This window comes from Vibrio sp. YT-15 (genome assembly GCF_033337445.1).
Taxonomy (GTDB): Bacteria; Pseudomonadota; Gammaproteobacteria; order Enterobacterales; family Vibrionaceae; genus Vibrio; species Vibrio alginolyticus.
Map to the genome: position 1 here is coordinate 312093 of NZ_JAWOQR010000005.1, position 57671 is coordinate 369763.

Here is a 57671-nt window from a genome sequence, read left to right on the forward strand (position 1 = left end):
GCGTCCTGGAGGATTCGAACCTCCGACCGCCTGGTTCGTAGCCAGGTACTCTATCCAGCTGAGCTAAGGACGCGCAGATCTTCTTGCTAAGAAGTTGTGAAGTAAATCACATTCATTTCTTACGAAACAAAAAAAAGGCCATCGGGCCAGTCAATGAATGGCGGTGAAGGAGGGATTCGAACCCTCGATACGGGATAAACCGTATACTCCCTTAGCAGGGGAGCGCCTTCAGCCTCTCGGCCACCTCACCGTTTTCATTGTTATATCTCAAAAGAGATATGGCGCGTCCTGGAGGATTCGAACCTCCGACCGCCTGGTTCGTAGCCAGGTACTCTATCCAGCTGAGCTAAGGACGCACTTTTTGTTGATAAATCAACGTTGCAAGAATGGCGGTGAAGGAGGGATTCGAACCCTCGATACGGGATAAACCGTATACTCCCTTAGCAGGGGAGCGCCTTCAGCCTCTCGGCCACCTCACCGTCTTGCGGAGGCACATATTACGTTTTACCGAAAATATGTCAAACACTTTCTTTGAAAAAATCTACGAAACTGGCTTAACCGTTGCTGATTTAATCAAAGTGACTATTAAACGAACTTTATCACTCTATTATGATGAAAAAAAGAGAGTCTTCTCTGAAAAAAAGACATTTATTTTCAAATAACTTTCTGAAGTTCGAATCAACATTATTGATGAATTCACAGCCATACTCAACACAATAGTTTCTGCAAATTTTCAAAAACAGTAAAAACTAAAAAGGCCAACCCTTCGGTTAGCCTTTTTCATTCAAACTAAGCTCTGTAAACAGGAGCGACTTAGTAGTTACCTGAAGCAACGTTGCCATTGCCTTTTTCAGCTTGAATGCGCATGTAGATTTCTTCACGGTGAACTGAAACCTCTTTCGGAGCGTTAACGCCGATACGCACTTGGTTACCTTTAACACCTAGTACAGTTACAGTCACTTCATCACCAATCATCAGTGTTTCGCCTACGCGGCGAGTCAAAATTAGCATTCTTTGCTCCTTGAGTAATCTCTAAATTTTCTTGCTACAAAGCTATTATCCAACAAAAGTTATATTTTCGTAAACTACCTTGTTAGCGAAAATCAGCCTAAAAAGGCATGTTTTTGTTGAATGTTTAATGCTTCACTAGACGTAATGTAAGCATCATGCAGAATGTTTGCTGCTGTATCCACACATTCGGGTGCTAAAACTAGCATCATAGTGAGTGCATTCGTTGCGCTGAAATTGATCTCAATATCTCGCTTTGCCAACAAATCGCATGCGTGCTCTACCATTCCATTGGCCTCAAGCCCCACTGCGGTCAACAGGCTTACCACTTCACTATTACGGATTTTGTCGCTGAACACCAGATCGAACTTGGCACATGCATCTTGTTTTATCATGATACCTGCCCGTTCTGTTTCCTCGATCACATTCCAAATGTCGATACCCAACATCTGACATTGTTTTGTAGCACTAGATAAATGTTCTTTATCGACTTCGATTATGGCAAGGTCACGTTGAATGGCTATACCAGAGACGGCTTGATTGCCTAACTCCCCCTTTACCAGACTGCCTTCATTAACATCAAATGTCGAAAGCACGCGCAGTGGCACATTATTCTTCCATGCAAATTGCACTGAAGGTAAATGTAATACTTTCGCGCCTCGGCTTGCCATCGCTTCCATGGAAGGAAAATCGATAACCGCCAATTTTCGCGCGTTTTTCACTACACGTGGGTCACAAGTATAAATACCATCAACGTCGGTAAAGATTTGACACTCATCAGCGCGCAATGCGCCTGCCAGTGCCACAGCGCTCGTATCTGAGCCACCTCGACCTAATGTGGTGATATCCCCGTTCTCATTCACACCTTGAAAGCCTGCAACAATCACGATTTGGTCTTGCTCAAGCAATCCCAGAATTGTCTTAGTATCAATGTGTTTAATCGTTGCGTCATTGTGTTGATTATCCGTCACAATATTCGCCTGTGCTCCGGTAAGCGAGCGTGCAGCATGACCCAATTTATTGAGTGTCATTGCTAACAGTGCCATTGACACTTGCTCACCAGCAGAGAGCAAAACATCAAGTTCTCGAGCTGTAGGCACGCTATCTATCTGTTTAGCGAGGTCCATCAGTCTGTTTGTTTCGCCTGACATTGCAGACACGACAACAACAACTTGATTGCCATCATTTTTCGCCTTAATGATGTGTTCAGCAACTTGGTGGATTCTTTCAATTGAACCCACGGAGGTTCCGCCAAACTTTTGCACGATAAGGGGCTTTTTCACCAGTCTTCACCTTCCCAAGACCGAAGTCTCTTTAGAACTGCTTACATCGTCAGTATTTCCTTTTAGAAAAATTATATAAGCAGTAGTTACAACAAAAACCAAATAGCCTAAATGACTCGGTTAACTTTTGGTCAATTAAACCACTTGGCTGCTAAAAAAAATTACGCTCAATCAAAGAAACTTGATTGAGCGTAATTTTAGTAGTTAAAAGCTTATAAGCGCTCTTCTAACCAAGGCTGAACTGTTTTAATTGCCTCTGGTAGTGCGGCTACATCAGTACCACCAGCTTGAGCCATGTCAGGACGACCACCGCCCTTACCACCGACTTGCTCAGCAATCATCTTAACTAGATCACCAGCTTTTACTTTACCAGTTAGATCTTTAGTCACACCAGCAATCAGGCCAACCTTGTCACCTGTTACGTTGGCAAGCAGTACGACACCAGACCCCATTTGGTTCTTGATGTCATCAACCATAGTACGTAGGTTCTTGCTGTCAGCACCTTCAAGAGCTGCGACTAGAACTTTTGTACCATTGACTTCAACCGCTTTGCCCATGATGTTAGCGCTTTCTGCTGCCGCCATCTTATCTTTTAGCTTCTGCACTTCTTTCTCTAGCGCTTTTGCTTTCTGCGCAGATTCTGACAGTTTCTCTTCGTACTTCGCGTTTTGAGCTTCAATCGCGTCTAATGCAGCCTCGCCTGTTACCGCCTCAATACGTCGAATACCTGCAGCAATGCCGCTTTCTGAAGTGATTTTGAATAGGCCAATATCACCTGTGCTTGATGCGTGAATACCACCGCAAAGCTCTGTCGAGAAGTCACCCATAGACAGTACGCGTACTTCGTCATCGTACTTCTCACCAAACAGTGCCATTGCGCCTTTCTTCTTAGCAGACTCAATGTCCATCACGTTGGTTTCAATCGTGTGGTTGCGACGAATTTGCGCGTTAACTAGACGCTCAACTTTTTTCAGTTCTGCTGCAGTTACGGCTTCTAGGTGTGAGAAGTCGAAACGTAGGTTGTCTGCCTTCACCAATGAGCCTTTCTGCGTTACGTGCTCACCTAAAACTTGGCGTAGTGCTGCGTGTAGCAAGTGCGTTGCTGAGTGGTTTAGAGAGATAGCTGCGCGACGCTCTGCGTCAACGATAGTTGCTACTTCATCACCTTTCGCTAGAACGCCTTCTGCCATTACACCGTGGTGCGCGATTGCGTTACCTAGTTTTTGAGTGTCCTCAACGCGGAATACACCAGACTCAGTACGGATTTCACCAGCGTCACCACACTGACCGCCTGACTCTGCGTAGAATGGTGTTTCACCAAGTACGATGATTGCTTTGTCGCCCGCAGATAGCGAATCTACTTCGTTGCCTTCAACGAACATCGCTGCTACAGAACTAGAGCCTTTAGTACCTGTGTAACCACAGAATTCTGTTTGCGTATCAACTTTGATTGCTGCGTTATAGTCAGTACCGAAGTTACCCGCTTCACGCGCACGTTGACGCTGCTCTTCCATCGCTTTCTCGAAACCTTCTTCGTCGATTGCGAACTCACGCTCACGTGCTACGTCGTTAGTTAAGTCAGCTGGGAAGCCGTAAGTATCGTAAAGTTTAAATACGGTTTCGCCGTCTAGTACTTTACCGTCTAGGTTATCTAGTGCTTCGTTTAGAATCGCCATACCGCGCTCAAGTGTACGACCAAAGTTTTCTTCTTCGATACGCAGTACTTTTTCAACCACAGCTTGTTGACGCTTCAGCTCTTCACCAGCCGTACCCATGATGTCAGCTAGAACGCCAACCAACTTGTGGAAGAATGCACCTTGTGCGCCCAGCTTGTTACCGTGACGAACTGCACGACGGATGATACGGCGTAATACGTAACCTCGACCTTCGTTTGAAGGCATAACGCCATCCACGATCAGGAATGAACATGAACGGATGTGGTCAGCGATAACGCGTAGTGATTGGTTTGATAGGTCTTCGTAACCGATCACTTCTGCTGCTGCTTTGATAAGAGCTTGGAATACATCGATTTCGTAGTTTGAGTGAACGCCCTGCATGATTGCAGAGATACGCTCGATACCCATACCAGTATCTACCGATGGTTTTGGTAGCGGTTCCATAGTCCCGTCTGCGTGACGGTTGAACTGCATGAATACGTTGTTCCAGATCTCGATGAAACGGTCACCATCTTCTTCAGGCGTGCCAGGACGGCCACCCCAGATGTGCTCACCGTGATCGTAGAAGATTTCAGTACATGGACCACAAGGGCCAGTGTCGCCCATTTGCCAGAAGTTATCAGACTCGTACGGCTTGCCGCCTTCTTTATCACCAATGCGAACAATACGATCAGCGGGTACGCCAACTTTCTTGTTCCAGATGTCAAACGCTTCGTCATCGGTTTCGTAAACAGTTACCAATAAACGATCCGCTGGCAGTTTAAGAACTTCGGTTAGGAATTCCCAAGCAAAGGAGATCGCATCTTCTTTGAAGTAATCGCCAAAGCTGAAGTTGCCTAACATTTCAAAGAATGTGTGGTGACGAGCAGTAAAGCCAACATTTTCTAGGTCGTTATGTTTACCACCAGCACGTACGCAACGCTGAGCCGTAGTCGCTCGAGTGTAGGCTCGTTTTTCTAAGCCTAAGAAACAATCTTTAAATTGGTTCATACCTGCGTTTGTGAACAGCAGGGTTGGGTCGTTATGTGGAACTAACGATGAACTTTCTACGATTTGGTGTCCTTTGCTCTCAAAGAACTTGAGGAACGCGTTACGAACCTCATCAGTGCTCATGTACATGCAGCTCTTCCTGAAAATAGTCGAGTTAGAATTTTGCCGTATTGTAGATCATGCAAACAGCTGAGACTAGTTTTCTTGAGGAAAAGAGGGAGTAGGAGAAAAAATTTGAAGCAAAACAAAAATCAGTGCGGACGACTGACCGTTAATCTTCGTCCTCAAAGTTCAGCGCGTAGCTGATTTGGTCAAAACTGTAGCCACGATATTGCAGAAATCGCACCTGTTTAGCGTACTCTTTCTGGTCTTTGGCTTTAATACCTTTGAATTTCTTTTCTGCCGCCTGTTTAGCCAGTTCAAACCAATCTTGCGGCTCTTCAGCCATAGCTTGCTCAATCACCGATTCCGCAACACGCTTCTGGTTTAACTCTTGACGAATTCGACGCTCTCCATGTCCTTTGTATACATGCTGTCTAATTTGACTCTTCGCGTAACGTAAATCATCTAGATAATTATGGTCTAGGCAAAAATTAATTGCGATGTCGATGTCTGATTCTTCATAGCCCTTCATCGATAATTTTTGGTAAAGCTCATACTGACCATGATCGCGACGGCTAAGCAATTGGATAGCTGCCTCTTTGCTCGATAATGTTGGCGCCTGGCGTTTTTGGTACATGATGATCCTAAAAGTATTTTTGCTGTACAGGCTCTCAATGGCCTTTGTGATAATTCGATTTTTGATTTCAATAGATACAACAAAGCCCCGCATTGCAGGGCTTTGTCATTTATTAATCTATGAGAGATTAAAACTCTTCAGCTTGCTCTGGCGCTTCACCAGCTTCAGGCGCTTCCGCAAGTGCTGGCGCTAGCAACATTTCACGCAGTTTTGTATCGATAGTTTTAGCCACTTCAGGGTGCTCACGCAGGTAGTTACACGCATTCGCTTTACCTTGACCAATCTTATCGCCATTGTAGCTATACCAAGCACCGGCTTTTTCAACTAACTTGTGCTTCACACCTAGATCGACAAGTTCACCTTCGCGGTTAAAGCCTTGGCCGTACATGATTTGTGTGTTTGCTTCTTTAAATGGTGCTGCAATCTTATTCTTAACAACTTTGATGCGCGTTTCGTTACCTACGACTTCGTCACCTTCTTTGATTGCGCCAGTACGACGGATATCTAGACGAACAGAAGCGTAGAACTTAAGTGCGTTACCACCTGTTGTTGTTTCTGGGTTACCAAACATCACACCAATCTTCATACGGATTTGGTTGATGAAGATACACATACAGTTAGACTGCTTTAGGTTACCCGTTAGCTTACGCATTGCTTGAGAAAGCATACGTGCTTGCAGACCCATGTGGCTATCGCCCATTTCGCCTTCGATTTCTGCTTTCGGTGTTAGTGCTGCGACAGAGTCGACAACCATAACATCGATAGCACCAGAACGTGCAAGTGCGTCACAGATCTCTAGCGCTTGCTCACCTGTGTCTGGCTGAGAAACTAGCAATGCATCGATATCAACGCCAAGTTTCTTCGCGTATACAGGATCTAGAGCGTGCTCTGCATCGATAAACGCACACGTTTTGCCTTCACGTTGTGCAGCAGCAATAAGCTCAAGGGTTAGCGTTGTTTTACCTGAAGATTCTGGACCGTAGATTTCTACGATACGACCCATTGGTAGACCACCAGCACCCAAAGCGATATCAAGAGAAAGAGAACCCGTTGAGATGGTTTCTACGTCCATTGCGCGGTTATCACCAAGGCGCATGATAGAGCCTTTACCGAATTGCTTTTCAATTTGACCTAGCGCAGCGGCGAGCGCTTTCTGTTTGTTCTCGTCCATTACTTTCTCCGATTTATTCATCTTCTTTGGGCGACGAATAGTAATTCATTTTTCTTAAGCAGAAGAACTGCTCAGCAATGAAAGTTATTATACTGTTGATTCATACAGTGTCCATACCTGTATGAAAAAAATTTGGCTGACCTAAAGTCATGATTTGCTCTAGCCCTTATCAATGCTGGGCTAAAACAATTTAAGAAATTCTAGAGTAGATGTTGATACAATTGAGTCAGCGCATGCTCGACCGCTTTTTTGCGAACTTCTGCACGGTCACCAGTAAAATGCATGGTTTCGACTTGCTGCCAACTTTGGTTATCAGCAAAAGCAAAGCAGACCATGCCGACTGGTTTCTCTTCACTGCCACCACCCGGCCCTGCAATACCACTGATGGACACACCGATGGTCGCATCGGAGTTTTTAATTGCACCCTGTACCATTTCAATCACAACTGGCTCACTCACTGCACCATGCGCTTCTAACGTTGAAGCTTGCACACCAAGCATCTCCATTTTCGCTTCATTACTGTAGGTGACAAACGCACGGTCAAGCCACGCTGAACTACCAGCAATGTCAGTAATGGCGGTTGCAACACCACCACCTGTGCATGATTCTGCGGTCGTTAAAAGATGCCCGTGTTTAGCCAATAATGCGCCTAAATCGGCACTCAATTTTGTTGTTTTTTCCATAGCCAAAATGCCCTTTGTCTCTTTTTACTTGATAGGGATTCACGTATCCTAAGCCGCTACGGAAATAAACAAAAGAACTTACCTGTGAAAGCTGAACAAAAACACACTCCGATGATGCAGCAATACCTCAAGCTAAAAGCTGAGAACCCAGAGATTTTGCTGTTCTACCGCATGGGCGATTTCTACGAACTCTTTTACGATGATGCCAAGCGAGCTTCTCAGCTTCTTGATATTTCATTGACCAAACGTGGTGCGTCTGCAGGTGAACCTATCCCAATGGCGGGTGTGCCATTTCACGCCGTAGAGGGCTACCTGGCAAAACTTGTTCAGCTTGGTGAGTCTGTGGCGATCTGTGAACAGATTGGCGATCCGGCCACCAGCAAGGGCCCAGTAGAACGTAAAGTTGTGCGTATCGTGACACCAGGTACAGTGACGGATGAGGCGCTGCTTTCTGAGCGTGTCGATAACTTAATCGCAGCAATTTACCATCACAACGGTAAGTTCGGTTATGCGACGCTGGATGTCACCTCTGGTCGCTTCCAACTGACAGAACCAGAAACTGAAGAAGCGATGACAGCCGAGCTTCAACGCACTGCACCACGTGAGCTACTGTTCCCAGAAGATTTTGAACCTGTACATTTAATGGCGAGCCGCAATGGTAACCGTCGTCGCCCAGTCTGGGAGTTTGAGCTTGATACGGCTAAGCAACAACTCAATCAACAATTTGGCACAAAAGATCTGGTTGGTTTTGGTGTAGAACATGCGTCCTTAGGGCTGTGTGCTGCTGGTTGTTTGATCCAGTACGTAAAAGATACTCAACGTACGGCTTTACCTCATATTCGCTCTTTAACGTTTGATCATCAGGATCAATCCGTCATCCTTGATGCTGCTACCCGACGTAATCTGGAAATTACTCAAAATCTAGCAGGCGGAACCGATAACACGCTCGCTGCAGTACTCGACCATTGTGCAACTCCGATGGGCAGCCGAATGCTGAAGCGTTGGTTGCATCAGCCTATGCGTTGCATTGAAACGTTAAACAATCGCCTTGATGCGATTGGTGAGATTAAAGAACAAGCTCTGTTTGCCGATCTTCAACCAACGTTAAAGCAAATTGGTGATATTGAACGTATCTTAGCGCGCCTTGCATTACGCTCTGCTCGCCCTCGCGATATGGCTAGACTTCGCAATGCCATGCAACAGCTACCAGAGCTAGAATCTGTCACCGCTTCTTTGACCCATCCGTACCTAACGAAATTGGCGAAGTATGCAGCTCCGATTGACGAAGTATGTGACCTGTTAGAACGCGCGATTAAAGAAAATCCGCCGGTTGTTATTCGTGATGGTGGCGTCATCGCTGAAGGCTACAATGCGGAGCTCGATGAATGGCGAAAATTGGCAGACGGTGCAACAGAATATCTTGAGCAGCTTGAGCGAGATGAGCGTGAACGACACGGTATCGATACGCTTAAAGTAGGCTATAACAACGTTCATGGCTTCTTTATCCAAGTGAGCCGTGGCCAGAGCCATTTGGTTCCACCGCATTATGTACGTCGCCAAACACTCAAAAACGCTGAACGCTACATCATCCCAGAGCTTAAGGAACACGAAGACAAAGTACTTAACTCGAAGTCTAAAGCGTTAGCACTTGAGAAACAGTTGTGGGAAGAACTGTTTGATCTATTGATGCCAAACCTTGAGAAGCTGCAAAACCTAGCTTCTGCTCTGTCTCAGCTAGATGTATTACAAAACCTAGCAGAGCGTGCAGATTCGTTAGATTACTGCCGCCCAACGCTTGTGAAAGACGCAGGAATTCACATTCAAGCTGGCCGTCATCCAGTCGTAGAACAAGTAACAACAGAGCCGTTCATCGCGAACCCAATTGAGCTTAACCCAGCCCGTAAGATGTTGATCATCACCGGTCCAAACATGGGTGGTAAATCAACCTACATGCGTCAAACTGCGCTGATTGCATTGATGGCACATATCGGCTCTTATGTACCGGCAGAATCCGCACAGATTGGTTCTTTAGATCGTATATTTACTCGTATTGGTGCATCAGATGATCTTGCATCTGGCCGCTCGACCTTCATGGTAGAAATGACCGAAACAGCCAATATTCTTCACAACGCAACTAAGAACAGTTTGGTGCTAATGGATGAAATCGGACGCGGTACTAGTACTTACGACGGTCTGTCTTTAGCTTGGGCAAGTGCGGAATGGCTCGCAACACAAATTGGTGCGATGACCCTATTTGCAACTCACTACTTCGAATTAACAGAGTTACCGAACCAACTGCCAAACTTAGCGAACGTTCACTTGGATGCCGTAGAGCATGGAGACAGCATTGCCTTTATGCACGCTGTTCAAGAAGGTGCGGCAAGTAAGTCTTACGGTCTGGCTGTTGCGGGCTTAGCAGGCGTACCAAAAACGGTCATCAAAAATGCGCGTAACAAGCTATCTCAGCTAGAGCAACTGGGGCAAAACAGTGACACACCACGTCCAAGTGCAGTAGATGTGGCTAACCAGTTGAGCCTGATTCCAGAGCCTAGCGAGGTCGAACAAGCTCTGTCAGGTATTGACCCTGACGACTTAACGCCACGCCAAGCTCTTGAAGAGCTGTATCGCTTGAAGAAGATGCTGTAAACAGACTCACACCGACGAGCCAAAAAGAAAAAAGGCTATGGGGAACCATAGCCTTTTGTGTATCTAGTGAAATACGGATTATTTAATCGTCTTCTACGTTAAACAAGTTTTCCATATTCAAACCTTGTTTGATTAGGACTTCACGAAGACGACGTAAACCTTCCACTTGTATTTGACGTACTCGCTCACGTGTCAGACCAATCTCTCGACCAACTTCTTCCAGCGTCGAAGGCTCGTAGCCTAGTAGGCCGAAGCGACGTGCAAGCACTTCTTTCTGTTTCGGATTCAACTCTTCTAACCAATGAATCAACGATGATTTGATGTCGTCATCTTGAGTCGAAACTTCTGGATCAGAGTTGTTTGCATCAGGAATAATATCCAGCAGCGCTTTCTCACCGTCACCACCGATTGGCGTGTCGACAGAGCTAATACGCTCATTAAGGCGTAACATTTTGCTTACGTCTTCGACTGGAATATCTAATTGAGCAGCAATTTCTTCTGCGGTCGGTTCGTGATCGAGCTTTTGAGAAAGTTCACGCGCAGTACGCAGATAAATGTTCAGCTCTTTCACTACGTGGATAGGTAGACGGATCGTGCGAGTTTGGTTCATCAACGCTCGCTCTATCGTTTGTCGGATCCACCATGTTGCGTAAGTAGAGAAACGGAAACCACGTTCTGGGTCGAATTTTTCGACCGCTCGGATCAAGCCGAGGTTACCTTCTTCAATCAGATCGAGTAGTGCTAGACCACGGTTACTGTATCGACGAGAAATCTTAACAACCAAACGTAGGTTACTTTCGATCATACGTTTGCGTGCCGCTTCGTCGCCACGTAGGGCGCGTCTTGCGTAAAGCACTTCTTCTTCGGCAGTAAGTAAAGGTGAGAAGCCAATTTCGCCCAAATACAACTGAGTTGCATCTAAGCTTTTACTGCTCGCGTCAAATTCTTCACGCGCAGTCGCTTTGCTTTCTGTGGATGATGATCTTTCGAGTTCGTTATCAATGGTCTTCACTGACGCATTGTCAAATGCAAACTCTTCAACTTTGGTTACTGTGTTGCTGATACTCATAACGCCTCCCCCTGGCGAGTTAGCAAGACATGACAACTCAATATGTCGCTAAATGATGTCGCAAGTTGTTTTTCAAAGTTTTAAGGCAAATAGCGTTTTGGATTCACTGATTTACCTTGATAGCGAATTTCAAAGTGTAGTTTGACCGACTTTGCACCTGAACTACCCATGGTGGCGATTTTTTGTCCGCTTTTTACGCTTTGTCCTTCTGTGACCAGCAGTTTGTCATTATGTGCGTATGCGCTTAAATAATTGTCGTTATGCTTTACTATAATTAAGTTGCCATAACCTCGTAGCGCATTGCCTGAATAAACGACTGTGCCGGCTGCGGTTGAAACGATAGGTTGACCACGCTGTCCTGCGATGTCGATACCTTTATTTCCCTGTTCTCCCGCCGAAAAGTTCTTGATTACTCTCCCTTTTGTTGGCCACAACCACTTTGAGACTTTATCACTCTTTGCTGTGGTAGTTGGCGCTTTTTGCTTCACTTTTTGGTTATCTTTTGAACCAACATACTCCTTTGTTTTCGATTGTTCAACCTTCTTTGGAGGCTGTTTTTGTACGACTTTAGGCTTAGTCTCTGTAGGTTTTTGACTAGAGTTTTTACTCGAAGGTTTAGGTTTAGAGGCTGTTGATGTTTTCGTCACTGGAGCTGGGGGTGTCGTAACAACAGGAGCCACAACGGGTTCAACTTTTTGACCATATTTAGGGGCGACATATTTCGGAGCCCAAAGTTTTAGCCTCTGTCCTGGGTAGATAGTGTAAGGCTGAGTTAACTCATTGTAACGAACAAGATCATTTACATCTTTATCTGTGACATAAGCTATGAAGTAAAGTGTATCGCCTTTTTTTACCTCATAATAACTCCCTCTGTAACTCCCTCTTTCAAGGCTTGAATAGTCTTTTTTTAGGCTAGAGACAGGTGCAGGGGAATGCGCTGCACAACCAACTAGTCCTGCAGCAAACACAAAGCTAATACCAATATGACGTAGTAACTTATTCACCTATCCCTAACCCTTAAGCTAAATCACCCGCAACCAGAGGTACGAACCGAACCATTTCTACAACGGTAGAGAGATATTCGTCTCCCTTACGCTCTATTTTTAATAACTGTTGTTCCGTATCTCCAACAGGAATGACCATTTTGCCGCCATCTCTTAATTGTGAGAGAAGAGCTTGGGGAATCACTTCAGCGGCAGCGGTAACAATGATAGCATCGAAAGGACCTCTCGCTTCCCAGCCCTGCCACCCATCAGCATGCTTAGTTGAAACATTGTAAATATCCAATTGCTTCAGGCGACGCTTTGCTTCCCATTGCAACGATTTAATTCGCTCAACGGAGTATACATGATCAACAATTTGCGCCAGTACCGCAGTTTGATAACCCGATCCCGTTCCGATTTCCAGAACACGACTCGCCGGTTCTAGCTCAAGCAACTCGGTCATACGAGCAACGATATAAGGCTGAGAAATAGTTTGTCCCTGACCAATTGGTAACGCATTGTTATCATAGGCTTGGTGCATCATCGCTTGAGAAACAAAGCTTTCTCGTGGCAAGCGTTGGATAGCATCCAGAACTCTTTGGTCTTTGATGCCACTGGAGATAAGAAACGCTATCAACCTGTCAGCATGTGGGTTACTCATTACTTCTCTTCCTTTAACCAACTATCCATAGCACGCAGCGACTCGTGAGCGGTGAGATCAACTTGCAGAGGCGTCATTGAAACTCGGCCATGCTCAATTGCATAAAAGTCCGTGCCCTCTCCTGCATCTTGCTCCTTTCCTGGTGGCCCTAACCAATAAATGTCATGACCTCTCGGATCTTTCTGCTTGATCATATTCTCTGCGTGATGACGTGCACCTAAACGCGTAACTTCAATTTCACCTAAATTCTCTGATGGTAAGTCAGGCACGTTTACGTTCAGTAGACGATTCGTTGGAATCGGCGACGCTAAATGCTGTTGTACAATTTGACGTGCAATTTTAGCGGCGGATTCGAAATGTCGCTTACCCACTAGTGAAAAAGCCACCGACTGAACGCCAAGGAAATGACCTTCCATGGCGGCTGCTACTGTTCCAGAATAAAGAACATCATCACCCAAATTAGCACCATGGTTGATTCCTGACAGAACAAGATCAGGCAAATCATCTTTCATTAGCTCATTCAGCGCGAAATGCACACAATCCGTGGGCGTGCCTTGCACTGAGTAGATATTTGGGGCAATTTCAGTCACGCGTAATGGTTGTTCTAATGTGAGTGAATTCGAAGCACCTGAACGATTTCGATCAGGTGCGGCAATGGTCACTTCAGCGATATCTCTCAACTCATCAGCGAGGGCATGAATCCCTTGAGCATGAACACCATCATCATTGCTGATTAAGACTCTTAAGGGCTTCGGGTTTCGTGAATCCTGTTCCATTAGTATTCTCTTTCTACTTCAACCTCATTAACTAACTCACGAACAATAGAGGTCGCAAAAGATCCTGCATCCAGTGAGAAAGTCAGCGTAATGTTGTTACCTTCAACCGTCCAAGCTAAATCTTTTGGCTTTAGCGCAATATCGCGACGGTCGTGGCGCATGCGATTACCACGAATCAGCGCCATGAGGTCAGGCTCTTCGTCTAAAAACGGTTGCTCTAATGCCAGAGCCTCAGTTTGAGTAGGCAGTGCATTATCGCCAGCAAGCGCAGCGGTAATTGCCGCTTCACCTTGCGCAAATTGCACTTGCAGAGCAGCAATGTTGTTTGCATCAATCAACTGAGTGCCAGAATTCGTCTGCGCAATGTCACCATCAATGAACTTATCAAACACACCATTCTCTAGACGAGCTGAAACGATACGGTTGAAAATCCACGAACGAGCCGCTGATAAATACATACTGCGCTTGTTTTGATTGCGGGTACGAACGTTTTCGCGCCCCCATCGACGTGCTTCTTCAAGGTTGTTGCCATCGTTACCAAAACGCTGACTACCAAAGTAGTTTGGCACGCCAACTTGTTTCACTTTTTCAAGACGTTGCTCTACATCCGCTATATCTGTCACTTCAGACAAAGTAACCACGAACTCGTTCCCTACTAGGTCACCAGGACGCAGTTTTTTATTGTGACGATCTGTTGCAAGGATTTCGATACTTGGGTATTGAGCCAAAAACGCTGAAAAATCTGGCGTTTCACCTTTCGGTAAATGGACACTTAACCACTGTTCCGTCACCGCATGACGGTCTTTAAGACCCGCCCAGCTAACGTCTTTCGACTTAACACCACAGGCTTTCGCTAACTCGTTAGCAACGAAGCTGGTGTTCTCGCCCGTTTTACGGATACGAACCATTAGGTGCTCGCCTTCGCCCGTAAAGGCAAAACCTAAATCTTCGCGAACCTGAAAATGCTCTGGCTGCGCTTTAATTTTTGCCGATGCAACTGGCTTACCCGTTAGGTAAGCCAATGAAGATAAAATGTCTGACATGATGTGTTTCCGCTGATATCACAGCTTAGGGGAGCAAATTGCTAGTTATTGCTTAAACAGAAGTACAACGGCTTCCGTTGCAATGCCTTCTTTGCGTCCAGTAAAACCGAGACGTTCTGTCGTCGTCGCTTTTACGTTAATGTTACTAATGTCGGTTTCTAGGTCTTCGGCTATCGCCGCACACATTGCGTCAATGTGTGGTGCCATTTTAGGCGCTTGTGCCATGATGGTTACATCAGCATTGCCAAGACGGTAGCCTTGCTCTTTAACTCGACGGTAAACGTCTTTCAGTAATTCACGACTGTTTGAGCCTTTCCATTTATCATCCGTATCTGGGAAATGACGACCAATATCGCCGGCAGCAATCGCGCCCAGCAGAGCATCCGTTAACGCATGCAACGCTACATCGCCATCTGAGTGAGCAATCAAACCTTGTTCGTAAGGAATCGCTACACCACCGATAATTACCGGACCTTCACCGCCGAATTTATGTACGTCGAAACCATGACCAATTCGAATCATTTTCTATCCTTTCTTATTCGCCGCGCTCACGGCTTAGATAAAACTCGGCTAACGCAAGATCTTCTGGCTGAGTGATTTTTATATTGTTCGCATTCCCTTGAACTAAGGCTGGCTTCTCGCCTAGCCATTCCAAAGCCGAGGCTTCATCGGTAATGGTTACACCCTGTTCTAATGCGTCAGCCAGTGCTTGAGTAAGCTGCTGAGTTTTAAACATTTGTGGAGTCAGTGCATGCCACAATGCTTCTCTATCTACCGTATGATCGATATCTTGTACTGCGTTTGCTCGCTTCATTGTATCTCTCACAGGAGATGCGAGAATGCCACCCGTTGAGTGAGCGCAGCAAACATCAATCAAACGGTCAATGTCGGATGTTAATACACATGGCCTTGCAGCGTCGTGAACTAATACCCACTCGCTTTCCAGATGCTCATTGACATAGTTTAGCCCTGATAACACAGAGTCTGCTCTTTCTTTACCACCAGCTACACGAATCACATCTGGGTGCTTAGCAATGGACAATTCTGGGTAATATGGGTCGCCGTCAGTAATGGCAACGACAACCTTAGAAATATTTGGGTGAGAAAGCAGTTTCTCTACGGTATGTTCCAGTACCGCTTTACCTTCGATCAATAAATATTGCTTAGGGCGATCTGCCTTCATTCTGCTCCCTACACCAGCAGCAGGCACAATTGCGATATGCGATGAGTTCATATCCAACATTTTAATGGTTTTCCTCACCTATAATGCGGTAAAAAGTCTCGCCATCTTTAACTAAACCGAGCTCATGACGCGCACGTTCTTCAATCGCATCAAGACCTTGCCTTAAGTCATCAATCTCAGCGAACATTTCATTGTTGCGAGCTTGTAGCTTGCTGTTCACTTGTTGCTGAACTTCAATTTCATCTTTTACTGTGTAGTAGTCAGACACTCCGTTTTTACCAAACCATAGAGTGTATTGAAGCAAGCCAAACAGTAACGTAAGGGCTATAACAAAGATTCGCATATCGCTGCTAACATTCTGTACCGGAAGGAATTAGATAAGGTGACATATATAGCATAAATGCGAGGTTGCCTCTAGGGGAGAAAGGGAGACTCACACGCTCCTTACAAGAAATAAGCAGCAAAATGAAACAAGCTCATGGGAAGCGAACCTTACCCATGACCAAAGTAAGACCCCAAAATACAAATCTATAAATACAAAAAAACGCCATAGCGAGGGTTTCAAAAAGCTATTTAGCGAAACTTTACTCAATAAGAATTAAGCTTGGCCTTTAACTTCTTTAAGACCGCTTACTTGAAACATGGAGGAGTGCGCTCACTTAGCGCTTCCGTTATATAAAAAAACACCCCGCCAAGGCAGGGTGTTTTAAAAGCTTTAAGTTAAGCTGCTAATTCAGTGAAGAATTAAGCTTGACCTTTTACTTCTTTAAGACCGTTGAAAGGAGCGCGCTCACCTAGAGCTTCCTCGATACGGATTAGCTGGTTGTACTTAGCAACACGGTCAGAACGGCTCATAGAACCAGTTTTGATTTGACCTGCAGCTGTACCTACCGCTAGGTCAGCGATAGTTGCATCTTCAGTTTCGCCAGAACGGTGAGAGATTACTGCTGTGTAACCTGCGTCTTTAGCCATCTTGATTGCAGCTAGAGTCTCAGTTAGAGAACCGATTTGGTTGAACTTGATAAGAATAGAGTTAGCTACGCCTTTCTCGATACCTTCAGCAAGGATCTTAGTGTTAGTAACGAATAGATCGTCACCTACTAGTTGAAGCTTGTCACCTAGTAGTTCAGTTTGGTGCTTAAAGCCATCCCAGTCAGACTCGTCTAGACCGTCTTCGATAGAAACGATTGGGAATTGGTTAGCTAGCTCAGCTAGGTAGTGGTTGAACTCTTCAGAAGTGAAAGTTTTACCTTCGCCTTTCATGTTGTAGATGCCAGCTTCTTTGTCGAAGAACTCAGATGCAGCACAGTCCATAGCTAGAGTTACGTCTTTACCTAGTTCGTAACCAGCAGCTGCAACAGCTTCTGCGATAACTTCTAGAGCTTCAGCGTTAGATTTAAGGTTAGGAGCGAAACCACCTTCATCACCAACTGCAGTGCTGTAGCCTTTAGACTTAAGAACTTTAGCTAGGTTGTGGAATACTTCTGCACCGATACGTAGACCTTCTTTAAGAGTCTTAGCGCCAACTGGTTGGATCATGAACTCTTGGATGTCAACGTTGTTGTCTGCGTGCTCACCACCGTTGATGATGTTCATCATTGGTAGAGGCATAGAGAACTGACCTGCAGTGCCGTTTAGCTCAGCGATGTGCTCGTATAGAGGCATGCCTTTCGCAGCAGCAGCAGCTTTAGCGTTTGCTAGAGAAACAGCTAGGATAGCGTTAGCACCGAATTTAGATTTGTTTTCAGTGCCGTCTAGTTCGATCATTACTGCGTCGATTGCAGCTTGGTCTTTAGCGTCTTTGCCAACTAGAGCTTCAGCGATTGGGCCGTTTACAGCTTCAACTGCTTTAAGAACACCTTTACCTAGGAAACGTGCTTTGTCACCGTCACGTAGCTCAAGAGCTTCGCGAGAACCAGTAGATGCGCCAGATGGAGCTGCCGCCATACCTACGAAACCGCCTTCTAGGTGTACTTCAGCTTCTACAGTTGGGTTACCACGTGAGTCGATGATTTCACGACCTAGAACTTTAACGATCTTAGACATTAATGTTTCCTCTCGTTTCAAATATAAATGTCAATCTTAAAGGGCAGCAGCACAACCTTCGCCGCCGCCCGTATCCTTTTACTTCTCGAATTCGCCGCGTGCGTTTTGGCCCGCAGCCTTAACAAAACCTGCAAACAATGGATGTCCATCGCGAGGAGTCGAGGTGAATTCTGGGTGGAACTGAGCCGCTACAAACCATGGGTGAGCTGGGTTCTCAATCATTTCCACTAACTTCTTGTCCGCAGATAGACCTGATACTTTTAGGCCTGCTTTTTCGATTTGCGGACGAAGCACGTTATTCACTTCGTAACGGTGACGGTGACGTTCATGGATCGTCGCGCTACCGTACAGTTCACGAGCTTTAGTCCCTTTCTCTAGGTGACACAGCTGTGAACCAAGACGCATCGTACCGCCTAGGTCAGACTTTTCAGTACGCTCTTCTACGCTACCTGATTCGTCTACCCACTCTGTGATCAAACCTACCACAGGGTACTTAGTCTCTTTGTTAAATTCTGTTGAATGTGCACCTTCCATACCCGCAACGTTACGCGCGTATTCGATTAGTGCAACTTGCATACCCAAACAAATACCTAGGTAAGGCACGTTATTTTCACGTGCATATTGAGCCGCACGGATCTTGCCTTCAATACCACGATCGCCGAAGCCACCTGGTACTAGGATTGCGTCCAAACCTTCTAGAAGTTCAACGCCTTTTGTTTCGATATCTTGTGAGTCTACATACTTAATTGTGACGCTTAGGCGGTTTTTCAAGCCAGCGTGTTTAAGCGCTTCGTTCACAGATTTGTATGCATCTGGTAATTCAATGTATTTACCAACCATACCGATGGTTACTTCACCAGTAGGATTTGCTTCTTCGTAGATAACCTGTTCCCATTCAGAAAGGTCTGCTTCCGGAGCAGTAATACCAAAGCGAGCACACACAAGGTCATCTAGCCCTTGAGATTTAATCAACTGAGGGATCTTGTAGATAGAGTCTACATCCTTCATTGAAATTACTGCTTTTTCTGGAACATTACAGAACAGTGCGATTTTTTTACGCTCATTCGCAGGAATAACGCGATCGCTACGGCAAACTAGGATATCTGGCTGAATACCGATAGATAGAAGTTCTTTTACAGAGTGTTGCGTCGGCTTAGTTTTCACTTCGCCCGCTGCCGCTAGGTAAGGAACAAGTGTTAGGTGCATGAACATTGCGCGCTCACGGCCTAGCTCAACAGCTAGCTGACGAATCGCTTCCATAAATGGTAGTGATTCGATATCACCAACAGTACCGCCAACTTCAACGATAGCCACATCATGGCCTTCAGAACCTGCAATAACGCGATCTTTGATTGCGTTAGTGATATGAGGGATAACTTGAATAGTTGCGCCTAGGTAGTCACCACGACGTTCTTTACGAAGTACGTCGGCATAAACACGACCTGCAGTGAAGTTGTTACGCTTGGTCATCTTGGTACGGATGAAACGCTCGTAGTGACCAAGGTCAAGGTCAGTCTCTGCGCCATCTTCTGTAACGAACACTTCACCGTGCTGAGTAGGGCTCATTGTGCCCGGGTCAACGTTGATGTAAGGGTCAAGCTTCATCATAGTCACTTTAAGACCACGAGCTTCTAGAATAGCCGCAAGAGATGCTGCTGCAATACCTTTACCTAGAGAGGATACAACCCCGCCAGTAACAAAAATGTAATTTGTCGTCATGTTTAACCTGAAATTGGTTGAATGAGGGAAATGGAGTGCTTCTGGACGGGAGATAAATATACCAGAAGCTCCTTACCGCCACAACGTGAAATCTATCACACCGTAATTTTTTATTTTTTGCTTCAAATCAAAGTGAGCAAAGACAAACCAAAGTCCGTTTTCGTGTAACCAAACAAGCTGACCTTATATTATGTATTCTGCCAGTTTACCTCTGCCTCGATTCTTCTTGTTTTACTTCATCCCAAAAATGGTCAAGTTCTGATAAAGAACAATCTGTAAGTACTTTGCCTGACTGCTGGACCTTGCCTTCAACTTGTTTAAAACGTCGCGCAAACTTTACGTTTGCTTTTCCTAGCGCGACTTCTGGGTTTTTATCAAGGTGGCGAGCCAAATTGACAGTCGCAAATAGCAAATCACCGAGCTCCAACTCAACTTTCTCTTCATCGGGCTGAACTTGCAGTGCCTCTTCCATGACTTCGTCAATTTCTTCTCGTACTTTATCGACAACCGGGCCAAGTGAATCCCAATCAAACCCAAATTTTGCACATTTTTTCTGAATTTTTGTAGCACGAGAAAGTGCCGGTAAAGAGTTTGGTATTGAGTCTAGGATACTTTCTTCCGCTTTGCCTACTAGGGCTTTTTCTTTTGCTTTTTCCGCTTCCCAGTTCGCGTTAATTTCCTCGTCAGATTCAAACTCAACATCTGAAAAAACATGCGGGTGGCGACGAGTCAGTTTTTCGTTCACGGTTTCGACGACATCCGAAAAGTCAAACAGCTCTTGCTCTTTCGCTAGCTGACTGTAAAAAATCACCTGAAACAACAAATCCCCTAGCTCTTCTTTTAGATTGGGCCAATCTCGATTTTGAATCGCGTCCACCACTTCGTAGGTTTCTTCTATAGTATGCGGAACGATGGTGTCAAAGGTTTGTTTTAAGTCCCAAGGGCAACCGTTTTCTGGGTCACGCAGCTTCGCCATGATTTGTTCTAACTGTTCAATTGGATGACTCATTTTTTGTTCCTTTAAACCTTTCTATTAAAGAAAAAGGTGAGCAGCCAAAACCACTCACCTTCTACATTATATTTTCTCAGCAGCTTTCACTAAGTAATTGTTACTTTGACAAGGCAACAAGTTTTCGCGACTCCTGAGCATAGCCTACTATGTGATGCCCCTGAGCCGGCACGTCGGAATAAGTGCAGCTAACGCAGATAAAAAGCCAAATATGACGCAAGCGTAACTCTGTAAATAGTTGAAGTTGTAGCTAGGCGACAAACAAACGAGACTCCATCACATGGTTCACCATGTGATGAGCCTGGGCCGGCACTCCGGAGTGCGTGCAGTCAACAACGCTACAACGATAACTATGACGAGAGTTTTAGCCGAGGCGTTTCACCGTCATGACATCCTTGATCTGTTCCACACGCTTCGAAACCCGCGAAAGCACCTCAATATTGGTGACTTCTAGGTCAAAGTCCATGATGGCAAGTTGACGTCTGTAGTCGACTCGGTTCTTCATACTGGTCACTTTGATCTTTTCGTTGGCGAACAGTGTCGTAATGTCTTTGAGTAGACCGCCTCGCTCCATCGCTTCAACACGCACGGTGAGGATGTATGACCCCACAAAGCCGCTGCCCCAGACTGTATCGATGATGCGCTCTGGCGCATGATGGCGCAGTTCTTCTAGCTGTTCACAGTCACTACGGTGTACTGAAATCCCACGACCTTGCGTTATGTAACCAGAGATATCGTCACCTGGAATTGGCTGACAGCAACGTGCTAGATGTGTCATTAGGTTATCGACGCCTTCTACTACAACTGCGTCTTTTTTCGGTCGGCTTTGCGCGGGTGATTTATGCTCAGCTTCTTGCAGTTTTTCCAGTGCTTGCTGGTCTTCTTCCTCTGCCGTTGGCTTGTTAACTAACGCGTTGATATGGTTAATGATTTGGTTGATGCGCAAATCACCGCTACCTACCCCAACATACAATTCATCTGGTGTTTTGACGTTAAACCGCTTGAGGGCGTAATGCTCTGCATCTTTTAACGTTGCGCCAATTTTGGCTAACTCATGCTCAAGGATTTCACGACCTGCTTCGAGGTTCTTCTCACGGCTTTGTTTTCGGAACCAGGCGTTAATTTTGGCACGCGCACGACCAGAATGAACGAAGCCTAATGATGGGTTTAACCAGTCACGTGATGGGTTAGGTTCTTTCTGAGTGATAATCTCGACTTGGTCACCCATATGTAATTTATGCGTGAACGGCACAATACGACCTCCGACTTTGGCACCGATACAACGGTGTCCCACTTCAGAGTGAATGTGATAGGCAAAATCTAGCGGCGTTGCCCCCATTGGCAAATCGACAACATCACCACGTGGTGTAAAGGCATAAACACGGTCATCAAAGACTTGGCTACGCAGTTCATCGAGCATTTCGCCAGAGTCAGACATTTCTTCTTGCCAATCCAGTAGCTTACGCAGCCACGTGATCTTCTCATCATAACCGCTTCGGCTGCTTGCCCCTTCTTTATATTTCCAGTGCGCTGCAACACCCAGTTCCGACTCTTCATGCATTTGCTTGGTACGAATCTGGATCTCGATGGTTTTGCCTTCTGGCCCTAGAATTACTGTATGGATCGATTGATAACCGTTTGGTTTAGGGTTAGCAACGTAGTCATCAAACTCGCTCGGTAGATGCTTGTATTTGGTGTGAACTACGCCTAAAGCCGCGTAACAATCTTGCAGTTTGTCTGCGATGATACGCACTGCTCGCACATCAAACAGCTCATCAAAGGCCAAACTCTTTTTCTGCATTTTTCGCCAAATGCTGTAGATGTGCTTAGGTCGACCACTCACTTCGGCATTGATGCCCGACACTTCCATTTCGTGCGTGAGGTCTTCAACAAAGTCTTTGATGTATTGTTCACGAACGATGCGTCGCTCAGAAAGCTGTTTGGCAATTTGTTTGTAAGTTTCCGGTTGTTGGTAGCGGAAAGCGTAATCTTCAATTTCCCATTTCAGCTGACCGATGCCTAATCGGTTTGCTAGCGGCGCATAGATGTTGGCACACTCTTTTGCCGCCGCACGTCGAACTTCATCTGGCGCTTTTTTAACTTCAATAAGATTACAAATTCGTTCCGCGAGCTTGATAACTACGCAGCGGAAGTCATCCACCATGGCAAGCAGCATGCGGCGTACGTTATCTACCTGAGATGACGCTGCACTGCCTTCCATGTTGACGTTGAGTTGGCCAATAGCCGCCATTTCTTCAACGCCGTCGATTAATTTTATGATTTCTTTGCTGTATTTCTCTTCCAGAATTTCTCTGTTAAAAGCACCACTTGAAACCAAAGGAAACAGTTGAGCAGCCACTAAAGTGGCTTGATCCATAGACAAGGTGATCAAAATTTCGATCATTTCTCGTCCACGCCACAACAACAGCTCCGCTTGCTCGTTATCAGCTAATACCGTCTGGCAATCTCGATATACTTCGATTAAGCGTGAGGCTGTGTTTTTCTCTTGTCCTAGGCTAGCCACCCAGTTTTCGAGTTCAAACTGTTCATCTTGGTTTAAATGCGCGCTTCTTACCGCAACCATCTCATCATCCTAATTATTATATTCGTGTGGTTTGACTAACACCGTCCAGGTTAGTTCTTTTTACCGCGCGTACACGCTGGCTTTATGACCACCCACCACAAATAAGGGGTCAAAGTCCTAAAGTTAGGACTTTTCAAACAATGCCATCGATTCTAGATGACTGGTATGAGGGAACATATCCAGCATACCTAATTTAGTTAATTTATAGCCTTGCTCTATCAAGCTTTGACTATCCCTAGCAAGGGTAGCAGGATTACAAGAAACATAAACTACACGCTGTGCGCCAAGCTCAGAAACTTGATCGATGATCCCACTCGCTCCCGCGCGTGCCGGGTCTAATAATACTTTATCAAACCGCTCTGCGGCCCAGGCTTGGCCTTCAAAATCTTGCTCAAGGTTAGCGTGATAAAATTGCGCGTTATTGATTTGGTTCAAAGATGCATTGTTTGTGGCTTTTTCTACCATCTCTGCAACACCCTCTACTCCAACCACGTGCTTAGCTAATTTCGCAACTGGTAAACTAAAGTTGCCTAAACCACAGAACAAATCTAACACTCGGTCACTCTTTTGTGGGTCTAACCACTCAACCGCTTGCTTGACCATTTGTTGGTTTACACCTTGGTTTACTTGAATAAAGTTATTTGGTGCAAAAGGGATTTTCACTCCAACTTCTTGATAAAAAGGCATATCGCCTTCGATAAGGTCTAATTGTTCTGTCGATGGCATTAAGTACAACGATGCGCCATGACGTTTTGCCAACTCCGTTAGAGATTGAGTTTCACTCGTTGTCAGAGCACTCAAGTGGCGCAGCGTAATACACGGCCCATTATCACCAAGTACCAGCTCTACATGACCCAATTGTTCAGGCTTTTTGAACGCTTTTAGGGCTGAGTAAATCTCTGGCAGCAAAACATTCAGTTCCGGTGCCAGCACTGGGCAATCGGTCACTTGCGCAATTTGCTTACTCTGCTTTTTACGGAAACCAAAATGTAGCTGACGTGTTTTCTTATCAACAAACAAGCTCACTCTCGCACGGCGACGGTAGGCCTGCGAATCTCCCAATAACGGGGCATCTAGTTCAATGTCACTGCCTGAAAATTTTCGCATTAGCTGACGCAACGTTTGCTGTTTGTACGTCAATTGTTGGCCATAATCTAGATGCTGCAAATCACAGCCACCGCACTCATGATAATGTGGGCAAAATGGCTCCACACGAGCTTCACTCGGCTTAAGGATTTTAATCAACTTACCGCGAGCGTATTTGCTCTTTTCTTCCACCAATTGAGTGACCACCTCCTCACCCGGCAGTGCTCCACCAATAAACAATGGCTTCTTTTTGAGGTAAGCAATGCCTGCGCCGTGGTGATCTAAACGCTCTACTTGCACTGCTTGGTGCCGAGTATTGAGTTGGGTTTTCTTTTTCGGTTGAAAGATGCGTGCCATGCTCTGTGCCTGATTTATATGTAATTGCTCTTCGGCTTCACTATTCTTGATTGCAGCCGTTGTGTGATTCGAGTGACTTGATTATGCTTACCGTTTATTCGGTGACGTCACTTCTTTGCTCAAGGCTTTATCGTGCGCTTGAGAAATAATGCGTTATTTTCCCATATCCAGACTCCGATGTAATTAGATAACATGACCAGATATGGCTTACGAGCACGTGTAATTACACTAACTCTCGCTCCCACTCTCATTATTGGTTTATTACTGAGCGGCTTTTTCTCATTTAACCGCTACCAAGACCTTGAGAAACAAGTTATCACCACTGGTAACAGCATTATTGAGCCGCTGGCGATTGCCAGTGAAACTCATCTACTATCAGAAAGCCGAGAGGCGGTACGTCGCTTGATAAGCTACGCGCACCGCAAAAACTCCAAACTGGTTCGTAGTATCGCGGTATTTGATGAACATCATGAGCTCTTTGTTACCTCTAACTTTCATCCTAATTTTGAAGCCTTGATGTTTCCCAAAGATAAACCGATCCCGCAACTGGGTAATTCGGAAATCTACGAAAACTCACTGATATTACGTGTCCCCATTTTGTCAGAAGGTCACTACTTAGCGGAGTTGTCGAACGAAAGCCAAGGCACAAAAGCGATTGGTTACATCGCCGTCGAGTTAGATCTCTCCTCCTTGAGGCTGCAACAGTATCAAGAAGTCTTTTCTGCTTTTTTAGTTCTGGTTCTCGGTCTTGGCTTAGCAAGTGTGTTTGCTTCACGTCTAATGCACGATGTGACCCAACCTATCACCCACATGAAGAATGTCGTTGACCGCATTCGCCGCGGTCATCTGGATGTGCGTATCGAAGGCAAAATGCACGGTGAGTTAGACCAGCTAAAAAATGGCATCAACGCCATGGCGGTATCGTTATCAGAATATCACGTGGAGATGCAGCACAGTATAGACCAAGCCACGTCCGACTTACGTGAAACGCTTGAGCAGCTAGAAATTCAGAACGTTGAGCTGGATATCGCGAAGAAACGCGCGCAAGAAGCGGCCAGGGTTAAGTCAGAGTTCTTGGCGAACATGTCGCACGAGCTGCGTACTCCGCTCAATGGGGTGATTGGCTTTACTCGTCAAATGCTTAAAACGCAGCTTTCTAACAGCCAAACGGATTACCTACAGACGATTGAGAAATCGGCGAACAACCTGCTGAATATCATCAATGACATTCTCGACTTCTCGAAACTTGAAGCGGGTAAGCTGGCACTCGAAAACATTCCTTTTGATTTCCGAGAAAGTTTAGAAGAGGTAATTAACCTACAAGCCACAAGTGCACATGAGAAAGGGTTAGAAATCACCCTAAAAGTGGACCCTAAAATTCCACCAGGTTTAGTTGGGGATCCACTACGTATCCAGCAAATTTTGACGAACTTAGTCGGTAACTCAATCAAGTTTACCGAGCGAGGCAACATTGATGTTAGCGTAGAAATGCGCTCTCAATCAGGAGACTCCGTCGAACTGCAATTCATGGTGCGTGATACCGGTATTGGTATCTCTGAGCGTCAGCAAGCGCAGTTGTTCCAAGCCTTTAGCCAAGCAGATGCAAGTATTTCACGTCGTTACGGCGGTACTGGTCTTGGTCTGGTTATCACTCAGAAACTGGTGAGCCAGATGGGCGGCGAAATCAGTTTAACCAGCCGTCTACACCAAGGTTCAACCTTCTGGTTTACGGTGCGCTTGCACTCAACCGAGATGCCAATGAGCGAACTGATTGAAGTGGAACTTCTGACTGGGAAGCAGTTACTGCTGATTGAACCAAACATGCAAGCCGCATCCGTAACCCAACAGATTCTAAGTCAGGAGGGTATTTTAGTAACCTACCGCTCTTCGCTACCAAACAACGAAGAACAATATGATTATGTACTGTTGAATTTAGCGGCCAACCAGACTCACGATGCGGAAGTTATTACACCTTGGATAGAACAAGCGAAACGCATGGCTCCGAGTGTTCTCCTAGGGACACCGAGTACCGAATTGGCGCTTGCGGACCAAATAATGACAGAGCATCACGTCCAGTGCCTGACGAAACCATTGTCTCGCCGTAAGTTGCTACAAAGCCTGATTAGCGAACATGTAGAATCGCCACCGGTATTAAGCGCTCCAATTACGCCAAGCGAAGGGGACCGTTTACCTCTCACTGTACTAGCAGTGGATGACAACCCTGCAAACTTGAAGCTGATCTCTGCACTGCTCCGCGAACGAGTAGAAACCGTCACAGCCTGTAGCAATGGCCAGCAAGCGGTGAACCTGGCGACAGAGAAAAAGTACGATTTAATCTTCATGGATATCCAAATGCCACAAATGGATGGTGTGACCGCTTGTAAGCACATTAAAGAGTTGGAGCTAAATAAAGACACGCCAGTGATTGCGGTAACGGCGCATGCCATGGCAGGGGAACGAGACCGCTTGCTCTCGGCAGGAATGGATGACTACTTGACCAAACCTATTGAAGAGCATGTGCTACAACAGGTTTTGGTTCACTGGAACCCAAATGCTTGTACAGAGAGCATTGGCAAAGTCGCCCCTTCATACGTTGATGAACCTGAAGGAAGCGCACCACAATCCGTCTCTTCACCTCAACAGGATGTGATTATTGATTGGCAAGCGGCCTTGAAACAGAGCGCGAATAAAGAGGATCTCGCTAAAGACATGCTGCGCATGTTGATTGAGTTCATCCCTGAAGTAGAAGCAGTCGTTGACCAAGCTCTGGAGCAAGAAGATATCTCCCGTGATGACCTAATTCATGTCATCCATAAGCTGCACGGCAGTAGTTCATATTGTGGCGTTCCAAGACTGAAGTCACTCTGTGCGACGCTTGAGCAAGCACTGCGCTCAGGGGTCAGTCTTGAGGAAGTTGAGCCTGAAATGTTCGAGCTGCAAGATGAAATGATTAAAGTCATAACGACTGCAAAATTATACCTTGAACAGTAATCTGCTCGAGAGACAAGAAAGCCAGAGCATCTGCTCTGGCTTTTTAGTATTTTGTTTAAGACTTACAAGCTAGGATTCAAAAATGACCGTCGCCACAGCGTAATGACGCTCATCGGAAATGGACAGGTGAATGTGGTTAACGCCCATCGCATCCGCTATTTGCTTGGCTGTGCCCGTCAATGCGAGCACTGGTTTTCCAAGCTCATCGTTCGAGATGGAAAAATCGTGAAACGTGACCCCTTTTGCGATCCCTGTCCCCAATGCTTTTGAGGCCGCTTCTTTGACTGCAAAGCGCTTAGCAAGATAACGACCTTGCAGCTGAAGCTGTGAGAATTTGGCCATTTCTTCTTCTGAAAGAATCCGCTGAGCAAAAGGTTCACCACTACGAGCTAACGCTTTTTCAATACGCTCAATTTCTGCAATGTCGGTCCCTAACCCTATAATCGCCATCTAGATAGCCCTATGACTGGCGAGCCTCAATCATCAGTGCTTTCATGTCAGCAACCGCTTTATTTAAACCATCAAATACCGCGCGACCAATGATTGAGTGACCAATGTTGAGTTCGTAAATTTCTGGTAATGCAGCAATTGGTGCGACATTGTGATAAGTCAGGCCATGCCCGGCATTAACAATAATACCTAGATCATGTGCATAACTCGCAGCAGCGGCAATCTTCTTCAGTTCAGCTTGTTGTTCGTCTTCTGTAGTCGCATCTGCATAATGGCCAGTATGTAGCTCAATAAACGGAGCGCCACACTTTTTCGCAGCTTCAATCTGTTGACGGTCAGCATCAATAAATAGCGAAACTTTAATGCCTGCATCTGTCAGCTTTTTCGTCGCAGCTTTAATTTTTTCAAGCTGCCCTACTACATCTAAGCCACCTTCCGTCGTCAGTTCTTCACGCTTTTCAGGCACTAAACACACAAACTCTGGTTTAGTTTGCAGCGCAATCTCAACCATTTCGTCAGTCACTGCCATCTCTAGATTCATACGCGTTTGAATGGTTTCACGCAGAATACGTACATCACGATCCAAAATATGGCGACGGTCTTCACGTAAGTGGATAGTGATACCGTCCGCGCCTGCACGCTCTGCAATTTCAGCAGCGTGAACAGGATCTGGGTATTTTGTACCACGTGCATTACGTAGAGTGGCAATATGGTCGATATTGACGCCTAAATAAATTGAGCTCATTTTCCGTTACTCCGTGCTCTGGGGGTCTGAATGAAAAATTCACGACTTTTTAAAGGTTTGCCGCCAAGATACGGCTTTAAGGCTATACGTGTAAAGCGTTTTGCCGCTTTTAGCTGCTCTTTAGTGACGAACCGCCGCTCACTGATAGCAATCAGTTCATTCCCTAAAAACGTGAGGTTATCGCGCCTAACCGAAGCAATAAACCCTTTCTGTTCCCGGTAACGATAGGTCATTTCTGGATCGACGGGCTCGCCGGTACCTGCACAATGCAAAAAATCCACGCCATACCCCATCGCAGACAGCAAGGCTAACTCAAAACGACGCAGTGCAGGCTCAGGGTTCTCGTTGTGCGCCAACTCGGTTAACGCATGCAAATAATCATGAAATAGTGCTGGCATCGGCACTTCAGCCATCAAAATACGGCCAATCAGTTCATTGACGTACATGGCTGAGTAGAGATTAATGCCCGTTAACGGTAAACCTAGGCTTATCGGCTCGGCTTGACGCAAAGTTTTCATTGAGCCTTTCCCCGACCATTTAAGTAATAGCGGGGTAAAAGGTTGCAATGCGCCTTTTAAGTTCGAACGTTTACTGCGCGCGCCTTTGGCCATTAAAGTCATTCGGCCATATTCCTCACTAAATACATCAAGGATTAAGCTCGATTCACTGTAAGGGCGTCGGTGCAATACAAAACAGCGCTGTAAACCTTCGGAAGACAGATTACTCATCTAAGTCATTGTGCCTAAAAAGTGTGAAATAAAAAATAAGGAGCCGAGCGGCTCCTTATTTTAATCGATACTGATTTTTCATCGATGTTGGAGCGAAGCACCTTCGCAGCCAAGATTATAAATCGTCTATATAACCCAACGATCGCAACGCTCGTTCGTCGTCTGCCCAGCCAGATTTCACTTTTACCCAAGTTTCTAGGTAAACCTTACGACCGAACAATTCTTCCATATCTAAACGCGCTTCGCGACCAATGGTTTTAATCTTCTCGCCGCCTTTGCCAATCACCATTTTCTTCTGGCCATTACGCTCAACAAGAATCAAGGCATTGATGTGGAAACCGTCGGTTTCTGGGTTGTAATCAAAACGTTCAATTTCAACCGTTACTGAGTATGGCAGCTCTTCACCAGTAAAGCGCATCAGCTTTTCACGCACAATCTCAGACGCCATAAAACGCTGAGAACGGTCAGTCACGTATTCTTCTGGGAAGTGATGCGTTGCTTTAGGTAAGTGATTACGCACGTGCTTACGCAGTACGTCAATGTTCTTACCTTGCTTGGCAGAGATTGGCACAACATCCACGAAGTCCATCTTCTTCGACATCTCCGCCATGTGTAGCATCACGTCGTTACGATCTTGTACGTTGTCGACTTTGTTTACACAAAGCACAACTGGGAAGTTCGATTTTTGAAGTTTGGTCAGCACCATCTCATCGTCTTTAGTCCAATGCGTACCATCGACTAAGAAGAACACAAGGTTTACATCACTCAATGACGAGTTAGCTGCACGGTTCATCAAACGGTTGATCGCACGCTTTTCTTCAATGTGAAGTCCAGGCGTGTCGACGTAAATCGCTTGGTAATCGCCGTCCGTATCCACACCCATAATACGGTGGCGTGTCGTTTGCGGCTTACGAGAGGTGATCGAAATCTTCTGACCCAAAATCTTGTTCAAAAGTGTCGACTTACCTACGTTTGGACGACCAACAATAGCAATAAAGCCACAGTGTTGGTTTTCTGGCGAGCTTGGCTCACCTTGTGATGCGAAAAACGCATCGATATCGAATTCGTTATCAGCCATTTGTTAATTGCTCAAGTGCTGTTTCAGCAGCCGCTTGTTCTGCCTTGCGGCGGCTGGTGCCTTTACCGATTACAGGCTTATCCACACCTGCTACTTCGCACTCAACCGTGAACTCTTGGTTGTGCGCTTCACCTTTAATATTAGTCACTGTGTAGACAGGCAGCGGTTTTCTTCTGCCTTGTAGGAACTCTTGTAGGCGAGTTTTCGGATCTTTCTGTGAAACGCCTGGTTTAATGGCTTCAAGGCGTGACTGATACCAACTCAGTACAATGCCTCGCACAACTTCAAGATCACTGTCTAGGTAAATTGCGCCAATAATGGCTTCAACCGCATCGGCTAAAATAGAGTCTCGGCGAAAACCGCCACTCTTCAATTCACCTGGACCTAATTTTAAATAATCTCCTAGATCGAATTCACGACCCAGTTCCGCCAATGTATGTCCGCGAACCAAAGTAGCACGCATGCGGCTCATGTCACCTTCGTTCACTTTTGGGAAACGATGGTACAGATCATCAGCGATGACAAAACTTAAAATTGAATCGCCCAGAAACTCAAGACGTTCATTGTGCTTACTGTTGGCGCTGCGGTGCGTCAGCGCCAAATTGATAAGCCCGGCATCTTGAAACTGGTAGCCGAGCTTTCTCTCTAGTTTATCAATTGGAGAATTCATACTCTCTCGATATTTGAATGGTTAGTGAATGCCACCGATGCGGTTAAAACGCACACCAGTTGGAATCCATGAAGGTAGAACACTATCTGCGCCACGATCAAACTCGAAGCTGATCCAGATCGCGACAGCTTTACCGACTAAGTTTGCTTCTGGAACAAAGCCCCAGTAACGGCTGTCAGCACTGTTGTCACGGTTATCACCCATCACAAAATACTGACCTTGTGGTACAACCCACTCTGTCGTGCCGCTGCGTGGGAAATATTGCTCCACGCGGTTACGCACTAGAGGGTTAACCAAAATATTGTGCTCAACGTTACCCAATTTCTCATCTAGTTGGATCATTGGAATACCGTTCGAGCTAAACTGACTTTCTTCAACATTGCTCAGTTTAACTGGCTTACATGCCGATTCGCCTTGGCTTTGCACGCAAAGCTGCTTATCACTTGAATAACGCACGATATCACCAGGTAAACCAACTACACGCTTAATGTAGTCCACACTTGGTTGTGGTGGGTATTTGAAGACCACGATATCACCACGCTCAGGCTTACCAGTTTCCACTAGCTGAGTACGCCATACTGGGTCTTTTAGACCGTACGCGTACTTCTCAACTAAAATGAAATCGCCAACCAGCAAGGTAGGCATCATTGAGCCTGATGGGATTTGAAATGGTTCGTAGATAAAAGAACGTAATACTAAAACGAACGCGATCACAGGGAAAATAGAGACGCTATTTTCAACCCACCAAGGCTGACGCTCAACTTTTTGCAAGGTCACTGCATCCAAACCATTAGACGTCTGAGCTTGAATCTCAGCCAGTTTTTCCTGACGCTTTTTCGCGAAAACCAGCTTTTCCAATAGCCAAACCACGCCAGTTACCAAAGTCGCAATAACCAACATCAGTGAGAATGTATTCGCCATTAAATTCCCTTATCTAAAAATACGAAAGTGAAAGAGCCGAAACCCTTTCACTTATTTTAATATCTAACGTCTTAAGACCGACAAGTGTGAGACAAAGTTCAACTTTAGTCTTTACCTACGTGAAGGATGGCTAGGAACGCTTCTTGAGGCAGCTCAACGTTACCGATCTGCTTCATGCGTTTCTTACCTTCTTTCTGTTTCTTCAGAAGTTTCTTCTTACGACTTACGTCACCGCCGTAACATTTCGCAATAACGTTCTTACGCAACTGTTTTACCGTTGAACGAGCGATAATGTGGTTACCAATTGCCGCTTGGATTGCGATATCAAACATTTGGCGAGGGATGAATTCTTTCATCTTCTCTACCAACTGACGACCGCGAGTCTGAGACTGATCTTTGTGTGTGATCATCGCCAATGCATCAACAGTGTCACCGTTAAGAAGAACGTCTACACGTACCATGTTCGAAGCTTCAAAACGCTGGAAGTTGTAATCCAAAGATGCGTAACCGCGTGATGTTGATTTCAGACGATCGAAGAAATCCAGTACCACTTCAGCCATTGGAATATCGTAAGTCACAGCGACTTGGTTACCGTGGTAAACCATATCAACTTGACTGCCTCGCTTTTCAACACACAGAGTGATTACGTTACCTAGGTACTCTGAAGGCACAAGGATATTACAACGTGCAATCGGTTCACGAATTTCTTCAATGTCATTGATCGCTGGTAGTTTTGCTGGGCTATCAACATACAGCAGATCGCCATCTGTCTTCTCAACTTCGTAAACTACCGTTGGTGCTGTGGTAATAAGATCCAAGTCGTATTCACGCTCTAGACGCTCTTGGATGATTTCCATGTGCAACATGCCAAGGAAACCACAACGGAAACCAAAGCCAAGTGCCGCAGAGTTTTCTGGCTCGTAGAATAGCGATGCGTCGTTAAGGCTTAGTTTGCCTAGTGCGTCACGGAAGTTTTCGTAATCGTCGGAAGATACAGGGAACAGACCTGCGTAAACCTGAGGTTTAACTTTCTTAAAGCCAGGTAGCGGTTTATCACAACCATTCTTCGCTAGAGTCAGCGTATCACCAACAGGGGCACCAAGAATGTCTTTGATACCACAAACAACCCAACCTACTTCACCAGTACGAAGGGTATCGGTATCTACTTGTTTTGGCGTAAAGATACCAAGGCGGTCTACACCCCAAACTTGGCCCGTACTCATCACTTTGATCTTATCGTTCTTCTTCAGTTCGCCATTTTTAATACGCACTAGAGAAACAACGCCAAGGTAGTTATCAAACCATGAGTCTATGATCAGCGCTTGTAGTGGCGCATCTGGATCACCTTCCGGTGCTGGAATCGCTGACACAATGTTCTCTAGAACGTCATCAACACCAATGCCTGTCTTCGCAGAACAGCGGGTTGCTTCCATTGCATCGATACCAACGATTTCTTCAATTTCTTCCGCTACACGCTCAGGATCGGCTGCTGGTAGGTCAATCTTGTTCAAGATTGGCACAACCTCTAGATCCATTTCGATCGCGGTGTAACAGTTAGCCAGTGTTTGAGCTTCAACACCTTGACCCGCATCCACAACCAATAGCGCACCTTCACAAGCCGCTAGAGAGCGTGATACTTCATATGCAAAGTCAACGTGCCCCGGAGTATCGATGAAGTTCAGCTGATACGTCTCACCGTCTTTAGCGGTGTAGTTTAGCGTCACACTCTGAGATTTGATGGTGATGCCACGCTCACGTTCAAGATCCATAGAATCCAGAACCTGTGCGGCCATTTCACGATCGGTTAACCCGCCACAAACTTGGATTAGACGGTCTGATAGGGTCGACTTACCATGGTCGATGTGGGCGATAATCGAAAAGTTACGAATGTGCTTCATAGATTTAGGGTGACTAACTCTTTACAAATAGGGACAGTAAGAAACGCCATCTACTGACGGCATTTCAATCAAGTTGGCAGATTCTACCGAATTTCGTTAACGGGCGCACGTAATTTAAAGTACATACCCAAATAACCTTTAGTGGAGGGGGACAGCACTTACTGGATTGGCTCTCCAAGTACCCGAACGAGGGTAACTTGGCGCTTGGATTCATCTTCTAACGGACGAGAAACACGTTTTGCGATCCACATTCCACCAGCGGCAAACAATACCGATGCCAATATGATGATGCCTTCCCCGCCGGCTGTCAGCGGCGCTAATAGGAAGTGACCAAACATCGCACCGATAATCAAACCAAACAATGGCAGTAAATAAACCGCCATTGCTGATTTTATTAGGCTCGACTCAGGAAAACCAATCTCGACGACTTGACCTATTTTCACCGATTTATCCGTGCGCAGGTGCCAAGATAAACTCTTGTTACCAATGGCTTTAGTAACAACGCCCGTTCCACAGCTTTTCTGTGAAGAGCAACTACTGCAACTGGTCTGCTGTTCGCAACTTAAATCAATTTCGAATTGCTTGCCGCGACGATGCACGTCTGTAACGGTAGCCAACGCGGTCATCATTGTTATTTACTCTTTGTTACATTAAATGTGACAGATTGGGCGATACGCTGTGCTGTGGTCGGTGGAATGTCTCCTACGACGGAGATTTCATGTTGACCGCTCACAAAACTGTGTAGCGTTCTTCTGCCTTGGCGAACCAACTGCCCTTTTAACGAATGCTCATCTTTGTTTGCTACGTAAACAGAGAAGCTAAACAGACCATCAGAATACAGCTGACTCTCCACCATTTGGTTAGTAACGGCCATTCGATAGCGGTTGAGCTCGTTCGGCTCGAAACCCTCAGGGATCCAACCAACCTGCCAATTACTGGTCCCAATATCGCCTTTTGGCATGGTGAGAACAGCAGGTAATTGAACATCTTGCAGGCCACTCATTAACTCTGCGATTTTTGGGTTTACCGTGTAAGAAATAGTGCGATATTGTTCAAGCATCTCACCATCGCGGTCCACAAGGTCGGCACGTAACGGCAATTTACTCTTCTCATCGATCCATAGTACGTATGAATAGCGCAGACCGTCTTTAGGAACAATACGCAGCACTTGTGTTGCCACACCAGCTTCACGAGCTCTACCCACTTTTACATAGTCGTAATACAAGTTTAGCTCATCGATATTGGTGTTGAGCATAGGCATAGTCGGAGCGACCATTTTACCTGACTCGATGGTGAACGGTTCTAAACCCGTTTCGATGTAACTTACTTCAGTTCCGCGACGAATCACTTCACGCACGGGGCCACTTAAGTAGACAAGATGAGCATATTGATCGTCACCATGCGTGGCATGACGATACAGCAACGGCTCAATGCTGTTCTTTTTGATAAGGATATAAGAGAGTTCGTAACTTAAATTCTTACTCGCCTCGCTCATTTGATGCAATAAAGCCTCCGCTGGCTTATCACCAGCAAAGGCTTGAGAAGACATCATACTGAACAGAGCGCAAGCGCTGATCAGAAATTTTTTCATTCAATATCCGGATTCAGATTTGCATCTTGTTGAGATGCATCACTGTTAATTCGTAACTGCAATTCGTAGTCTCGCAGCATAGCATGAACACGCTTGCGCTGCTCTTGCATATTTGCCTCGCCTACAGAACGTTCTACAGACTCACGAGTCAAACTCACTGGTTCTGCGCTGCCAGCAAACGGAACCGTCTGCAATACAGGTAATTGATCTGTTTGCGGCGACATTGAATCGCTACCACCGTACTGCTGTACACCTAAAATAACAACAAGCGATACACATGCAGCAACAGCAACTTGACCAAACTGCGTCAACCAACCTGGCAATTGACGTTTTGCTTTTTGCGGTTCTGGTTGCGACTCTTTTGGCGTATCCGCAATTGAGATAACATTTGCACTGTGCGAATCAAACGCACGGTGTGCAGGTTCATCTTCTAACGCTAACGCCACGCTTTCAGCAATATTCCACTCAGGTTTTGCTGGCGCTTCGCCTCGCATCACATCACCAATCAGGTGATAGTTCTGCCAAGCATCACGGCTCTCTTGGTCTTGCTCTAACTCTTGAATTAAAGCCTTATCGACCAATTCTCCATCCATGAGAGCTGAAAGTTTTTCTTTGTCAGCCATTATTTTCACCATAGTTATTACTTGTACTAGCGTTGCAAAAGAGGTCTGATTTTCTTTTCCACCGCCTCACGAGCACGGAAGATACGCGATCGTACCGTTCCTACCGGGCAATCCATCACTTCTGCAATTTCTTCATAACTCAAGCCATCGAGCTCTCGTAATGTCATTGCGGTTTTTAAATCTTCAGGTAAAGCTTCGATTGCACTGAACACCACCCGTTGCAATTCTTTGGACAACGTTAAGTTCTCAGGGTTCGATATTTCTTTAAGTGCACTACCTGTTTCGTAAAATTCAGCATCTTCAGCATCGACATCTGTCGCTGGAGGTCTACGCCCTTGAGCAACAATGTGATTTTTCGCAGTATTCACTGCAATGCGATACAGCCACGTATAAAACGCACTTTCCCCACGAAAGCTAGGGATAGCTCGGTAAGCTTTAATAAACGCTTCTTGTGCTACATCTGGTACATCGCCAGGATTACTAACGTATCTGGAAATAAGATTACATACCTTATTCTGGTACTTTGTTACCAACAGGTTGAATGCTTGCTTATCGCCATTCTGAACTCGCTCAATCAATACTTGATCGGTCAGCTGCTCGTTCATTCGAGCGGATACTCCTATTTGTTATGCCCCTACTCTTCTCAGATATGGGTACTAATTATGCAAAACGTAGTATTGACACCACTGCTTACTTGAGCACTATTGTGACCCTAACGTGAATGAGAAAGTTCCATGGTTTCTCAAGTTTTTTGTCATTGTTTTTTCACAGTGTGATGTCTGTACCCAAATGACCACCGCTGCCTGACTTTAGTCTAAGTTTGACAAGCGAGCATCTTGGAGGGAAATGGGTATAATGAATGATCTCTGTCCCAGATTGTGCTGGGTCGAGCATGGAAAAGCAATGGCATTGACAAACTATTACTTTTCATTTGCATGGCTAATGGCTATCTGAACACCGCGTTACAAATTATAACTTAGGAAGCATGCTCATGCTCTGCATGAAAAAGAAGAGTGGCTCAGTCACCGCCGTAACACGGACGTCGATAGGTCTCCCAACTTAGCCCTTAGCGACAGATGTCGCGATAATGGAATGCACATGGTGTGCAAATAATACACAAGGTAACTTTGTTACCTTAGCTTGGGATTATAAAAGTTATATGAACACAAATCGTGAACATGAGTGTGATGTATTAGTGGTAGGGAGTGGCGCGGCAGGTTTGTCGTTGGCTTTGCGCGTTGCTAACCACTGTAAGGTGATGGTGCTGAGTAAAGGACCACGCAGCGAAGGGGCGACCTACTATGCTCAAGGCGGTATCGCTGCCGTATTTGATGAGTCAGACACCATTGATTCACACGTTGAAGACACGCAAATCGCCGGGGATGGTATTTGCGATGAGGAGACCGTAAGGTTCATTGCTGAGCATTCAAAAGAGTGTGTACAGTGGTTGATTGACGGTGGTGTCCCATTTGATCGTGAAGAAGATGACTCTGACGATGAACCTCGCTACCACTTAACTCGTGAAGGTGGTCATAGCCGTCGTCGTATTCTTCACGCGGCAGATGCGACAGGTATGGCGATGCAAACCTCCCTGCAAGATAACGCTCATAATCATCCAAACATTCATGTTCTCGAACGTCATAATGCTCTGGACTTAATCACCGAAGACAAAATTGGCGGTGATAAAAACAAAGTTATCGGTGCTTATATTTGGAACCGCAACGAAGAGCATGTCGAAACCGTGCGAGCCAAATTTGTGGTTCTCGCTACAGGTGGTGCTTCAAAGGTTTATCAATACACCTCTAACCCAGATGTGTCGTCTGGTGATGGTATTGCGATTGCTTGGCGTGCAGGGTGTCGTGTGGCTAATATGGAATTTAACCAGTTCCATCCGACGTGTTTATATCACCCAGAAGCACGTAACTTCTTGCTAACTGAAGCGTTACGTGGCGAAGGTGCTTACCTGCGTCGTCCAGATGGTTCTCGCTTTATGCCAGATTTCGATGAACGTAAAGAGCTTGCTCCGCGTGACGTCGTGGCTCGTGCTATCGACTTCGAAATGAAGCGTTTAGGCGCCGACTGTATGTATCTCGACATCAGTCATAAGCATGCTGACTTTATTACGAAACACTTCCCTACCATTTATTCACGTTTGATGGACTTGGGCATTGACATGACTAATGAGCCAATCCCAATCGTACCTGCTGCACACTACACTTGTGGCGGTGTCATGGTGGATAGAAATGGCTGCACCGATCTGAAAAATTTGTATGCGATTGGTGAAGTTAGCTACACCGGGCTGCATGGTGCTAACCGCATGGCATCAAACTCACTTCTCGAATGTGTGGTTTATGCTTGGTCTGCGGCAAAAGATATTCTAAAACATCACACTAACGTTGAGCTCCCCTCACAGGTGCCATGTTGGGATGAAAGCAAAGTAACCAATAGTGATGAAGAAGTGATCATTCAGCACAACTGGCACGAGCTTCGTCTGTTTATGTGGGACTACATGGGCATTGTGCGAACTGACAAGCGTTTAGAGCGCGCCTTACGCCGTATCCAACTATTGCAACAAGAAACACACGAGTACTACAGCAATTTCCGCGTGTCGAACAACTTATTAGAACTGCGTAACCTTTTACAAGTAGCAGAGTTGATGGTTCGTTGTGCGATGCAGCGTAAAGAGAGTCGAGGTTTGCACTACACGCTTGACTATCCGAACCAACTGGAAAACAGCGGCCCAACGATTTTGGTTCCAGCTAAACAGCTTTAACTTTACCAAGTAAACTATTACATCAGCAGGGAGCATTAGCTCCCTGTTTCATTTCCCATTGGCGTAATACCAAAGATAGTTGACGATACTGCTCATCGTCACAGCTATCACGCCAAATCGTAACACTACGGCCAGATTGCAATTGGAATGTTATCTTGAATGGTGATGCCGATGTATCGACTCGCTGTAAATGACCCTTTTCGGACTCAATATCTTCCGAGTATTCGCCATACTCAAGGGCATCAAACCTGACCGAGCCATCGCAGTGCACATACCAATGCCCATGACTTGTAGGTTGAACAAGACTTTGGTTTGAGAAAGCCTTCACAATCAGTAATAACAAATAAGTCGATAATACGAGCGGAATGCTAGAGAAGATAACAGCCCAAGTCATCAATAAGAAAAGTACAACATTGAAGACTCGGGCAGTCAGAGAGGGAGAAGCAGTAAAATTAACGAACTTTGCTGAGGTTATGGGCGACAATTTTATCAACCATTGCTGCATGACCTAAATTTTCGCTACGGCCATGCCCCATTACCCAAGTAAACAGATCAGGATCATCGCATTCAAGTAAAGAAACAAAGTCACGCTGCTCTTGTTCACTCAGAGTATCAAAGCACTCTTCAAAAAACGGCATAATTACTACGTCAAGCTCAAGCATGCCTCGACGACAAGCCCATTTAATACGCGCTTTTTCTTCCGGAGTGTACATTCACTATTCCTTCATAGATGTCTTGTTGTTAGTGCGGAGTGTAACAAGGGATGTGCTACGTCACTAGTGTGCGGGTCACAATACGATAGTGAAAGCAGACAAATGTTGATTCGTAAATCGCTCCCCTAGTATCTCAAGGTTATTTGGGTATAACATAGCGGAAAAATATCTTCAAAAGGCATTGTAATTATGGAATGGCAAACTCGTTTTTCAGCATTACCTCTCTCAACTCAAGACGCACTTCCAGAGTTATCTATCTCACTGCTGGATAACTTCGGCATGATCACCATGATCGGTGATGATAAAAAATCATACTTACAAGGTCAGGTTACCTGCGATGTTGTTTCTTTAGAACAAGACCAATCAACACTGGGCGCACATTGTGATGCAAAAGGCAAAGTGTGGAGCGTGTTCCGGCTTTTCCATCATCATGATGGCTACGGCATGATCCAACCAAAATCGGCGATTGACGTAGAACTTGGTGAAATAAAGAAATACGCCATTTTCTCTAAAGTAACGATTGAAGCTTCTGATGACGTTATCTTAGGTGTTGCTGGCGTCAAAGCCGACGAATTCATTTCAACAATGAGCAAGACAACTGGCAGCGTTCGCCCAGTTGACGGTGGCACAGCAGTGCAAGTTGCACAAGATCGTTGGTTACTGATATTAAGTGCGCCAAAAGCACAGCAAATCGTTGAAACTACCGACGCTGTCTTTACGACAAATGAGCTTTGGAATCGTTTCGATATTGAGGCAGGTTTACCATTTGTCTCTGCATCCGCGCAGAATGCTCACATTCCACAAGCACTCAACGTGCAAGCTTTAGGAGGCATAAGCTTCACAAAGGGCTGCTACACGGGACAAGAAACGGTAGCACGAGCGAAGTATCGCGGTACCAATAAACGTGCGATGTATATCGTAAAAGGTGCAACTTCTGCTCCATTCAGTGACGAACCAATTGAGCTCGAACGCAGCGTAGGTGAAAACTGGCGTTCAGTAGGTGCTTTGTTAAATCACTACCAGTTCAGTGACAATCACGCGATTGGCCTGATCGTACTGCCTAATAATCTCAATGAAGACACTCGTCTTCGTTTGGTTGCGCAACCAGAATGTGAATGGACAATCGAATCACTGCCTTACAGTCTTGATGATGAGTAATACAATCAATACTCCTTTGATGCAATTTCTCACAGACCAACACATTCCGTTTCGTCTGTTACCGCATCAAAGACCAGCAACCACCATTGAGGATGCCGCGCACCAACGCGGCATTCGCCCCTCTCAAATGGTGAAAGCAATCTTGCTACGAGACATGGGTAATCAATATGCACTCGCCTGTGCGCCAGGTGATCGTAGCGTTGATCCCAAAAAAGTGCGCTCGTTACTGAAATGTCGCCGGATGACTTGTGTTGATCAAGCCGACGTTGAGTCCATCACTGGTTACAAAATTGGTACTGTCACTCCTCTGTTACTCAAACGTCATATGCCAATCGTGTTCGACCCTAGCTTACTAGAAGAACAGGAAGTCACGATCAGCAGTGGCGATCGAATGGCTGGGCTGGCGCTTTCTATTCAAGATCTTATCCAATTGTGCCAGCCGACCGTAGCTGAGATCTGTCGTTAATCGTCTAAAAACAATGTAATGACACGTAGTGTTTCTATCACTGCGTGATCTCGCTCATATCTACAAAAATAGACATGAGAATTTTTAATCACATATAAAACATAAATAGTCACAAAGATAAAACTCGTATATGCTGAATTTGTTGGTTAAGTTTCAAACAAGCACTTAACCGATATAAAGTGAGTCAGCTAGCTGAGTGACAGCATTCATGCAGTTAGTTATCCACTTTTGTGTAATGCATCTGTGACTATTCGCCCGCTGAAGCGGGCTTTTTTTTACGTGGAACTTTTTCTCTTTCATTTCCTCTAATCGTTAGAACGTAAAGTGTGTTACGCGAAGCACGACCTTAATAGAAACAACTAGCAAACAACCGTTTTCGTTCTATTCTTAATTCTGTAACAAAACTATTGCTTAATGCGTCACGTAAAAAGGAGTGTATTGGCGTAAGGGTTCCTTTAGAGAGGTTATTTTTGGGGTAATCCTCACGCTATTTAAGAGATGACACTGTCAAATTGTCTAAGACAACACAATTCTCTGACGCAACACCCTACATCTGTATTTAATACTATTGCTGTCACAATAATTTTCGCGTCCAGAACGTAGAATACCTAGGCTAGGTTAGATAAAAGGAAAGTAAATATGAGACTGTTTAAGCGCTATACACCAAGTATGATTGCTAAACATATAAGTCGTCTTTTTAAAGGAAGAATTTATATTTACGGGGTCGGTAGATTCGAGTTTGATAACGGTAAGTTAATACTGCCGGAGAAAGCAGAGCAACGCCACTTCCGAGCGGTCAAAGAGATCAATCAAGAAATAATGAAACTCCGATGCGCATATGCTTAGCAAAATGTTGATAAAACAAAGGCTGGATTAACCAGCCTTTTGTGTATTTGAAGTTCGCTTTGCACTTACTGACGCGCCAGATCCGGCAAGTGTCCCTTTAAACCAAGCGCGCGCTTCATGATCTCATCTTTCGCTCCCGGCAGTTGCCCCGCTAAACTCAAGCCAATGCCACGAACAAGCTTTTTAGCAGGGTTCTCGCCAGAGAACAAATCTCGAAACCCTTGCATAGTAGCGATCATCTTTGCCGCTTCCGCTTTTCGCCAACGCTCGTAGCTTCTTAGGTTGCGTTTACTGCCGATATCTTGACCCTGCTTCCAAAGTGCTAATACTTCTTGAGCAAGACTGGCCGCATCTAATAAACCTAAATTCACACCCTGCCCCGCTAATGGGTGAATGGTATGGGCCGCATCACCAACCAGCGCGACTCGCTCGACAACAAAATCTCGCGCATAGCGCATTTTCAAAGGAAACGCAGCACGCTCTCCCACTACTTCACATAGACCAAGTCGAGCATCAAACTCACTCGTCAACGCTTTATTGAAATCATGTTCACTCATTGCCACTAACTGCTCTGCTCGATTTGGCTCCGTGGACCAAACAATAGAGCACATATCTGGTTGCGACATTGGCAAAAATGCCAACGGTCCGTGAGGAGTAAATATCTGGCGCGCAATGCTGTTGTGTGGCATAGCAGTTTTGACATTCGCGACCAAAGCATGATGACCATAGTCCCAATGCGTTAATGGAATATCCATTTGATGGCGAAGCCACGAATTCGCCCCATCAGCTCCGACCACTAATTTAGCGGTCATGGCTTGGCCATTATCGAGCGTCAGCCAGCTTTCTTGCTCACCGACCGCGAGAGTCGCGCAACGTGCAGGCATAAACATAGTGACGTTATCGAGCTTTTGGACTTGTTCAAGTAGCGCAAGTTGAATCACACGATTCTCAACAATGTGCCCTAAATCAGGTTGTGCCATACTTTGTGCATTAAATTCAATACTGGCAAAGCTATCTTGTTCCCATACTTCCATGCCATGGTAAGGTGAAGCTCGGCGCTGTTCTATGCCCTGCCAAGCACCAAGTTTACGCAAAATCGTCTCACTAGAGCGGCTCAGCGCAGACACACGAACATCGGGCAATTCTTTCAACGAATCATCTGGCACTTTACCTTCAATAACGGCGACACGCAGATCACTGTCTTTGAACGCGGCAGCAAGTGCCAACCCAACCATCCCTCCGCCGATGATGGCGATATCTACACTTTGCATCATTGCTTTTTATTACCTAATTCAGTGCGGCCGTTCATCGTTTTACCAAGCCAAGAGTATGGCGTAGTAGCGGCTGCTTAAAAATAGAAAGGTTATCCATCGCTGCTAAGGCAGTATTTCGGCCAATTCGCATCGCGGGTAAATCATTTGAAAAAACATGCACCAAGGCACTGGTTAGCCAAATAGTTTCGCTTCGATCTGCTTCTCTACGTTGACTAAAGCGCATCAGGCCTTGATAAAGACCCACATCCTCACTTTGCTGCACAATTTCTTCTGCTAGTGAGACTACATCGCGAATACCGAGATTAAAGCCTTGCCCAGCTATCGGGTGCAGCGTTTGCGCCGCATTTCCAACAATCGCAAAGCGATGTGAAATATTTTGCTTTCGATGGCGAAGAAGCAATGGGTAACTTGCACGACGCCCCACTTTTTTCATCGCGCCTAAACGCCAACCAAAATCGTTCTGTAAACGCTGGAGAAATGCTTGATCAGATAACTCAAGAACGGCTTGGGCTTCTTCAGGGTGCAAACACCAAACTAAGGACATTCGATTGTCACTCATTGGCAATAAAGCAACAGGGCCATTTTCAGTAAAACGTTCAAAGGCTCTACCTTGATGAGGTTCTTGAGTCACAATATTTGCAATGACAGCCACTTGTTCAAAATCTTGCTCAGAAAGTTCTAGACCAATTTTCTGACAACAGGTCGAAACAGCACCATCTGCAGCCACCAACAGTTTTGCTTCAAGTTGCTCACCACTTTTCAACGTCACATGGGTGCAGTTTTGCTCGCGCTCGATATCAGTAACCGAGTCAGGACAAAACAGCGTAATTGATTCGCTGCTGTCTAATAATTCTTGATATACACGCCCAACATCGGCTAATTCTACAACATACCCTAGAGCTCCCACCCCAACCTCTTGCTTGGTAATCTCCGTCATCCCAGCATGAGAACGGTCAGAAACGTGGATATGTTCAATGGAGGTGACAAACGGTTCTACTGACGTCCAGAGCTGTAGTTGACGCAACAGATTGACAGTACCGTAAGACAATGCGATTGAGCGAGAGTCAAAACCAGGGTGCATATCTGATTGCGCTTTAAAAGGCTCAACGACGGCAATGCGGAGCTTTCCCTGAGACAAATGGTCAATCGCCAATGCTAATGTTGCACCAGCCATGGCACCACCAGCAATGACTACATCATATTGCTTCATACTAACCTCTGGACAGTCTACGATTAGTGAATAGTAGGTTTTTTGTCGCTGCTTTCAGGACGAACACCAAATTCAGCATGAATCGTTAGTACGCAAGCTTTGATGTGCTCAATCACTTGCTCTAGCAATTGCGCTTGTTCACCAAGATCGTCATCTTCATCGATGCCTAATTTGGCAATCTCTTCTAGGTCAGCCAGTGCTTCTTTAGCGTCATCAGATGCTTTATTAAGCGCAACGCCTGCTAGACCTAACCCAGAAATAAAGTGGTTTACAAAGTCGGACACACTGTCGGCTAATGCGAATAAGCCTTCTTCGCCCGGCTCATCTGGCAATAGTAAAGACAGCTCCATTGATGTGCCAGTAAGCTCATTAACAGTAACGTTGAATATGCTCTGAGCAAAAGTGAGTGCTGTCGAGGGCCACCCCATCCCATCATTGGTGTAGTCAAAAAGAATCGGCTGCCAAGTTTGATCATTGATCGCCAATCCACCACTTAACATGCCAACAAATAAGCCATGTAACTCCGCCGGTGTCACTGCCAGGCTTGCCGATTGCAGTTCAGCAGCAATAGATTGGTATTCAGGAAGGGTGATTTCACTCATAACTTGGCTCATTCTTGCGTAATAATGTATTGGTATATCCTACCATCAAGGTTAGTGGTCTGAAACGGCTATCAAATTCAATTTTGGACAGCATTTGTTCAATTTGCCCAATTCCTGTGTGATCTCGTCATCATTTCTCTTTCTGTGATGGGAAATGCTTGAATCTTAATAGCGGTTTTCCTATAGTTTGCTCCTCGGTAGTTGTATGAAGCAACACCTTAGATAGCGCGAATATAGAGTTTATTCATCATGAGCAATCAAGCGATCGACGTTGAAATATTAGGCAAACTTACACGAGTGAATTGTCCGACAGGACAAGAAGAGTCTCTTGTTGCAGCGGCAAAAGATCTGGATCGCCGATTGAAAGAAATGAGCGAACGTACTAAGGTAACCAATGAAATCCAACTGCTGACCTTTGCTGCATTGAATATTTGCTATGAGTTGCACACCAAGTCATACGAATCCAATGGTCAACAGCAAGAAATTACTGAGCGAATGGAAAAGCTCACCGCGTCTTTAGAGAACGCACTAAGCAAAGTTACGCAAGGACAGCAGTAAATACAAAATTTACCCTGGGGTGTGCGTCAGCAGGATTTAAGTCCCTGAGCCGATAAGCAATACCTAAGGGTTAGTATTTGGTAACTATTGAGCAAGCTCGGCATGCACCGAGAAGCCTACGGTTGTCATTGCTGATCCGCCTTGAACCAGCTGGTTCAAGGGCCACAATCCTCAACGGCACCCTGGGGTATTCTCTCTATGTCAGACCTCTCTCGACAAGACTTCCGCAAACTGATTCGTGAAAAGCGCAACGCTCTGTGCAGTGATACGCAATACCAAGCGGGAATCGACCTTATTACTCAATTTTCCCAACTTCCTGAAATCGATCAGGCGCAACATATTGCCATCTACCTTTCTGCAGACGGTGAGCTTGATACTAAACCGCTCATTGAATGGTTATGGCAACAGGGAAAATCGGTTTATCTGCCCGTCATCCATCCCTTTTCTAAAGGTCAGTTACTGTTTCTTCAGTATATAAGTGATGAACAGCTCGTCTACAACAAGTACGGCATCTTAGAGCCCAAGCTCGATATCAGACACCTCAAACCCGTTCGCCAGCTTGATTTAATCTGCACGCCTTTAGTTGGGTTCGACAGTATCGGACACCGCTTAGGCATGGGCGGAGGGTACTACGATCGTACTCTGTCACGTTGGTTTATAACTGGAGAGGGAGCTAAACCTGTTGGTATCGCTCATGACTGCCAACATGTAGAACGCTTACCAATTGAAAGCTGGGACATTCCATTACCTAAGATCGTGACCCCAAGCCAAATATGGCAATGGGAAAGTGACAAGTAAGCCGCTATAATCACGCCCGCAAACGTTAACGAACATCTATTCAGGAGATTGGCATGACTCAAGATGAAATGAAAAAAGCGGCTGGTTGGGCAGCACTAAAATATGTTGAGAAAGGCAGCATTGTCGGTGTTGGTACTGGCTCTACCGTGAATCACTTCATCGATGCACTAGGCACTATCAAAGATGATATTAAAGGTGCAGTGTCTAGCTCTGTCGCTTCAACTGAGCGCCTTAAAGAGCTTGGTATTGAAGTATACGAGTGTAACGATGTAATGAAGCTGGATGTGTATGTTGATGGCGCAGATGAGATCAACCCAGCACGTGAAATGATCAAAGGCGGCGGCGCGGCTCTGACTCGTGAGAAAATTGTCGCAGCAATCTCTGATAAGTTCGTATGTATCGTTGACGGCACTAAAGCAGTTGACGTACTTGGCCAGTTCCCATTGCCTGTTGAAGTAATCCCAATGGCACGCTCTTACGTGGCTCGTGAATTGGTAAAACTAGGTGGTGATCCAGCTTACCGTGAAGGCGTTGTGACTGACAACGGCAACGTGATTCTGGATGTGCACAATATGCAAATTACCAATCCGAAAGAAATGGAAGACAAAATAAACGGCATCGCTGGTGTGGTGACTGTGGGTCTTTTCGCTCATCGTGGTGCTGACGTAGTGATCACTGGCACACCAGAAGGTGCAAAAATTGAAGAATAAATAACAGCCCAAAATGAACCTATCTGGTTCACTTTTCTGTTATTTCATTACATACGGTGCTGCAAGGCACCGTTTTTTATTCCTTTCTATAAGAAAATTATCTCTTATTCCGTAATTTTCTTACCCAAAGCAATTTTTTTTTGTTACTTTATTGAACAGAAGACGCACAGGGAAACGTTTGTCTTCCTACAAAACTGTTAATTATCCCCTTTTTAATAGTTTTGCCCAATGTGCGCCATATTAGCCCACCTTTCCATTTTAAGGACGAGAAAAAATGGCCAAAGTTTCACTGGAAAAAGAAAAGATTAAGATCCTCTTGTTAGAGGGACTCCACCCTTCTTCAGTTGAAGTTCTTCAAGCAGCTGGTTATACCAACATTGAATACCATAAAGGTTCCCTTCCGGAAGAAGAACTAATTGAAGCGGTAAAAGACGTACACTTCATTGGTATCCGCTCCCGTACGAACCTATCCGAAGAGGTAATCAATGCGGCGAACAAGCTGGTTGCAATTGGCTGTTTTTGTATTGGTACTAACCAAGTAAACCTAGACGCAGCAGCAAAACGCGGTATTCCTGTCTTTAATGCACCATTCTCTAACACTCGAAGCGTGGCAGAGCTTGTACTTGGGCAAATCCTTTTACTAGTGCGTGGTATTCCTGAAAAGAATGCACTTGCACATCGCGGTATTTGGAAGAAAAGTGCAGACAACTCTTACGAAGCTCGTGGTAAGTGCCTTGGCATTATCGGATACGGTCACATTGGTACTCAGCTTGGTATTATTGCCGAAAACTTAGGTATGCGCGTTTACTACTACGATATTGAGAACAAACTGTCCCTTGGTAATGCGACGCAAGTACATACCATGAGTGAACTACTGAACAAATGTGATGTGATTTCTTTGCACGTTCCCGAAACACCGGAAACGAAAAACATGATGGGTGAAGCTGAATTTGCTCGAATGAAACCAGGCTCCATCTTTATCAACGCGGCACGTGGCACCGTTGTGGATATTCCTGCACTTTGCCATAGCTTAGAAGCTGGTCACCTTGCCGGCGCTGCAATTGATGTATTCCCAACTGAACCAAAAACGAATGCTGACCCGTTCGAGTCTCCTTTACAAAAATTCGATAACGTCATCCTCACTCCACACGTTGGTGGTTCAACACAAGAAGCACAAGAGAATATCGGCTTAGAAGTGGCGGGTAAACTGGCTAAGTACTCTGATAACGGATCGACACTTTCAAGCGTAAACTTCCCTGAAGTGTCATTACCAGAACACAGTGGTGAGTGCTCTCGTCTGCTTCATATCCACAAGAACCGTCCTGGTATCCTAACTCAGATCAACACCATCTTTGCTGAAGAAGGCATTAACATTGCCGCGCAGTACCTACAAACAGCCGCTGAAATAGGCTACGTAGTGATCGACGTTGAAACTGAACGCTCAGAAGAAGCTCTAACAAAGCTCAAAAACATTGAAGGCACAATCCGTGCTCGTATCCTTCACTAAACAGTGAAACAGAAACGACAAAGGCAGGGGTTGTAACTCCCTGCCTTTTGCTTTTTACTGTTTGCTAAGCCTTACTTTAGCTTATAAATGACATCGACTTGATCGCGAATGATCATAGTTGAATCTTGGTAGCTATTCGCTCCTTCTTTACTATCCATCGCCATTGAACGCATTAACACAGGCTGAACGTGCATCTGTCTGTAATTGATCTGCCATACATCGCCCAACTTTTTCTCAAAACCAGTCGCTAATGACCCTGCTTTTTCTCTTGCGTCCTTAATCGCAGCCATTCGTGCCTTTTGCTGATACTCGGCTTGGTTGCTTACCTTAAGTTGAATATTATCAACCTGATTAATTCCCGCTTCTAACGCCATATCTAGGTATTGGTTAAGGTTTTTCAGATCCGTCACCGTGACATCAATACTGCGAGATGCTCGATACCCAACAAGTTCTGCTTTTCCTGATTTAGGGTAATGGTACTGAGGAGCAAGGTATAAATTCGAGCTAGTAATATTGTCTTTTGATAAGCCGGCATCCGATAAGCTTTTTAGAAACTCTTCAACGGTTTTATCTACGGACAATTTCGCTTGTTCGGCCGTCATTGTCGTATCGACTACTTTTACAGAAAACGTAGCCATATCAGGTGTGGCCGTCACTTCGCCATACCCCGTTGTCGTAACATGAGCAAACTCTGGCGTATTCGCCAAAACTGAAGCACTGGTAAGGCTGAGTGCTGAAGCCAGCAAAAATGAATACAATTTCATTCAATAAATCCATCCATACAAAATTAAGTACTTAATCTCAGATTCCAACATCACTATCATGGCTGAGAAAGCGTGTGGTTTCATAATAGAAACTTCCGCCGATTATCCAAGCACCCATAGTGACTTCTAACACAACTTTGACTATGTAACATTGGCGTAATTTTTAAACAAAACACACTTAAGTTAACGATATGCAGCTCTGACAAACTTATTGAGGTAGATGCTGCTGCGCATACCCCACTATCGCGTGTGAGATTTCTTGTAATACCCCAGTTTCTAACTGCCAGTGGTGCCAATAAATCCGATGGGACATTAAAAAACCTGGAGTCACATCAACCAACACACCTCTGTCTAATTCGTCGGTAATTTGCAAGCGGGGGATCAAGCAATAAGCAACACCAGCTAACGCCACTTTTAGAAACGCTTCAGAACTACTGATGTTGTGATGAATAACGCTGTCAGGATTGACGTTAAAATGCTCGGTAAGAAATGTTTTATGTAGATCATCATATTGGTCATATGAAACGGCCGGTGCTTTTGCCAATGTCTGATTATTTACGCCTTTAGAAAAATAACGCTGATAGAACTCTGGGCTCGCGACACAAACATAATCGATGCGACCTAAATAGTCTGCTCTGCATCCGGGGATTGGCTGGGACTCCAAGCTGATCGCTCCTGTCACTTCGCCACTTTTGAGTTTTTCAATAGAGCGGTATTCACCATAGATAGTCAGTTTTAGTTCAACTTGACGCTGCTTCATAACATTTTGCAGCGCTGGCAGTAGCCATGTTGCAAGGCTATCTGCATTAGTCGCTAAAGAGAGTTGCACAGGTCGCGTACTGGTATCATTTTTTAATTCGGGGAGAATTTCATGCTCTAGCAAGCGTACTCGCCGATAAAGACCCAACAATTTTTTACCAATTAGCGTTGGCTTAGGTGGCTGGCTTCGAATTAAAACAGGCTGCGCGAGAAACTTCTCTAACTGCTTGATACGTTGAGAAATGGCGGATTGAGAAACAAATAAATGCTCGGCAGCACGCTCAAAGCTACCCTGATAAACTATAGCGTCTAATGCCTCAATCCATTTGTAATCTAACCCTCGCATACCTTTCCTCTCACTCTTGATCAAACGCCTCCCGTTAAATTAGTCCATCTAATGTAAGATTAAAATCATTAATTATACTTATTTAGATAAACGCTTTATCTTTCCCCTTTCTGTAAATGTATTTGTTATTTTGAAGTGAGGTGAAGTGTGAGCTTGTGGGTTCTATTGCAAGGTTTTGGTTTAGGAGCATCAATGATCATTCCGATCGGGGCGCAAAATGCGTATGTTTTAAATCAAGGCATAAAGCGTAACCACCACCTAACAACCGCCACTATTTGTAGCGTGCTAGATATGATTTTCATCTCTCTAGGTATTTTTGGTGGTGGTGCAATTCTGTCTCAAAATGAAATCTTACTGACGTCGGTGACACTTGGTGGTATTGCTTTCTTGAGCTTCTATGGACTGCTCTCACTAAAAAGTGCTTTTAAGCCAGAGAGTGAATCGGAATCAAAAGGGGAGATCGTAGCTCGAGGTCGTCGAACGGTTATTCTAGGTGCGTTAGCCGTCACTGTGCTTAATCCGCACTTATATTTAGATACAGTCGTTATTCTAGGTTCGATCGGTGGACAATTTGAAGGCCATGATCGCATTGCTTTTGCACTAGGTACGATTATGGCTTCCTTTGTTTGGTTCTACACTTTATCGATAGGAGCCGCCAAACTAGGTCCAACACTCTCTAAACCAAAAGTGAAAAAAACCATCGACATTGCAATCGCAATGATGATGTTCACAATAGCGTATATCTTAGCGAGTGAGCTTATTGATAAGTATTGGTAATCATAAGGTAGTAAGGCAGCAAAGACATGGAGTCACTAAAACGTATTTATAACAACAATAGAGAGCGATTCAACGCGCTCTCTATTCCTTTTCGGGAATGGCAGCACGAAGCCATCTTAGACTTTGAGACAGATATACGCATTGCGAGAGAGCTTGGTTGGACGGGTACGCATACCAAAAGCCTCTTTTTAACACTCAAAGGACAAGGTTACGCGGTTTATCTGACAGATAAGGACTCGCGCCTCGATGCCAAGCAGATTAAAGCGATTACAGGTAAACGTCCCTCTATTTGTAATGACGATGAAATGGTCGAAGTGTTAGGTTGCGTACCCGGCGCGGTTTGCCCAATAGGCTTACCGGAATACATCACTATCATTGTTGATACCAATCTCTATCAACATCAAGAGTTGCTCTATACGCCTGGCTTACCTGAGTTCACATTTGGATTTGCAGGTAAACATCTAAAACGCCTCTTACTTGCTGGTCATCACACCCTTTACGAAGTATAAAAAAGCGAGGCCTATTGGCCTCGCTTTTGAATATCGACTGCTTTTGATTAAGCGTCGACTTTGTTCAGGTGAACATCCATTTGTGGGAATGGAATCTCGATACCATTTTCATCCAATGCTTCTTTAATACCTTGCATTGCATCAAAGTATACGCCCCAGTAATCTGCAGTTTTCACCCATGGACGAACCACAAAGTTAACTGAAGAGTCTGCTAACGTAAGTACACCAATTGTGATATCTGGGTCTTTCAAGATACGTGGATCTTTCTCTAGCGTCTCACGAATCACTTTCTTCGTTAGTTTAAGGTCAGCTTTGTATGAAACACCAATCACTAGGTCGACACGTCGTGTCGCATGGCGAGAGTAGTTAGTAATGGCACCGCCGATAACTGAAGAGTTAGGCACAACAACCATTTTGTTGTCTGGTGTTTTTAGAACTGTTTGGAAGATTTGAATTGCTTCAACACTACCCGCTACACCACCGATTTCTACGTAGTCGCCTGATTTGAATGGACGGAACGCAACAATAAGTACGCCTGCTGCAAAGTTTGATAGTGAACCTTGTAGTGCAAGACCAACAGCAAGACCTGCCGCACCAATCACAGCAACAACAGAAGCGGTTTGAACTCCTAATCGACCAAGAGCCGCGATTAGCACGATTACAAATAGCAAGTAACGAACAAGACCGTGAATAAATTCAACGACGGCCTTATCCATGTTTTTCTTTTCTAGTACTTTAGAAACACTACCAGCGACTGCCTTAACGATAAGATTACCGATAAACAGAATAAGCAGCGCAGAGATAATGTTCACACCGTACTGAACCAGTAGATCTGAATTGTTTGTCAGCCAAGTTTCAGCCTGAGTTAGACCATCCGTTAAAGTGGTATCGATACCCACCGATTCACCTGCCATAATTCTTATCCTCAAAAATAAAGAGATATAAATCCAATTGCCGTTAATTTATGAACCTTGTTTTTTAAAGGCTCTTTTCTAAAACAACATCCCTATTGCTCCACTGAACAGTGTCAGATTTTTGGCACAATATCCCAACTCTGACTTTTTTCAAAGTCAGAGTTTCGCAAAGATATGCAAAACAAGACTTTATCAGAGCTTTCTGACACTGACTTGTTACAGGTTACGCAATGCACTCTGATTTCGCCACTCTTAAGACTGATATTCCCATGTTTTCTTTAAAAAAACGTTAAAGGTGAGATATCTCACTAGCAAATACAATCTAACGCATAAAAATATCGGGAGAAAGCAGCCGGGAAAAAAATGATAGACATAAAAAAACCCGCTCAAAGAGCGGGTTTTTAGGTAACTTAATCAGTAACGATTATAGTACGTCAACTGCGTTAAGGTCAGCAAATGCTTGCTCTAGACGAGTAACCATTGAAGCTTGGCCTGCACGTAGCCATACGCGTGGATCGTAGTACTTCTTGTTTGGTGCATCTTCACCAGTTGGGTTACCGATCTGACCTTGTAGGTAATCGTGGTTTTCAGCTTCGAACTTACGGATACCATCCCAAGTAGCCCACTGTGTATCAGTATCGATGTTCATTTTGATTACACCGTAGCCGATAGATTCACGGATTTCTTCTAGAGAAGAACCTGAACCGCCGTGGAATACGAAGTTTAGAGAGTTCGCTGGAAGACCGAATTTCTCAGAAACGTGCGCTTGAGAATCACGTAGGATAGTTGGAGTTAGTACAACGTTACCTGGCTTGTATACGCCGTGTACGTTACCGAAAGATGCTGCGATAGTGAAACGGTGGCTGATTGCGCTTAGTTTCTCGTATGCGTATGCAACGTCTTCTGGAGAAGTGTATAGTTCAGACGCATCCATATCAGAGTTGTCAACGCCGTCTTCTTCACCACCAGTACAACCTAGTTCGATTTCTAGAGTCATGTTCATTTTAGCCATGCGCTCTAGGTACTTAGCAGAAATTTCGATGTTCTCTTCTAGAGACTCTTCAGAAAGGTCGATCATGTGAGAAGAGAATAGTGGCTTACCAGTTTGCGCGAAGTACTCTTCACCAGCGTCTAGTAGACCGTCGATCCAAGGAAGTAGTTTCTTAGCTGCGTGGTCAGTGTGTAGGATTACTGGAACACCGTAAGCTTCAGCTACAGCGTGAACGTATTTCGCACCAGCAACAGCACCTAGGATTTGAGCTTCTTGACCTTCAAGTTTTAGACCTTTACCAGCAAAGAAAGCAGCGCCACCGTTAGAGAACTGAACGATAACTGGAGCTTTAACTTTTGCAGCTGCTTCAAGTACTGCGTTTACAGAGTCAGTACCCACACAGTTTACTGCTGGAAGTGCAAAGCTGTTTTCTTTTGCAACTTCAAATACTTTCTGAACGTCATCGCCAGAGATAACACCTGGTTTTACGAAGTCGAAGATCTTAGACATGGATGTAATCCTATTTATCTGTCGTTTTTAAACAAAACTTGTTAAGTTGAAAATCTTGCAAACGTTTGCTCACAACTGAGGCTATTCTAGCAGAGTTCCTCACACGTTGCAGCAAACAAGAAAGCGGGAGAATCACTCCCCCGCTTTGCTTTAATTACTTAGCGCGTGCTTCTAGCATTTCTACTGCTGGAAGAACTTTACCTTCTACGAACTCAAGGAAAGCGCCACCGCCAGTAGAGATGTAAGATACATCCGCTTTGATACCGAACTTGTCGATAGCTGCTAGCGTGTCACCACCGCCTGCAACAGAGAAGCCTTCAGAAGCTGCGATAGCTTCAGAGATACCTTTAGTACCTGCTTCGAAGTTCTTGAATTCGAATACGCCTACTGGACCATTCCATAGGATAGTCTTAGCGTTTTTAAGGATTTCAGCTAGTTCAGCTGTTGAATCTGGACCAAGGTCGAAGATCATGTCGTCGTCTTGTACTTCAGAAACGTGCTTAATTTCAGCTTCTGCGTTCTCGTCGAATGCTTTCGCACATGCAACGTCAGTTGCTACTGGAATTGCACACTCGTCCATTAGCTTCTTAGCTGTTTCAACTAGGTCTGCTTCGTATAGAGACTTACCAACGTTGTGGCCAGCAGCTGCGATGAATGTGTTAGCAATACCACCACCAACAACGAGTTGGTCAGCGATTTTAGATAGAGACTCAAGAACCGTTAGCTTAGTAGAAACTTTTGAACCACCTACGATAGCAACCATTGGACGAGCTGGCTTGTCCATTGCTTTGCCTAGCGCTTCTAGTTCGTTCGCTAGTAGAGGACCAGCACATGCTACGTCTGCGTGCATACCAACGCCGTGAGTAGATGCTTGAGCACGGTGAGCCGTACCGAATGCGTCCATTACGAATACGTCACATAGTGCTGCGTATTTCTTAGATAGCTCTTCGTCGTTTTTCTTTTCGCCTTTGTTGAAGCGAACGTTTTCAAGAACAACAAGTTCACCCGCATTTAGCTCTAGGCCATCTAGGTAGTCTTTTGCTAGCTTCACTTCGCAATCTAGTGCGTCGTTTAGGTAGTTAACAACTGGTTGTAGAGAGAACTCTTCAGCGTATTCACCTTCAGTTGGGCGACCTAGGTGAGACGTAACCATTACTTTAGCGCCTGCTTCTAGGCAGTGCTTAATAGTTGGAAGAGATGCGATGATACGTGCATCCGAAGTTACTTTACCGTCTTTTACTGGCACGTTTAGGTCAGCACGGATAAATACACGTTTACCTGCAAGATCCAGGTCAGTCATCTTGATTACAGACATGATGTGTCCTCTCAAATATTTAATAATTAAAGTTTTTGAAAACTCGGCAACCCTGCCAAGCCTGTTAATTCTTCAAACTGGTTATAGATATGGAGATATTATGGATTTATTTCAAGGCTTGAAATAAAAATTCTCCATCACTTCTTCGTCATTACTGTTCCACTTGCGAAGAAGCTTGCATTGCTAAGGCAGTATCCAGCATCCGGTTAGCAAAGCCCCATTCGTTGTCGCACCAAACGAGCATTTTTACGAGTTGCCCGTTACTCACTCTAGTCTGGCTTCCATCCACAATCGCACTATGGGGGTCGTGGTTAAAGTCGATGGAAACGAGTGGCGATTCAGTATAGTCAACAATGTTACGTAATGTACACTGAGATGCGTTAACAATGGTTTGATTTACGTCATTAACTTTCACATTTGTACTAATTGTGACACTTAAATCCATTGCAGTGACGTTAACCGTTGGAACACGAACAGAAATTGCTTCGAATTTGTTGGAAAATTTCGGGAAGATTCTTTCAATCCCCTTATGCAACTTAGTGTCCACCGGAATAATAGATTGGCTTGCAGCGCGGGTACGGCGTAAGTCGTTATGATACGCATCGATTACTTGTTGATCGTTCATGGACGAATGAATTGTCGTAATGGTGCCAGACTCTATGCCGAAGGCTTCGTCTAATACTTTAATGATGGGAACGATACAGTTGGTGGTGCAAGAGCCATTGGAGACAACACGGTGCTCGTCTTTCAGAGTTTCGTGGTTCACGCCATAGATAATCGTATTATCTAGGTCGTTTGCACCCGGGTGCGAAAACAGTACTTTCTTCGCGCCAGCTTCTATATGCGCTTGCCCATCCGCTTGCGAACCAAATACGCCAGTGCAATCCAAGACGATATCAACTTCTAAATCACGCCAAGGAAGTAATTCGATTTCGGAGAGATGGAGAATGCGAATGGAATCATATTCACCGCTGTCATGATGAACATGCAAATGTTCTTGGTCATGGGAAATTTTTTTACCAAAGCGACCATGACTGGTGTCATATTGCAGTAGGTGTGCCATCGCCTCTGGCTGTGCTAGTTCGTTTACCGCCACAACCTTGATCTGCTGGTGTTTTCCGCTTTCATACACCGCTCGCAGAACATTACGACCTATACGTCCAAATCCATTGATCGCAACCTTTAGCATTTATCCTTCGCCCTACCAAAAATTTCGTGTCACAGATACTACCTGATCAGGCTGACAAACGCACCTGTTGAATCAAAGTAAAGCAGGATTAAAAAAGGTCGAGACTATGCTCGACCTTATTACAACGATAGATAATTAAAATGCGACGTCTAAACCTAACCAGTAGCGACGACCATCTTCAATATATCCATATTCTTCGTAACTGATTTCCTCGTCCAGCAAGTTATAGATAGCGCCTTTAATACGAGTATTGTCGGTTAACTGGTATGTCACACCGGCGTCCACAAAGGTATAAGCTGGTTCTACAATACTGTTTCTTGATGGGCCAGTAACCGGATCCATTTCTTTACCTCGGTACGTGACTTTCGCCCAGCTCTCTAGATCTGTTGTCGTTTGCCAAGTCACATCCACATTAAACAGATGCTTTGGTAACTGCTGCAGCGGCATGCCTTTGTATTCACCTGTTTTTTGCTCTGAGTCGGTAAATGTGTAGCTCGAGCTAAGGTAAATGGTTTCCGTTAACGGCGATGCTAAGGTCGCTTCAATACCTTGTGTGACGGCTTCATCCACGTTAA

The 57671-nt window shown here is 45.2% G+C and carries 54 protein-coding genes, 4 tRNA genes and 1 other RNA gene (1 of these 59 only partly in view); 13 read left to right on the top strand and 46 right to left on the bottom strand.

Going from position 1 to position 57671, the window contains the following annotated elements; genetic code table 11:
- From R7D93_RS12505 to pncC, 10 genes are all read right to left on the bottom strand, one after another.
- Positions 1-73, bottom strand: a tRNA-Arg gene (locus R7D93_RS12505).
- Between the two features lie 85 nt (positions 74-158).
- Positions 159-250 (bottom strand) — tRNA-Ser (locus R7D93_RS12510).
- 29 nt (positions 251-279) lie between these two features.
- A tRNA-Arg gene (locus R7D93_RS12515) sits at positions 280-356 on the bottom strand.
- A 31-nt stretch (positions 357-387) separates the two neighbouring features.
- Positions 388-479, bottom strand: a tRNA-Ser gene (locus R7D93_RS12520).
- A gap of 334 nt (positions 480-813) precedes the next feature.
- The gene (gene csrA, locus R7D93_RS12525; protein ID WP_004415691.1) at positions 814-1011 is read right to left on the bottom strand and encodes a carbon storage regulator CsrA; all 198 of its coding nucleotides are present in this window, start codon (positions 1009-1011) and stop codon (positions 814-816) included.
- A gap of 92 nt (positions 1012-1103) precedes the next feature.
- Positions 1104-2291, bottom strand: a complete 1188-nt coding sequence (locus R7D93_RS12530; RefSeq protein ID WP_005383803.1) for an aspartate kinase — start codon at positions 2289-2291, stop codon at positions 1104-1106.
- Positions 2292-2503: 212 nt separating this feature from the next.
- The gene (gene alaS, locus R7D93_RS12535) at positions 2504-5086 is read right to left on the bottom strand and encodes an alanine--tRNA ligase (protein ID WP_213868949.1); all 2583 of its coding nucleotides are present in this window, start codon (positions 5084-5086) and stop codon (positions 2504-2506) included.
- 142 nt (positions 5087-5228) lie between these two features.
- Positions 5229-5696, bottom strand: coding sequence for a recombination regulator RecX (gene recX / locus R7D93_RS12540; protein WP_005383799.1), 468 nt, complete (start codon positions 5694-5696; stop codon positions 5229-5231).
- A gap of 127 nt (positions 5697-5823) precedes the next feature.
- Positions 5824-6867, bottom strand: a complete 1044-nt coding sequence (recA, locus tag R7D93_RS12545) for a recombinase RecA (RefSeq protein WP_005380874.1) — start codon at positions 6865-6867, stop codon at positions 5824-5826.
- Between the two features lie 200 nt (positions 6868-7067).
- Positions 7068-7550, bottom strand: coding sequence for a nicotinamide-nucleotide amidase (pncC, locus tag R7D93_RS12550; RefSeq protein ID WP_213868950.1), 483 nt, complete (start codon positions 7548-7550; stop codon positions 7068-7070).
- Positions 7551-7634: 84 nt separating this feature from the next.
- On the opposite strand from pncC, the gene mutS reads away from it, so the two are divergent.
- Positions 7635-10196, top strand: coding sequence for a DNA mismatch repair protein MutS (gene mutS, locus R7D93_RS12555; protein ID WP_033907432.1), 2562 nt, complete (start codon positions 7635-7637; stop codon positions 10194-10196).
- Positions 10197-10278: 82 nt separating this feature from the next.
- Here mutS and rpoS read toward each other — a convergent pair whose 3' ends face one another.
- From rpoS to rlmD, 13 genes are all read right to left on the bottom strand, one after another.
- Positions 10279-11265 carry an RNA polymerase sigma factor RpoS gene (gene rpoS / locus R7D93_RS12560; RefSeq protein WP_005380887.1) on the bottom strand — a complete coding sequence of 329 codons (987 nt, stop codon included), beginning with the start codon at positions 11263-11265 and terminating at the stop codon, positions 10279-10281.
- Positions 11266-11345: 80 nt separating this feature from the next.
- Positions 11346-12269: a peptidoglycan DD-metalloendopeptidase family protein gene (locus tag R7D93_RS12565; RefSeq protein ID WP_017633546.1), complete on the bottom strand. Its 924-nt coding sequence runs from the start codon at positions 12267-12269 to the stop codon at positions 11346-11348.
- A gap of 13 nt (positions 12270-12282) precedes the next feature.
- Positions 12283-12909, bottom strand: coding sequence for a protein-L-isoaspartate(D-aspartate) O-methyltransferase (locus tag R7D93_RS12570; RefSeq protein WP_005380892.1), 627 nt, complete (start codon positions 12907-12909; stop codon positions 12283-12285).
- Positions 12909-13685 carry a 5'/3'-nucleotidase SurE gene (gene surE / locus R7D93_RS12575; protein ID WP_213868951.1) on the bottom strand — a complete coding sequence of 259 codons (777 nt, stop codon included), beginning with the start codon at positions 13683-13685 and terminating at the stop codon, positions 12909-12911. The genes R7D93_RS12570 and surE overlap by 1 nt, the downstream gene beginning before the upstream one ends.
- The gene (gene truD / locus R7D93_RS12580) at positions 13685-14728 is read right to left on the bottom strand and encodes a tRNA pseudouridine(13) synthase TruD (protein WP_170890516.1); all 1044 of its coding nucleotides are present in this window, start codon (positions 14726-14728) and stop codon (positions 13685-13687) included. The genes surE and truD overlap by 1 nt, the downstream gene beginning before the upstream one ends.
- A gap of 45 nt (positions 14729-14773) precedes the next feature.
- Complete coding sequence (ispF, locus tag R7D93_RS12585; protein WP_213867354.1) at positions 14774-15250, bottom strand: 2-C-methyl-D-erythritol 2,4-cyclodiphosphate synthase; 477 nt, start codon at positions 15248-15250, stop codon at positions 14774-14776.
- A 13-nt stretch (positions 15251-15263) separates the two neighbouring features.
- On the bottom strand, positions 15264-15971 hold the full coding sequence (gene ispD / locus R7D93_RS12590; protein WP_017821625.1) for a 2-C-methyl-D-erythritol 4-phosphate cytidylyltransferase: 708 nt from the start codon (positions 15969-15971) through the stop codon (positions 15264-15266).
- Between the two features lies 1 nt (position 15972).
- Positions 15973-16254: a cell division protein FtsB gene (ftsB, locus tag R7D93_RS12595; RefSeq protein ID WP_005380907.1), complete on the bottom strand. Its 282-nt coding sequence runs from the start codon at positions 16252-16254 to the stop codon at positions 15973-15975.
- A 401-nt stretch (positions 16255-16655) separates the two neighbouring features.
- A complete protein-coding gene (eno, locus tag R7D93_RS12600; RefSeq protein WP_005383785.1) occupies positions 16656-17957 on the bottom strand; it encodes a phosphopyruvate hydratase in 1302 nt (433 codons plus the stop codon).
- Positions 17958-18035: 78 nt separating this feature from the next.
- Complete coding sequence (locus R7D93_RS12605) at positions 18036-19676, bottom strand: CTP synthase (RefSeq protein ID WP_021034029.1); 1641 nt, start codon at positions 19674-19676, stop codon at positions 18036-18038.
- Positions 19677-19881: 205 nt separating this feature from the next.
- Positions 19882-20685 carry a nucleoside triphosphate pyrophosphohydrolase gene (gene mazG, locus R7D93_RS12610; RefSeq protein ID WP_005383780.1) on the bottom strand — a complete coding sequence of 268 codons (804 nt, stop codon included), beginning with the start codon at positions 20683-20685 and terminating at the stop codon, positions 19882-19884.
- 364 nt (positions 20686-21049) lie between these two features.
- Positions 21050-23269 carry a GTP diphosphokinase gene (gene relA, locus R7D93_RS12615; RefSeq protein WP_005380915.1) on the bottom strand — a complete coding sequence of 740 codons (2220 nt, stop codon included), beginning with the start codon at positions 23267-23269 and terminating at the stop codon, positions 21050-21052.
- Between the two features lie 123 nt (positions 23270-23392).
- Entirely contained in the window at positions 23393-24712 is a 1320-nt protein-coding gene (gene rlmD, locus R7D93_RS12620; RefSeq protein WP_225496699.1) for a 23S rRNA (uracil(1939)-C(5))-methyltransferase RlmD, read from the bottom strand.
- 192 nt (positions 24713-24904) lie between these two features.
- Between rlmD and barA the strand changes: the two genes are divergently transcribed.
- Positions 24905-27703, top strand: coding sequence for a two-component sensor histidine kinase BarA (gene barA / locus R7D93_RS12625; protein WP_213867356.1), 2799 nt, complete (start codon positions 24905-24907; stop codon positions 27701-27703).
- A gap of 69 nt (positions 27704-27772) precedes the next feature.
- Here the strand turns inward: barA and acpS are convergent, their stop codons facing one another.
- From acpS to rpoE, 11 genes are all read right to left on the bottom strand, one after another.
- On the bottom strand, positions 27773-28153 hold the full coding sequence (gene acpS, locus R7D93_RS12630) for a holo-ACP synthase (protein WP_213867357.1): 381 nt from the start codon (positions 28151-28153) through the stop codon (positions 27773-27775).
- Between the two features lie 10 nt (positions 28154-28163).
- Positions 28164-28898, bottom strand: a complete 735-nt coding sequence (pdxJ, locus tag R7D93_RS12635; RefSeq protein WP_213867358.1) for a pyridoxine 5'-phosphate synthase — start codon at positions 28896-28898, stop codon at positions 28164-28166.
- Positions 28895-29626, bottom strand: coding sequence for a DNA repair protein RecO (gene recO / locus R7D93_RS12640; protein WP_005384578.1), 732 nt, complete (start codon positions 29624-29626; stop codon positions 28895-28897). The genes pdxJ and recO overlap by 4 nt, the downstream gene beginning before the upstream one ends.
- 115 nt (positions 29627-29741) lie before the next feature.
- The gene (gene era / locus R7D93_RS12645; RefSeq protein ID WP_005380931.1) at positions 29742-30704 is read right to left on the bottom strand and encodes a GTPase Era; all 963 of its coding nucleotides are present in this window, start codon (positions 30702-30704) and stop codon (positions 29742-29744) included.
- Positions 30697-31374, bottom strand: coding sequence for a ribonuclease III (rnc, locus tag R7D93_RS12650; protein WP_005380932.1), 678 nt, complete (start codon positions 31372-31374; stop codon positions 30697-30699). Before rnc ends, era begins: the two co-directional genes overlap by 8 nt.
- Positions 31375-31395: 21 nt before the next feature.
- Complete coding sequence (gene lepB, locus R7D93_RS12655) at positions 31396-32295, bottom strand: signal peptidase I (RefSeq protein ID WP_005380933.1); 900 nt, start codon at positions 32293-32295, stop codon at positions 31396-31398.
- 104 nt (positions 32296-32399) lie between these two features.
- Positions 32400-34193, bottom strand: a complete 1794-nt coding sequence (gene lepA, locus R7D93_RS12660; protein WP_005380934.1) for a translation elongation factor 4 — start codon at positions 34191-34193, stop codon at positions 32400-32402.
- A 158-nt stretch (positions 34194-34351) separates the two neighbouring features.
- The gene (locus R7D93_RS12665; RefSeq protein WP_005380936.1) at positions 34352-34822 is read right to left on the bottom strand and encodes a SoxR reducing system RseC family protein; all 471 of its coding nucleotides are present in this window, start codon (positions 34820-34822) and stop codon (positions 34352-34354) included.
- 2 nt (positions 34823-34824) lie between these two features.
- Positions 34825-35784 (bottom strand): sigma-E factor regulatory protein RseB, encoded by a 960-nt coding sequence (gene rseB / locus R7D93_RS12670; protein ID WP_005380941.1) that lies wholly within the window; start codon positions 35782-35784, stop codon positions 34825-34827.
- Positions 35781-36407, bottom strand: a complete 627-nt coding sequence (locus R7D93_RS12675) for a sigma-E factor negative regulatory protein (protein WP_005380944.1) — start codon at positions 36405-36407, stop codon at positions 35781-35783. The genes rseB and R7D93_RS12675 overlap by 4 nt, the downstream gene beginning before the upstream one ends.
- Before the next feature lie 26 nt (positions 36408-36433).
- Entirely contained in the window at positions 36434-37012 is a 579-nt protein-coding gene (gene rpoE / locus R7D93_RS12680) for an RNA polymerase sigma factor RpoE (protein ID WP_005380946.1), read from the bottom strand.
- A 554-nt stretch (positions 37013-37566) separates the two neighbouring features.
- On the opposite strand from rpoE, the gene nadB reads away from it, so the two are divergent.
- Positions 37567-39180: an L-aspartate oxidase gene (nadB, locus tag R7D93_RS12685; protein WP_213868953.1), complete on the top strand. Its 1614-nt coding sequence runs from the start codon at positions 37567-37569 to the stop codon at positions 39178-39180.
- 22 nt (positions 39181-39202) lie between these two features.
- On the opposite strand, the gene R7D93_RS12690 is transcribed toward nadB, so the two are convergent.
- Both R7D93_RS12690 and R7D93_RS12695 read right to left on the bottom strand, forming a co-directional pair.
- Positions 39203-39664: a protein YgfX gene (locus tag R7D93_RS12690; protein WP_225496701.1), complete on the bottom strand. Its 462-nt coding sequence runs from the start codon at positions 39662-39664 to the stop codon at positions 39203-39205.
- A complete protein-coding gene (locus R7D93_RS12695) occupies positions 39633-39893 on the bottom strand; it encodes a succinate dehydrogenase assembly factor 2 (RefSeq protein WP_005380951.1) in 261 nt (86 codons plus the stop codon). The genes R7D93_RS12690 and R7D93_RS12695 overlap by 32 nt, the downstream gene beginning before the upstream one ends.
- A 189-nt stretch (positions 39894-40082) precedes the next feature.
- Here R7D93_RS12695 and ygfZ point away from each other — a divergent pair, with 189 nt between their 5' ends.
- The 3 genes from ygfZ to R7D93_RS12710 all read left to right on the top strand — a co-directional run bounded on the left by ygfZ (position 40083) and on the right by R7D93_RS12710 (position 42363).
- Complete coding sequence (gene ygfZ, locus R7D93_RS12700; RefSeq protein ID WP_225496703.1) at positions 40083-41051, top strand: tRNA-modifying protein YgfZ; 969 nt, start codon at positions 40083-40085, stop codon at positions 41049-41051.
- Positions 41044-41517 (top strand): aminoacyl-tRNA deacylase, encoded by a 474-nt coding sequence (locus tag R7D93_RS12705; RefSeq protein ID WP_005384562.1) that lies wholly within the window; start codon positions 41044-41046, stop codon positions 41515-41517. Before ygfZ ends, R7D93_RS12705 begins: the two co-directional genes overlap by 8 nt.
- Before the next feature lie 639 nt (positions 41518-42156).
- Entirely contained in the window at positions 42157-42363 is a 207-nt protein-coding gene (locus R7D93_RS12710) for a DUF1107 domain-containing protein (RefSeq protein ID WP_005380970.1), read from the top strand.
- A 65-nt stretch (positions 42364-42428) separates the two neighbouring features.
- Here R7D93_RS12710 and R7D93_RS12715 read toward each other — a convergent pair whose 3' ends face one another.
- The 3 genes from R7D93_RS12715 to R7D93_RS12725 are packed head-to-tail and all read right to left on the bottom strand — an operon-like array spanning position 42429 to position 45449.
- Entirely contained in the window at positions 42429-43637 is a 1209-nt protein-coding gene (locus R7D93_RS12715) for an FAD-dependent 2-octaprenylphenol hydroxylase (protein WP_033907445.1), read from the bottom strand.
- Positions 43638-43668: 31 nt separating this feature from the next.
- Complete coding sequence (ubiH, locus tag R7D93_RS12720) at positions 43669-44847, bottom strand: 2-octaprenyl-6-methoxyphenyl hydroxylase (protein WP_213904135.1); 1179 nt, start codon at positions 44845-44847, stop codon at positions 43669-43671.
- Between the two features lie 23 nt (positions 44848-44870).
- Positions 44871-45449, bottom strand: a complete 579-nt coding sequence (locus tag R7D93_RS12725; RefSeq protein WP_005380976.1) for a YecA family protein — start codon at positions 45447-45449, stop codon at positions 44871-44873.
- Positions 45450-45698: 249 nt separating this feature from the next.
- Here R7D93_RS12725 and R7D93_RS12730 point away from each other — a divergent pair, with 249 nt between their 5' ends.
- The 5 genes from R7D93_RS12730 (at position 45699) to serA (ending at position 49022) form a co-directional block, all read left to right on the top strand.
- Positions 45699-46007: a cell division protein ZapA gene (locus R7D93_RS12730; protein WP_005384553.1), complete on the top strand. Its 309-nt coding sequence runs from the start codon at positions 45699-45701 to the stop codon at positions 46005-46007.
- A gap of 8 nt (positions 46008-46015) precedes the next feature.
- A non-coding RNA gene (gene ssrS / locus R7D93_RS12735) (6S RNA) lies at positions 46016-46200 on the top strand.
- Between the two features lie 5 nt (positions 46201-46205).
- Positions 46206-46805, top strand: a complete 600-nt coding sequence (locus R7D93_RS12740; RefSeq protein WP_005384552.1) for a 5-formyltetrahydrofolate cyclo-ligase — start codon at positions 46206-46208, stop codon at positions 46803-46805.
- Positions 46806-46858: 53 nt separating this feature from the next.
- Positions 46859-47515: a ribose-5-phosphate isomerase RpiA gene (gene rpiA, locus R7D93_RS12745; protein ID WP_005380982.1), complete on the top strand. Its 657-nt coding sequence runs from the start codon at positions 46859-46861 to the stop codon at positions 47513-47515.
- Positions 47516-47789: 274 nt separating this feature from the next.
- Positions 47790-49022 carry a phosphoglycerate dehydrogenase gene (serA, locus tag R7D93_RS12750; RefSeq protein ID WP_005384551.1) on the top strand — a complete coding sequence of 411 codons (1233 nt, stop codon included), beginning with the start codon at positions 47790-47792 and terminating at the stop codon, positions 49020-49022.
- Between the two features lie 71 nt (positions 49023-49093).
- Here serA and R7D93_RS12755 read toward each other — a convergent pair whose 3' ends face one another.
- Positions 49094-49786 (bottom strand): oxidative stress defense protein, encoded by a 693-nt coding sequence (locus tag R7D93_RS12755; RefSeq protein ID WP_005384550.1) that lies wholly within the window; start codon positions 49784-49786, stop codon positions 49094-49096.
- 208 nt (positions 49787-49994) lie between these two features.
- Positions 49995-50891 (bottom strand): LysR family transcriptional regulator ArgP, encoded by an 897-nt coding sequence (locus R7D93_RS12760; protein WP_025768836.1) that lies wholly within the window; start codon positions 50889-50891, stop codon positions 49995-49997.
- 147 nt (positions 50892-51038) lie between these two features.
- Between R7D93_RS12760 and R7D93_RS12765 the strand changes: the two genes are divergently transcribed.
- Together R7D93_RS12765 and R7D93_RS12770 are read left to right on the top strand one after the other, a co-directional pair.
- Entirely contained in the window at positions 51039-51668 is a 630-nt protein-coding gene (locus R7D93_RS12765; RefSeq protein WP_025998531.1) for a LysE/ArgO family amino acid transporter, read from the top strand.
- 26 nt (positions 51669-51694) lie between these two features.
- Complete coding sequence (locus R7D93_RS12770) at positions 51695-52177, top strand: YbaK/EbsC family protein (RefSeq protein WP_017633558.1); 483 nt, start codon at positions 51695-51697, stop codon at positions 52175-52177.
- A gap of 47 nt (positions 52178-52224) precedes the next feature.
- Here R7D93_RS12770 and mscS read toward each other — a convergent pair whose 3' ends face one another.
- The 5 genes from mscS to R7D93_RS12795 form a co-directional block, all read right to left on the bottom strand.
- Positions 52225-53091, bottom strand: a complete 867-nt coding sequence (mscS, locus tag R7D93_RS12775; RefSeq protein WP_005380995.1) for a small-conductance mechanosensitive channel MscS — start codon at positions 53089-53091, stop codon at positions 52225-52227.
- Positions 53092-53515: 424 nt separating this feature from the next.
- Positions 53516-54592 carry a class II fructose-bisphosphate aldolase gene (gene fbaA / locus R7D93_RS12780; protein WP_005380996.1) on the bottom strand — a complete coding sequence of 359 codons (1077 nt, stop codon included), beginning with the start codon at positions 54590-54592 and terminating at the stop codon, positions 53516-53518.
- A gap of 154 nt (positions 54593-54746) precedes the next feature.
- Complete coding sequence (locus R7D93_RS12785) at positions 54747-55907, bottom strand: phosphoglycerate kinase (protein ID WP_005384547.1); 1161 nt, start codon at positions 55905-55907, stop codon at positions 54747-54749.
- 151 nt (positions 55908-56058) lie between these two features.
- Positions 56059-57096 carry an erythrose-4-phosphate dehydrogenase gene (gene epd, locus R7D93_RS12790; protein ID WP_005384545.1) on the bottom strand — a complete coding sequence of 346 codons (1038 nt, stop codon included), beginning with the start codon at positions 57094-57096 and terminating at the stop codon, positions 56059-56061.
- A 135-nt stretch (positions 57097-57231) separates the two neighbouring features.
- On the bottom strand, positions 57232-57671 hold the 3' end of the coding sequence (locus R7D93_RS12795; RefSeq protein ID WP_065274858.1) for a ligand-gated channel protein. It continues 1519 nt past the right edge of the window; the window shows 440 of its 1959 coding nt (coding positions 1520-1959); its start codon lies off the right edge, out of view; the stop codon is at positions 57232-57234.

Excerpts from the sequence above, each read along its gene's own strand:
- R7D93_RS12730 (WP_005384553.1), top strand. The coding sequence starts at position 45,699 with ATGAGCAATCAAGCGATCGACGTTGAAATATTAGGCAAACTTACACGA.
- recO (WP_005384578.1), bottom strand. The coding sequence starts at position 29,626 with ATGAGTAATCTGTCTTCCGAAGGTTTACAGCGCTGTTTTGTATTGCAC.
- rpiA (WP_005380982.1), top strand. The coding sequence starts at position 46,859 with ATGACTCAAGATGAAATGAAAAAAGCGGCTGGTTGGGCAGCACTAAAA.
- serA (WP_005384551.1), top strand. The coding sequence starts at position 47,790 with ATGGCCAAAGTTTCACTGGAAAAAGAAAAGATTAAGATCCTCTTGTTA.
- pdxJ (WP_213867358.1), bottom strand. The coding sequence starts at position 28,898 with ATGAGCTCAATTTATTTAGGCGTCAATATCGACCATATTGCCACTCTA.
- R7D93_RS12715 (WP_033907445.1), bottom strand. The coding sequence starts at position 43,637 with ATGATGCAAAGTGTAGATATCGCCATCATCGGCGGAGGGATGGTTGGG.
- R7D93_RS12695 (WP_005380951.1), bottom strand. The coding sequence starts at position 39,893 with ATGTACACTCCGGAAGAAAAAGCGCGTATTAAATGGGCTTGTCGTCGA.
- relA (WP_005380915.1), bottom strand. The coding sequence starts at position 23,269 with ATGGTTGCGGTAAGAAGCGCGCATTTAAACCAAGATGAACAGTTTGAA.
- ftsB (WP_005380907.1), bottom strand. The coding sequence starts at position 16,254 with ATGCGAATCTTTGTTATAGCCCTTACGTTACTGTTTGGCTTGCTTCAA.
- ispF (WP_213867354.1), bottom strand. The coding sequence starts at position 15,250 with ATGATTCGAATTGGTCATGGTTTCGACGTACATAAATTCGGCGGTGAA.
- barA (WP_213867356.1), top strand. The coding sequence starts at position 24,905 with ATGACCAGATATGGCTTACGAGCACGTGTAATTACACTAACTCTCGCT.
- R7D93_RS12740 (WP_005384552.1), top strand. The coding sequence starts at position 46,206 with ATGTCAGACCTCTCTCGACAAGACTTCCGCAAACTGATTCGTGAAAAG.
- R7D93_RS12770 (WP_017633558.1), top strand. The coding sequence starts at position 51,695 with ATGGAGTCACTAAAACGTATTTATAACAACAATAGAGAGCGATTCAAC.
- R7D93_RS12675 (WP_005380944.1), bottom strand. The coding sequence starts at position 36,407 with ATGGCTGACAAAGAAAAACTTTCAGCTCTCATGGATGGAGAATTGGTC.
- R7D93_RS12570 (WP_005380892.1), bottom strand. The coding sequence starts at position 12,909 with ATGAGTAACCCACATGCTGACAGGTTGATAGCGTTTCTTATCTCCAGT.
- surE (WP_213868951.1), bottom strand. The coding sequence starts at position 13,685 with ATGGAACAGGATTCACGAAACCCGAAGCCCTTAAGAGTCTTAATCAGC.
- acpS (WP_213867357.1), bottom strand. The coding sequence starts at position 28,153 with ATGGCGATTATAGGGTTAGGGACCGACATTGCAGAAATTGAGCGTATT.
- ubiH (WP_213904135.1), bottom strand. The coding sequence starts at position 44,847 with ATGAAGCAATATGATGTAGTCATTGCTGGTGGTGCCATGGCTGGTGCA.
- nadB (WP_213868953.1), top strand. The coding sequence starts at position 37,567 with ATGAACACAAATCGTGAACATGAGTGTGATGTATTAGTGGTAGGGAGT.
- R7D93_RS12760 (WP_025768836.1), bottom strand. The coding sequence starts at position 50,891 with ATGCGAGGGTTAGATTACAAATGGATTGAGGCATTAGACGCTATAGTT.
- R7D93_RS12605 (WP_021034029.1), bottom strand. The coding sequence starts at position 19,676 with ATGACGACAAATTACATTTTTGTTACTGGCGGGGTTGTATCCTCTCTA.
- R7D93_RS12755 (WP_005384550.1), bottom strand. The coding sequence starts at position 49,786 with ATGAAATTGTATTCATTTTTGCTGGCTTCAGCACTCAGCCTTACCAGT.
- truD (WP_170890516.1), bottom strand. The coding sequence starts at position 14,728 with ATGTCAGACATTTTATCTTCATTGGCTTACCTAACGGGTAAGCCAGTT.
- eno (WP_005383785.1), bottom strand. The coding sequence starts at position 17,957 with ATGTCTAAGATCGTTAAAGTTCTAGGTCGTGAAATCATCGACTCACGT.
- rlmD (WP_225496699.1), bottom strand. The coding sequence starts at position 24,712 with ATGGCACGCATCTTTCAACCGAAAAAGAAAACCCAACTCAATACTCGG.
- recX (WP_005383799.1), bottom strand. The coding sequence starts at position 5,696 with ATGTACCAAAAACGCCAGGCGCCAACATTATCGAGCAAAGAGGCAGCT.
- mscS (WP_005380995.1), bottom strand. The coding sequence starts at position 53,091 with ATGGCAGGTGAATCGGTGGGTATCGATACCACTTTAACGGATGGTCTA.
- R7D93_RS12665 (WP_005380936.1), bottom strand. The coding sequence starts at position 34,822 with ATGATGACCGCGTTGGCTACCGTTACAGACGTGCATCGTCGCGGCAAG.
- mazG (WP_005383780.1), bottom strand. The coding sequence starts at position 20,685 with ATGAGTCATCCAATTGAACAGTTAGAACAAATCATGGCGAAGCTGCGT.
- rnc (WP_005380932.1), bottom strand. The coding sequence starts at position 31,374 with ATGAATTCTCCAATTGATAAACTAGAGAGAAAGCTCGGCTACCAGTTT.
- lepB (WP_005380933.1), bottom strand. The coding sequence starts at position 32,295 with ATGGCGAATACATTCTCACTGATGTTGGTTATTGCGACTTTGGTAACT.
- R7D93_RS12725 (WP_005380976.1), bottom strand. The coding sequence starts at position 45,449 with ATGAGTGAAATCACCCTTCCTGAATACCAATCTATTGCTGCTGAACTG.
- R7D93_RS12785 (WP_005384547.1), bottom strand. The coding sequence starts at position 55,907 with ATGTCTGTAATCAAGATGACTGACCTGGATCTTGCAGGTAAACGTGTA.
- ygfZ (WP_225496703.1), top strand. The coding sequence starts at position 40,083 with ATGGAATGGCAAACTCGTTTTTCAGCATTACCTCTCTCAACTCAAGAC.
- R7D93_RS12705 (WP_005384562.1), top strand. The coding sequence starts at position 41,044 with ATGAGTAATACAATCAATACTCCTTTGATGCAATTTCTCACAGACCAA.
- rpoS (WP_005380887.1), bottom strand. The coding sequence starts at position 11,265 with ATGAGTATCAGCAACACAGTAACCAAAGTTGAAGAGTTTGCATTTGAC.
- rpoE (WP_005380946.1), bottom strand. The coding sequence starts at position 37,012 with ATGAACGAGCAGCTGACCGATCAAGTATTGATTGAGCGAGTTCAGAAT.
- era (WP_005380931.1), bottom strand. The coding sequence starts at position 30,704 with ATGGCTGATAACGAATTCGATATCGATGCGTTTTTCGCATCACAAGGT.
- csrA (WP_004415691.1), bottom strand. The coding sequence starts at position 1,011 with ATGCTAATTTTGACTCGCCGCGTAGGCGAAACACTGATGATTGGTGAT.
- fbaA (WP_005380996.1), bottom strand. The coding sequence starts at position 54,592 with ATGTCTAAGATCTTCGACTTCGTAAAACCAGGTGTTATCTCTGGCGAT.
- recA (WP_005380874.1), bottom strand. The coding sequence starts at position 6,867 with ATGGACGAGAACAAACAGAAAGCGCTCGCCGCTGCGCTAGGTCAAATT.
- lepA (WP_005380934.1), bottom strand. The coding sequence starts at position 34,193 with ATGAAGCACATTCGTAACTTTTCGATTATCGCCCACATCGACCATGGT.
- pncC (WP_213868950.1), bottom strand. The coding sequence starts at position 7,550 with ATGGAAAAAACAACAAAATTGAGTGCCGATTTAGGCGCATTATTGGCT.
- rseB (WP_005380941.1), bottom strand. The coding sequence starts at position 35,784 with ATGAAAAAATTTCTGATCAGCGCTTGCGCTCTGTTCAGTATGATGTCT.
- alaS (WP_213868949.1), bottom strand. The coding sequence starts at position 5,086 with ATGTACATGAGCACTGATGAGGTTCGTAACGCGTTCCTCAAGTTCTTT.
- epd (WP_005384545.1), bottom strand. The coding sequence starts at position 57,096 with ATGCTAAAGGTTGCGATCAATGGATTTGGACGTATAGGTCGTAATGTT.
- R7D93_RS12710 (WP_005380970.1), top strand. The coding sequence starts at position 42,157 with ATGAGACTGTTTAAGCGCTATACACCAAGTATGATTGCTAAACATATA.
- ispD (WP_017821625.1), bottom strand. The coding sequence starts at position 15,971 with ATGTTGGATATGAACTCATCGCATATCGCAATTGTGCCTGCTGCTGGT.